Origin of the sequence: Synechococcus sp. R50.1, from assembly GCF_047462115.1 — a bacterium.
In the GTDB taxonomy this organism is placed as follows: Bacteria; Cyanobacteriota; Cyanobacteriia; order Thermostichales; family Thermostichaceae; genus Thermostichus.
Genome location: NZ_JANSIN010000001.1, coordinates 1 through 57,671, shown reverse-complemented (window position 1 = coordinate 57,671; position 57,671 = coordinate 1). Strand labels below are relative to the sequence as shown.

The window sequence follows — 57,671 nt, the reverse complement described above, 5'->3', positions numbered from 1 at the left end:
GGTAGAAACCGTTACGCTCTTTTGAACCCCAAGCATGTAGTACTTGTACATTGTGCCAGTTTGGCTCTACATCTCCTTCATCCTGCCGAACCATTTCACGATAGTAAAGACTGATTAAACCTATGATTTGGTCGTAAAGTGCCTGTGTAAAAAACACAAAAGCAATTTTCCAGTCAGGGTGCGCGGCATGGATTTTTGCGGCTCTCTTGGCAAATAGAACGGTTTTCCCTGTTCCTGCTAATCCTCTAACACGCTGAGGGCCATCTGGAACCTCAAAAGCTACCTTTTGCTGTTGATCGTCCAGAAAACGAAGGCGAGATTCCAGATAATGGATGACTCTTACAGGATTTTCGGGTGGTGTTCCTGTGGGTATGGCTCTAGGTTCTTGTCTTGGTAGCGAACCGCCCAGTAAAGCAACGATGTTTTGCCACTGTTCATCAGATAGAGGACGCTGTGGTTTTTCGCAAGTGCCCAACTGTAGTTTTTCTCGGAGAGTCGATGGCTTGAGATCCTCCTCCAGCAAAACAACGCCTTGGGTACAGGGCAAGTCAGAAAATCCCTTATCTTGCCATTCTTGCCCTTTAACAAAGGGTAACACCACTCTGTAGTGTGAGGTGACCAGTCCTCGTGTTTCTCTTCGTTCTGCGAGTTTCGCACTTATTGCAAGCATGCCATCCTCAGCTTGAAGCATAGGCAATTCCTCTTCCCTATGCCAATTAGTCATTTTCCACTGATGCCCTTCGATACTTTCAATGTTAGCGATACTGCACCCTTTACACTCAAATACCCACAATCCTAAATCTCTGTGCATAAAGATAACGTCAGGTTCTCTGGTGAGATTGCCTGTGCGTTTAAAAATTGGATACCTAAAGTAAGCTACGCATGGCTCATTCTGAAATGTCTTTTTGAGGCATTCCCAAAACTTTTTCTCTGCTGTGTTTGGGTTAAGTGGAGCATAGTTCTGGAACTTACCTTCTGACATGCTGTCTCCAAATGACTAAACTAAATCTATTTGACTAATAAGACAAGCAATATAACGGCTGAACTCACCCGCCGCCAGCAGTTTTGGGTATTTCTCGAATTTTAACATCAGGTCGGGTGCAGTGACTTGTTATGTTGTGTAAATTTTTCCACCGATCGGTTCAACTACCCACAGACGCCAGCGCCCCTTCACCAACAGCCTTGACAAGGCACAGCTCTGGCGCTGGCAACATAACGGCCGAACTCACCCGCCACCCCAAACCAAGGATCCCAATCAGTAATCTACCTCAAGGTCGGGTGCAGTGACTTGTTATGTTGGGTAACCCATCAGCCCCAAAAGCATCAGGATCCCCAGCCTCGTTTTGTCCAAGTGGTGCGGAATGGACCCCAACGGAAGATTTTTCTGAATCGCCAGCTCATAGAGTGTGTTGTCCTTTCATAATCGCTTGCCAATTTGGTAACCGAGCACGGCGCCTGCCACGAAACCCCAGAAACCCAAAACTAATGCACCGACGATTCCGAGTATTAATCCGCCAAGGATGCCGTGGGAAGAATCAAATTTCTTTGACGGAGATGTGGTCGATGACGGAGTACCACTAGGAGTAGCACGTCTGCCCGAATAGATAGTATTAAAATGGGAAGAATCAAATTTCTTTGACGGAGATGTGGTCGATGACGGAGTACCAACAGGTGTAGCACGTTTGCCCGAATAGATAGTATTAAAAACTGATTCGTCAGGTTGTGAAATTGGGCGTCGAATCTGTGGAGATGGCGATACAGACGGCTTGACTCCAAGCCATTGGCGAGCTTCTTCCTCGCCTGACAATATTTGAACTTGAGACGGAAGTTCAATTGTCATCTGCAGTCTGTCCCGATGCAGTCTGTCCCGATACCTACCAATTACGCCAGTAACTTTGACCCACTTGTGAACGAGAATAAGAGGATCAACTTTATCACGGCCGAACGCAGCCAGGGAAGTAGACCACAAAACAAGTGTAAAGGTTTGGTGTGGGTAAGAACCGAAGTTGAGGAATATGTAAGGTTGTCCGTGCTTAGTTTGTGCAGAATGGTAATCGGTAATCAGTCCGATTACTTCCACCCGGTCGCCGATATGTTCTGAGAGTGAGCCAGAAAGAGAAGCGTCAATGACTGGATACTGGCTGCGCCTTTGGGGAACAGTAACGGCTGGAGCGGGAGGGCGGACTGTGATCTTTGGAAAGGTGAAGTTGCCAGAAATGAACTGATCAAGAGACGGAACTTTATCGAATTCGAGCCTGCAAACGACCCTGAATCTCTCCACAAGAGGGGCAAGTTGGGAGATTCTAGAAATGTCAATGAGAAGTGGAGATGACTCGACATCTGCAAAGTCATTTGAGCGAAATAGGATATTCTCGCTGTTGTTGTACTTGCGCCAGAGAGGGGGCGAAGCGGCGACCGCTGAAAGACCGAGATATATCACGATGGCCGAAAACCGGTCAATCGTTGAATTGTAATGAGCAGCGGTTCTTGAAGGATGCTGATAGTTAAGATGTCCGATCTCATTTGTCTTAAGGCTGGAGAGTTCGGGGAGGTAGAATCCATCGTAATCGATAAGGTAGAGCTTCCCTTGCTTGACGAGAATATTACCGTGCTGGAGATCCCCGTGAGCTACTTTGAGGCTTTCGAGACGTTTCACCAAAGCTTCAAACTCTGGAATGAGCTTAGAAATCTCTCCAGGCTTAGAGATATTGCGGTCGATGAAGGTGTTCAGAGTTTCGCCATCGAGCCACTGCATCTTTATGATGGGATGCCACTGGCTGCCAACTTTAATTCCTTGATTAAGACAAATGGCCTTTACAAAAAAACCGTCTGCACAGGATTGCAGGAACCGTCCAATAGCTTCATAGCGTCTCTGCAAATCTGGAATGGCTCTGGTGAAACAGCGGACTGCCCAATGTTGCGAATGATTTTGGAGATGAAATGTGGTTGTGAACCCTCCGGAGTAAGGCTTAGGAATTCCGAACTGATCAGGTTCTGGGATGGAAACCTTTAATTCCGGATCGCTGAAAGCTGTGCTGGGGTTTTGAACTGCAGCTAAGTATTCATCGCCTCTTGGTAATGGCATAACAAATTCAGAGCCTCACTAAGAGTAAGGTGATGTCATCATTTTTCAGGCGGGTAGAACGACGCGCATCATTCGCCCACGCTTTGAATGATTCCTGAGGCGACGAATTCTCGGTAAAACCGTAGAGAATGTTCCAGGGCTTTTCATTGTTCTCATGCTCGGTGAGGAACCAACACGCGAGGGCATCTGTGGCAAGTAGCAAGAGATCGCCTGATTGCCATTCTGCAGTTTGGCGCTTGACTTTCTCCCAGAGTTGCGAATTGCAGGCCAAATTGGTGGAAAGCAAAGTCGGAGAACTTCCAAATTCGCTTGCGCTGGAAATGGGAAAAGAGAGGACAAGATCATCATTGCGGACTTGAAAGAGACAACTGTCACCGACTGCTATTGCTGACCAAGATCCCGATTCGTTTGAATCGCTTGAGTTTGAGGTGAGTTCGACGCCGAGCAGCGTTGCGAAGGCTCCAAGGCGAACCTTTTCTTCTGCAAACCAAGGCAATGGTCTACGGTTTACAAAAGTGTGCCATCGCTTCGATAATATTTCCGTGCGGGCCTGCAGAGCCTGGATGTTCGTGAAGCGTTCTTTGACAAAAGCACGAGTGAGCATCTTAGCCCAATCGGATGCAAAAGAACTCTCAGTTGCACCGTCGGCAATAGCTATTGCAAAAGTCTCCTGATCGATTATGCCATCTATTTTGGGGGCGAAAGCGTCCTCGTAATCGGCTTCTTCATTGCCAAGCTTTTGCAGCCAGAAATGGTGTAGTGAGAGTCTCATAGGTTCCAAAACTAGCGCAGATTGCTTGGACGCGTTCCAATATCCAAGAAACGAATTACCGAAACGATATCAGCGTTGAAAACAAACCCACGGCTTGCCTCCGAGATATGATATCCTTCCTGTTTTGCTGCATTCTGGATGTGTGTTGGCAGTATGCTCGACATACTGAAGAGTAAGCGGGCAAACTCATCGGGCAGTCCGCTATCGGAGTCTGGAAATTCAATAGGATTAGCCTTCTGAGAAGACAAGTGAACATTGAATAGCAAAACGTTACCATCAGAGCTCGCTAATGATTTGATTTCGTTTGCAGCATCAGAAGGGTTTCCATCTGTCGCCTCACCGTCTGTTATGTTTATCACAATGGGAGGAAAGCAGGAAGGGTGCTGGGCAATCCAGTCTTGAACGATTGTCTTGGCCTGCGTTAATGCTTGGCACATTGGAGTTCCTCCGTTAGCGACGGGATCAAACCAAATTGGGAACTTGATAGTCTGTTCCACGAGCCCGCCGGCTCCATCATCCACTTTCTTGCTACGCTCCTCGATTCGAGCCGGTGAATTTGCGATTTGGCTAATGGGTGATAAATCCTTGCCAGCGAGAGAGCCCATAAAGGCTGAACCGACTGAAGCACCATAACCAATTACGCCAACATAGTAATAGTCTCGAACTCCATCGCTCTTGGCACACTTGATGACTAAGTTTTGAAGCAGCTTGTTGATTGCATCGGAGACACCATCCGCTTTTCTTTTGTTTGGCCCACTACCACCGAACGGGTCTGACATCGATCCCGACTGGTCAATGAGGAACAAGAAACAACTCGGATTGGCTCGACTAATTTCGGCTTGATATGGCATTGCGATTTCCTTTCAGATTATTACATTATTAATTGTTGACTTGTAGAATGCAGAGCCGCACTTTCACATAACGTCTCGGCAAACAACGCCGCCGTTTTGCGAACTAGCTTCCGGTACTCGAATCGGGACGGCGCCATGGCGAAGGTGAATCCAAGAAGAAGGGCAAGCAGTCCCAGGGTTGCCGCTTGAATGCTCCCGATCTGAATTCGCGTCAGCTCGTTTTGTGCTTGGCGTCCTCTGCGACCGAGTTTGTACCCCGAGCCCGCAGCGATCACCGTGCATGCAAGCAGCGCGATGGCGATCAGTGCCACTGGTTGGTGACAGAGCAACTCGGTCGTCATTAAAAGCTCCCTGTCGCCTAACATGTGTTTCTGCAGCTAGATGACTGATAATCACCTAAGAAGCAGACTTTTCCATCGCCTAGTGTAATGCTGCCCTAATTTGTCTGTATAGTCAACATTTTGAGCGATAATTACCTCCAAAGGGTTTTTATCTGGCTGAATGAGCATTAACACACCTATACCTAGACCCAGAAAGCTCCTGGAGCAAGTCAGCTAGAAATCGCAGGAGCCTCGCACTGTACTCATAAAGTCAGTGTCGGGAGGAATGTGCGACTTCACTTGCCTTGTGCTATAATAACATTGCGGGCACCAGAAACGGTTATTTAAGGCACTGGTAACGGTCGATTGGGGCTGCTGTAAACCAGCCTAGAGGTTCGGGCCTGTTTTGTTCTCTGGTAGAGCAGAGCAGGCCCAGGGCTACTAAAAGCCTACTCTGTATCGCTAAAGCGGTACGGAGTCGGGTAGTTTACTTGCCACACCTTCCGCCATAGTTTTGCCACTCATCTCCTGCAAAACGGCTACGACATCCGCACCGTCCAAGAATTGTTGGGCCACAAAGATGTCAAAACCACCATGATTTACACCCATGTGCTGAGTAAAGGCGGGCGCGGGGTGAGAAGTCCATTGGATCCTTAGAAGGGGACGCTCTCTGGGGAAGGGATCCTCTTCCCCTTTACAGTACCTCAGCGATCATTGCGAATTATTACGACCTTGCCGCCATGCCCCCAGCAGGGATCCGTTTCTCTGGTAGAACGGGAAACAGACAATAGGGGATCCTGCCTATCGCGTCAGCGGGACGGAGTCCTTTCGCGTCAGCGGGACGGAGTCCTTTCGCGTCAGCGGGACGGAGTCCTTTCGCGTTAGCAGGACAGAATCCTTTCCCCGGTTTACCCAATTTTTGCATTGCACGACGGAGAGCGACCGCATGTTTACTCTGGTTAAGCCCATCACCCGCCACGTTACCCCTGCCGAGGTAGGGGATCGCCGCTTGATGAAGGTGGTGTATGTGGTGTTGGAGCCGCAATATCAGAGTGCCCTGACCGCAGCAGTGCAGCACATCAACGCCCACAACTCCAAGCTGGCGGTGGAGCTGGCCGGCTATCTGGTGGAGGAGCTGCGGGATCCGGCGGGCTACGATGCCTTCAAGCGGGATTTGGAAACGGCCAATGTCTTTATCGGATCCCTGATTTTTATCGAAGACATTGCCCAGAAGGTGGTGCAGGCGGTGCAGCCCCTGCGGGAGCGGCTGGATGCGGTGGTGGTCTTCCCTTCCATGCCGGAAGTGATGCGCCTGAACAAGATGGGATCCTTTTCTATGGCGCAGCTGGGCCAGTCCAAGAGCGCCATTGCCCAGTTCATGCGCAAGCGCCAGCAGGGATCCAACTTCCAGGAGGGGATGCTAAAGCTGCTGCAGACTCTGCCCAAGGTGCTGAAGTATCTGCCCTTCGACAAGGCGCAGGATGCCCGCAACTTCATGCTCAGCTTTCAGTACTGGCTGGGCGGATCCCGCGAGAACCTGGAGAACTTTTTGCTGATGCTGGCGGATCGCTACCTGCCGGGGATGCGGGGGCAGCTCTCCTTTGCCGAGCCGGTCACCTACTTGGAGATGGGCATCTGGCACCCCTTGGCGCCGCAGATGTTTGCCAGTCTGGCGGAGTATTTGGATTGGTACAACGCCCGCGAGGATCTGCCGCAGGACGTGAAGGATCCCTTGGCTCCCTGCGTGGGGTTGGTGTTGCAGCGCACCCACCTGGTGACGGGGGATGATGCCCACTACGTGGCCATGGTGCAAGAGCTGGAGTCGCGCGGGGCGCGGGTGGTGCCGGTGTTTGCCGGGGGTCTAGATTTCTCCAAGCCAGTGAACGAGTTTTTCTGGAACGCGCAGAAGACAGCGCCCATTGTGGATGTGGTCGTGTCGCTAACCGGGTTTGCCCTGGTGGGAGGGCCGGCGCGGCAGGATCACCCCAAAGCAGTGGAAGCGCTGCAACGGCTGAATCGCCCCTACATGGTGGCGCTGCCCTTGGTGTTTCAATCGACGGAGGAATGGGCTGCCAGCGACCTGGGGCTGCACCCGGTGCAGGTGGCTCTGCAGATTGCCATTCCCGAGCTGGACGGGGCCATTGATCCCATCATCCTCTCAGGGCGGGACGCGGCCACCGGCAAAGCTCACGCAATGCAGGATCGGATCGAGCTGATCGCGGCGCGGGCCATTAAATGGGCCAATTTGCGGCGCAAGCCCAAGCTGGAGAAGAAGATCGCCATCACCGTCTTCAGCTTCCCACCGGACAAAGGCAATGTGGGGACGGCGGCCTACTTGGATGTGTTTGCCTCTATTCACCGGGTGATGCAGGCCCTGGCCAACAACGGCTATGACCTTGGCTCTGTTCGCGACAGCGGGACGGAGTCCTTGCTGCCCAAAACCCCGCAGGAGCTGATGGAGTCCATCCTGCACGATCCCCAGGCCCAGTACGCCAGCCCGGAGCTGAATGTGGCCGCCAAACTGTCGGTGCGGGAGTACGAGGCGCTGACACCCTACGTGAAAGCCATCGAGCAATACTGGGGGCCAGCGCCGGGGCACCTGAACACCGACGGGCAAAACCTGCTCATCTACGGCAAGCACTTTGGCAATGTGTTCATCGGGGTGCAGCCCACCTTCGGCTATGAAGGGGATCCCATGCGGCTGCTTTTTTCCAGGTCAGCCAGCCCTCACCACGGCTTTGCCGCCTACTACACCTACCTGGAGAAAGTGTGGGGGGCGGATGCGGTGTTGCACTTTGGCACCCATGGATCCCTGGAGTTTATGCCGGGCAAGCAGATCGGCATGTCGGGCGAGTGCTATCCGGATAATCTAATTGGATCCCTGCCCAACCTGTACTACTACGCCGCCAACAACCCCAGTGAGGCCACTATTGCCAAGCGGCGGGGCTACGCCTGTACCATCAGCTACCTGACGCCGCCGGCAGAAAACGCCGGCCTCTACAAGGGGCTGCAAGAGCTGCGGGAGATGATCGGCTCCTACCAAACCCTGCGGGAGGGGGCGCGGGGCATCGCCATCGTCAACGCCATCTGCGACAAGGCGCGGCTGGTGAACCTGGACAAGGATGTGGAGCTGCCCCAGGGGGACGCCGCCCAGTTGAGCTTGGAAGAGCGGGACAGGGTGGTGGGCAAGCTCTACGCCCAGCTGATGGAGATCGAGTCGCGGCTGTTGCCCTGTGGTCTGCACGTCATTGGAGCGCCCCCCACGGCAGAGGAGGCGATTGCCACCCTGGTGAGCATTGCCAGCATCGACCGCCCCGAAGAAGGGATCCTGGGTCTGCCGCGCATTCTTGCCCAAAGCCTGGGCCGGGACATCGACGAGATCTACCGCAACCGGGATCGGGGACACCTGGCGGATACGGAGCTGCTGGATCGCATCAACAAGGCCTGCCAGAAGGCGGTGGCGGCGCTGGTGCAGGAGCAGACCGACGCCCAGGGCCGGGTCGCGCGGGTGGCCAAGCTCAACTTTTTCAACATGGGCCGGCAAGCCCCCTGGTTGGCAGTCCTAAAAGAAGCGGGCTACCCCCAGGTGGATCCGGATCTTTTGAAGCCCTTGTTTGAATTTCTGGAGGAGTGCCTCAAGCAAATTACGGCAGATTATGAGCTGGGATCCCTGCTGCGAGCCTTGGAAGGGGAGTACATTTCGCCGGGGCCGGGAGGGGATCCCATCCGCAACCCCAATGTGTTGCCCACGGGACGGAACATCCATGCTTTGGATCCCCAGTCCATCCCCACGGCAGCCGCCATCCAGTCGGCGGAGATGGTGGTGGAACGGCTGCTGGCTCGCGAGATGAGCAGTAACGGTGGCCGGTACCCGGAAACCATCTCGGTGGTGCTCTGGGGCACCGACAACATCAAGACCTACGGGGAGTCGCTGGCGCAGGTGCTGTGTTTGCTGGGGGTGCGACCCAAACCCGATGCCCTGGGGCGGGTGAACAAGGTGGAGCTGATCCCCTTGGAGGAACTGGGCCGGCCCCGCATTGATGTGGTGGTGAACTGCTCGGGGGTGTTCCGGGATCTGTTTGTCAACCAGATGGACCTGATCGACCGGGCGGTGAAGCTGGCGGCCGCAGCGGTGGAGCCACCGGAGCTGAACTTTGTGCGCAAGCACGCCTTGCAGCAGGCAGAAGAACTGGGGCTGACCCTGGAACAGGCGGCGACGCGGGTCTTTTCCAACGCTTCCGGATCCTACTCCGCCAACATCAACCTGGCGGTGGAAAACAGCTCCTGGGAGGACGAGAGGGAGCTGCGGGAGATGTACCTATCCCGCAAGTCCTTTGCCTTTGGCTCGAATCTGCCTAACCAGCAGATGCGGCAGCTTTTTGAAGCCAGCTTGAAGACGGTGGATGTGACCTTCCAGAACCTGGACTCCTCGGAGATCAGCCTGACCGATGTCAGCCACTACTTCGACGCGGATCCCACCAAGCTGGTGCAAAGCCTGCGCCCCGACGGCAAGGCCCCCTCGGCCTACATGGCAGATACCACCACGCCCAACGCCCAGATCCGCACCCTGAGCGAAACCATCCGTCTGGACGCCCGCACCAAGCTCCTCAACCCCAAGTGGTATGAGGGGATGCTCAAGCACGGCTACGAAGGGGTACGGGAGATCGCCAAGCGGCTGGTCAACACCTCCGGCTGGTCAGCTACGGCAGGCGCGGTGGACAACTGGATCTACGAGGAAACCAACGAGACTTTCATCAAGGACGAGGCGATGCGGCAGCGCTTGATGAACCTCAATCCCCACTCCTTCCGGCGCATTGTCGGATCCCTGCTAGAGGTGCATGGGCGCGGCTATTGGCAGACTTCCCAGGCCAATATCGAGCGTCTGCAGGAGCTGTATCAGGAGATCGAGGACAGAATCGAAGGGGTGGAGTAATTAATATGGTTGTTTCAGGTTAGCGTGAGACGTCTGGGCTACTGTTCGCGCCAGCGGGACGGAGTCCTTAGACCTTACGTGAAGTCGGCAAAAGCTGCAACCATGGCCGGATCCTTGCCCAGGGCTTCTGAAGCAGCAGTGGATCCTGCCAAGTTCGTTGATTACTCTATGAATCCAGCTAATCCTGGAAATCAAGGCAAGTGGATTGCCTTTGCAGAGCTTGGCTATGATGTCAGTACACCAGAGGGAAGAAGGGTGGGATTTGCTCACATTCTGCAACAGGTTACTGCTGCTCTGCCTTGCGCCTTAGCCGGGGATCCGTTTCCAACACCCTATGGAAGCCGCTATCGAGTCAAGATTGAAATTTTGGGCCTCAATCAGAAAAAAGGCACTTTAGTGACCGTGTGGCAGGTTGATAAGGAAAGTTTAATCCCTCGTTTGGTCACCAATTGGCTAGAGGTACACAATGATGAGTAAAACCACTTCTAGAATCAAGCCATACAGTAGAGTCAAAACTGTGGCAGATGTCAAGGAGTATTTCAGCGAGACCACTATTCCTGCTGGAACTCAGGGATCCATTGTGGAATGTTACTCAGATCCCACTGAAGGCTATGCGGTTGATTTAGCGGTTCCGGATTTGAGCTTGGTAGGAGGTTTTCGATATTTTAATCTCATTCTTTTTCCCGATCAGTTTGAAGTCATAGATCCCGAAACATGAAGTATCCAATGTTGAATGGACGTTCCCTCTACCCCACCAATCCGGCCCAGCGTAGGTAGCCCTCCACCAGTTGGGATCCGGCCAGAGCCGCTACCCCTCCACCCAAGGCCAGGTAGGGGCCAAAGGGGATGGGTTTTCCCAGGCGGGCCCGCCCCTTGGTCATGGCCAGCAAGCTAGCCAGCAGGCCAAACCCGGAACCCAAAAGAAGGGCCACCACCACCCCCTGCCACCCCAACCACATGCCGATCAGGGCCAACAGCTTGCCATCTCCCCCACCCATGGCCTCCCGTCGCAAGGCCCACTGGGCCAAGAGGCCAATGCCCTCCAGCAGCCAGAGGCCCAGCACAGCTCCTGCAATCCCTTCCACCAGTGACAGGCCTGTAGCGGCCAGGGATCCGGATCCCTGGAGCCACGGCAGAGCCAGGCGGGCCAAAAGCCCCACCACCAGGCCTGAACGGGTCAGCTCCTCCGGCAGCAAAAAGGTATCCAGATCGATGAGCGCCAGGGCCAACAGCCAGCTCAACAAGATGCAGGTGAGGATCCCTTGGGCAGAAAACCCCAAAGCGCCGATGCTGAGGGCAAACAGGCCCATTGTCAACGCCTCAACGGCAGGGTAGCGCCAGCTAATCTGCGCTCCACAATGGCGGCAGCGACCGCGCAGCAACAACCAGCCTAGGATGGGAATGTTCTCCGTGGGGCCCAGCGGCGTCTTGCAGCTTGGACAATGGGATCCGGGATGGAGCAGAGAAAGACCCTGCGGCAGGCGATAGACCACCACGTTCAAGAAGCTGCCCACACAGGCCCCCAGCACCAGTACCAGCACCCAGGCCAACAGGCGCAGCTCCCAGATTCTGTTGGCGTCGGCGCTGCTCAGCCACATCATGCTCAGCCACATCATGTGAGCGTTGTGCAGTAGGGGAGAATCTCGAGCATGGCAGCCATTCCCATCGCGTCGGCAGGACGGAGTCCCTAAAGGCAGAAAAAGGAAGGATCTGCTCTGTCAGCGTAGCTCCTTGTGCCTCACCGCAGCGGCTCCAATTGCTGCAGCGGAATAAAAGTTTCCTGGGGCAGCAGGATGGGGAACTCGGAAAAGATCAGATCCCCTCGCAGGGTACGGCGGTGAATAACTACCCCCCGCGGAGGTTGCTCCAGCACTTCCGGTCGATGCTGCAGATGAAATTGATAAATCTGGCGAGCCGCTTGAAGCAGAGCGCTGTCCATGAGCTGTTTTCCTTGCCAAATTCACAACTACCCTAACGACATTCCCATCGCGTCGGCGGGACGGAGTCTTTAGACCTTTTGGGATCCCCAAAGTTCTGTCTGCCATCCCTCAGACTTTTTTAGAACGGTTAAGGCTTCTGAAAAGCCGAGGATCCCCTGAGCCGAACACCTGCTGCTTCCCAAAAGACAAGTCACCCGCCCCCGCCAGCCTAAACTTAGGATATCGCCGCCGAGGACTTATGGGTCATCTCCACCCACTCAATTCTCGATGTCTGTCCAGGAATGGAGGCCATAGAGCACTCTGGAGTTGTCGGCAGCCAGCCTAAGACAGTTTGACGTCAGGGCTGGGGGAGATCAAATCTGGGCCGATGCTGTAGGAGGAGCCACGGTAACTGGGTTTGGGATTGAGCTTGTCTTGAAAGCGGGTGATGATCTGGATGGTGCGCTGTACATCCGCCGGAAAGATCACCACCAGGTCTCCGGGTTCGGCCTTTTCCAAAGCGGTTTCGATAGCAGTTGCCTCATCCAAGATTTCCTGCAGGCGATCCCCTGCCTTTTCCTGTTCCCAACCCTGCCGGATTAGGGCGGCCACCTCGCCTGGTTCCCGTCCTCGCCGGTCATCATCTTCTTTGACAATGGCTCGGTCGAACATGCGCGCTGCCAAGACTCCCAGCTCTCGTAGGTCGCTGTTGCGCCGATCCCCAGGCCCGCCGATAACCCCAATTTTTCGTTGGCAATCCCAGCGCTCCAGGGTACTTTGAATGGCTTCGTAACCTGCTGGGTTGTGGGCATAGTCCACCAACACCTGGTAGCCCCCTACATCAAACAAGTTGAGGCGACCGGGGGTCTGGGCTACAGAACTGGTGAAGGTGCCCAGCGCCATGCGGATGTCGTCGATGGAAACCCCGTGCAGGAAGGCTGCCAAAGTAGCGGCCAGCACATTTTGGATCATGAAGCTGGCCTTGCCAGAGAGGGTGAGGGGAATTTTGGTTACATCTTCTATGCGCAGTTTCCAGCCCCGTTTCAAAATGGAGATGTGGCCCTCTTCATAAACAGCCGCCGTGCCCCCGGAAGCAATGTGCTTTTGAATGAGGGGATTTTCCGGGTTCATACTGAAGTAGGCCACCGTCGCCTTAACATTGGCGGCCATGGCTGCCACCAGGCCATCGTCGGCATTCAGGACGGCGTAGCCCCGCTCGTGTACCGCTTCCACCAAGACGGATTTGACGCGGGCCATGTCTTCTAGGGTTTCGATATCCCCCAACCCCAGGTGATCTGAGGTTACGTTGAGCACCACGCCAATATCGCATTCCGGAAACCCCAGCCCCTCTCGCAAAATGCCGCCTCGCGCCGTTTCCAGCACCGCCACTTCTACGGTGGGATCCCTGAGCACCAGGCGGGCGCTGTGGGGGCCGGTCATGTCTCCCTTGGCAATTTGATGGTTTTGGATGTAGACGCCGTCGGTGGTGGTGAAGCCGACCCGCTTGCCGATGCCTTTGAGGATGTGGGCGATCAGGCGGGTGGTGGTGGTTTTGCCGTTGGTGCCGGTGACGGCCAGGATGGGGATGCGGGTGTGGCTGCCGGGGGGAAAGAGCATGTCGATGATGGGCTCAGCCACATTGCGCGGGATCCCTTCGCTGGGGGCCAGGTGCATGCGCAAACCCGGAGAAGCGTTCACCTCGACAATGCCGCCACCGGTTTCGTTGACGGGCTGGGCAATGTCCGGGCAGATGAGGTCGATGCCCGCCACATCCAGGCCGATGATCTGAGCTGCCCGTTCGGCAATGAAGGCGTTGTAGGGATGGATGATATCGGTGCAATCGACGGCGATGCCTCCGGTGCTCAGGTTGGCGGTGGATTTGAGGGTGCAATGTTCTCCTTTGGGCAGCACCGTATCCAGGGTGTAGCCTTTGCTTTCGAGGATACGCAGGGTCATGTCATCAACGCTAATTTGGGTCAGCACGTTTTCGTGGCCAAACCCCCGCCGCGGATCCCTGTTGACTTCGTCGATCAGCTCTTGAATGGTGGAGCGGCCATCTCCCACCACATAGGCTGGGATCCGCTTGGCCACAGCCACCAGCTTGTTGTTGATCACCAGCAGTCGGTAGTCATCCCCCACCAGGTGCTTTTCCACCAACACCACATCGGAGTATTGGCTGGCGGCATCGTAGGCGATCTCGGCGGCTTCCAGGCTGGTGATGTTGACGGTGATGCCCTTGCCGTGGTTGGCGTTAAGGGGCTTGATCACCACCGGAAAGCCCCCGACATCCTCGATGGTGGCTGCCAACTCGCTGCGGCGACGCACCGTATAGCCCTTGGGCACCGGGATCCCCATGTCCTGCAGCAGTTCTTTGGTGGCCCGCTTGTCAGCGGCCAGGTCGGCGGCAATGATGCTGGTTTTTTCAGTGGTGGTGGCTTCGATGCGCTTTTGGTAGACGCCGTACCCCAGTTGCACCAGGGATCCCTTGTTGAGGCGCAGATAGGGGATCCCGCGCAGGGCGGCCTCGTCCAGCAAAGCTTGGGTGCTGGGGCCGAAGCGGACGTTCTCTCGGATCTCTCGCAACTCTTGAATGTCCAGTTCTAGGTCGCGGCGGTAGTCTTCTCCATCCACCAAAGCCTGACAGAGGTAGACTGCAGCTTTGGCCGCAAAGCGCCCGGCCTCTGCCTCTTGATACTCGAACACGACGTTGTAGGTGCCGGGGGTGGAGGTTTCGCGGGTGCGGCCAAAATCCACTTTCATGCCGGCCAGAGTCTGCAGTTCCAAGGCCACATGCTCCACCACATGGCCCATGAGGGTGCCCTCTTCCACCCGTTGCAAGAATCCCCCATAGCAGCCGCGGGAGCACTGGTGTTCCCACAGTCCCGGCAACAGGGCCTCCAACCTTTCTTTGAAACCCGGGATGGTGTTGGTGGGTCGCTCCTGCAAGTCTTCCAGATCAAGCCGCATTTGAATCAGCTTATGACGACGGATGCTCCAGTAGTTGGGGCCACTGAGAACGCGGATGGATCGGATGCGCATAGGGTCTAGGGGAAACAGCGGGGAAGGGGACAGATAACTTAGGGTCGTTTTAGGGTCGTTTTCAGGATGCCGGCGCAGGAAACTGCCAAGGACTACATCCCGCTGGCGCGACCAGCCCTAATCTACACTCCCTTTGCCAAGGTCGAGAAAGAGTATCCTTTAATACAATTCTTTCGGCAGGCGAGCAAGGTTAAGACAACGCAATGGATCCCGCTTGACCACATCGGTACAGTGGGGGGCAGACGGGTCTGCGGCACATGGAAAGAACCTATCTGCTGGGGTTGGGCTGGATCTTGGGCCTGCTGGTGCGGGCTTGGCCTCAGGCTGCCGGATGGGGATGGGGGATCCCTCTGGGGTTGGGGCTGGCGGGATCCCTGCTGTGTCGGCGGCGACTGCGTTTGGCCCGCACTTGGCTGGCGATGGGGCTGGTGGGGTGTCTGGCTTGGGGTTACCTGGGTTGGCGGCAGCCTTTTCCCGGCCCGACGGATATCAGTCTGTTGGCCCCCCAGCAGCAGATGAACTTGGTGGGCACCGTCCTCTCGGAACCCCGTCCCACCCGCAGCGGACGGCTGCAATTTTGGCTGAGAGCAGAGCAGGTGTTGGAAGCCAACTCCACGGCTCGTCCGGTCTCCGGCAAGCTCTATGTCACCACCAGCCCCGTTCGCGCTGCTCGGACAGAGTCCTTTGCCCCACCAGGAGGGGAACTGCACCCCAACCAACGGGTGCGCCTGACGGGATCCCTGTACCTGCCCAGTCCGGCCTTGAACCCAGGCAGCTTCGATTTTCAAGCCTACCTGCAGCGCCAGGGGGCTTTTGCCGGCTTCAGCGCTCGCGAGGTGATCCCGCAGCCCGGGGAAAAGAGCTGGGGGGGCTGGGTGTTGCGGCGGCGGGTGCGGGAAGCGTTCATCGCCGGGCTAGGAGAGCGGCAGGGAAATCTGTTGGCTTCCTTGGTGCTGGGATCCCGGGCCGCCCAATTGGATTTCGACTTGCAGGATGCCTTCCGGGAAATCGGCATGGCCCATGCGCTGGCCGCTTCTGGGTTTCATGTGTCGCTGTTGGTGGGGGTGGTGTTTGTCCTGACGCGCCGGCTGGCGGTGCGCCTGCAGCAGGGGATCATTCTGGCAGTGCTGGGGCTTTACATTGCCCTGACGGGGTTCAGCCCTTCGGTGTTGCGGGCAGCACTGATGGGGGCAGCAGCCATGGTGGTGCTGACGGAGCCGCGCCTGCAGGGAAAAGTTAGGCTCAATCCGCTGGGCACGTTGCTGGTGGTGGCGGTGGTGTTGCTAATCTATCAGCCCATGTGGATTACGGATTTGGGGTTCCAGCTCAGCTTCGCCGCCACCCTGGGCCTGCTGGTGGGGACAGCTCCCATCGTTTCCCGCTTGGACTTTTTGCCCCCGGCAGTGGCCACCGCCTTGGCCGTTCCTCTGGCCGCCCAAATCTGGACCTTGCCGCTGCAAGTGGCCATCTTTGGCCGCATCCCCACCTATTCACTGCTGGCCAATCCCCTGCTGATGATCCTGTTGCTGCCGCTGCTGGTGGCGGGGTTCGGGGTGGCCTTTGTGGCTTTACTCTCTCCAGGGCTGGGATTCCTGCTGGCAAGGCCCCTAGGGCTGCTTCTCACGCCTTTGATCAACTGGGTGAGCTGGATAGCCGGTTGGCCCTTCAGCTCCTACTACACCGGCGGAGTTTCTCTGCTCCAGTGCTTGCTCCTCTACGGCGCGCTGGTGGCCGTGACCTTTTGGCCACGGTGGCAACGGGCTTTCCGCTGGCAGGGCACTGCCTTGATCCTGGTCGGGATCCTGTTGGGGCCGGGGTTGTGGCCGGGGCCAGCCGTTCAGATCACCGCCTTGGCCAGTGGGCGAATCCCCATCCTGGCCATTCAAGCGGAAGGGCGCCACCTCTTGCTCAACAGCGGGGATCCCCGCCTGGCAGAACGCACGGTGTTGCCCTTTTTGCGGCAGCGGGGCCTGCGCCGTCTGGATGGAGCGGTGGCCATGACCTCCGCCGGCTCTGCCAATGGCGGCTGGGAGATCCTGCTGTCGGCTTTCTCCAAAGGAGTACGTCCCGCCAGCGCGATTGGGCAATTTTGGGATGGGGGAGGGGCCAATGCGGCTTCCGAAAGTTACCTGCGCTCCCTCAGTGCTGTGCAAGCTGCCCAGATCCCCTATCAGGTGCTGCAGCCAGGCGATCGGATGCCTTTCTCGGAGCGGCTGCGGCTGCAAGCTGTCTACACCAATCCCCTGGTGTTGACACTGGAGGCTGAGGGATCCCATTGGCTGCTGCTGGGCTCTGCCGGCACCCATGTGCAAGCCGAGCTAACCAGATCCCCACTGATGCCGGCCCAGATCGACTGGCTGTGGTGGGACGGAGGATCCCTGATCCTGGATCTGTTGGAGCGCTTTCAAGTGCAGGCGGGCATCAGCTCTGGCCCTGTCAGCGAAGCAGTGACTGCCTGGTTTCGGCAAAAACAACGGCCCCTCTACGTAGCCGATCGAGCTGGAGCGGTGAGCTGGTCGCGACGGGGGGTGCAAACCCTGAAGGCGCAATTGGACTGAGCCGTGCTGTAGCCTGAAATACAGACTCGATGGGTTGCAGAAAGCAACAATCAATTGTTCTTTTCTCAATCCATCCAGAAGCCCAGAATGATGAAACGTCGCGATCTCTTGAAATACGGAGCAGCTTGTTCTGCCGCGCTTGCTCTGCCGGTGCAGCAGGTTCGTCGCGTAGAGGCGGCAACCTCCATGTCCTTTCAGTTTGATTGGAAGTTTAACGCCCAGTTCGCGGGCGTGTTTGTGGGGATCGATGCCGGTTTGTACGCAGAGAAGGGTATCGCACTTGAGCCTCGGCCCTGGTCGGATGGGGTTAATGTGGTTGCCGAGGTAGCTATGGGCAAGGCTGACTTTGCCTGTGCCGAACAGAATCTCATTCTTGCGGCTCAGGCTGATGGTGCCTCTGTCAAGGCGATTGCGACAATGTTTAAGGCCTCACCCTATGGCCTGATGACCACCCCGAACCAGTCACTTTCTAGCCTGGCCGATCTGCGAGGCAAGCGAGTTGGTGTACATCTGGATGGGCTGAAGATCATGGCGCTGGTCAAGGGGGTGAACGGCATCGAAGATATCGAGGTGGTGGAGATCCCCTACAGCAACAAGTACGAACGTGTTCTATCGGGTGAGTTTGCCGCTGTACAGTGCTACGTGATCGACGAGCCCATTGGGGTTGCGAAGCAGTTCGGCGTTGAACCAAAGGTTCTCAAACTTTCGGATCACGGCCTCCTCTCGACAGCACAGACCATCGTAGCCTCGGAGGCGACGCTGGCCGATAAACCTGAGCTTGTTCGTGCCGCTATGGCAGCAACTTTCGAGGGTTGGAAACGGGCTCTAGCCGATAAACCCAAGACGGCAGCCATGATCGTAGAAAGGTTTGTCCCTGAGGGATCCCCCTACAAGGATGTTGCCTATCAAACCCGTACTCTTGAGCTTCTCGATCCCTATGTCACTGCAGGGGGCCGGTTGGGCGAAATCGATCCCACTGTTTGGAAGAAAGCAGCGGAACTCATGATGGAATACGGAATCCTGGAGAGCTTGCCTGATCTGACCTCAACTCTGGCTCCTGGCTTCGTCAGCTAAACTCTTCCTTGGCAGATGTAGCCCAAAGTTCGGGTTCATAGTTAGTATAGGATTATACCAAATTGTGTGGCCAAGGTGTGGGTTTGGAGGGCCCCATTCGTAGGATCGTCGCCAGACCATTAGCCCTCAATCCGCTGCCTCAGCCGCAACACTTCTTTCCGCCAAGGCTTCCACCTCGTCACGGCGATACAGATAGGCTCCGCTGCGGCTAGCGCGTGCCATTAGCCCCGCAGTTTCCATCTGTGCACGGGCTTCGCGAGTAGAACAGCCCAAGATTTGTGCTGCTTCGCTAACTGGGATCCACTGCCGCCCAAAACGGGCCAATATTTGTTCTTCCGGTTCACAATACACCTGCTGCAATAGCCGCTCTGCCAGCAGCCAACAGGCCAAGGCATCGGCTGCGGCTCGGTGGGAGTATTTTCCCCCCGCCACCAGCGGCCCACCCAACTGCAACTGAAAATGTTCCACCAAAGCGGGCAAACTGCGGGAGGGCAAATCCGGCAATAACAGCCGTGCCAACTGTAGGGTGCAGAACTGATCTGGTTTCGGTCGGACAAATGGGATCCCTAGCCGCCCGTATTCCATTTGCAAAAAGCCGTAGTCGAAGGCGAGATTGTGGGCCGTCAGCGTTCCTGACTCCAGATCGGCTTGAATTTCTGGCCAAATTACCGCCGGGTCAGATCCCTGGGCCACCATCTCGGGCGTAATGCCTGTCAATCGCACAATTGAGGGGGGGATGGGAATGCCGGGATCCAACAACCAAGCCCTGTGGTCGAGAATACCTTGCTCTAGACTGGCCTTGAGCAGTGAAATTTCGATGACCCGTTGCCCAGGCACACAGGATCCCGTGGTTTCCACGTCCACAACCGTCAGGGTCTGGTGACGCAAGCGACGATAATACTGCAAAAGTTCCCGAGAGCGCACAACCGGATGGAGACAAAGACCAACCCCATCTTCGCCCGCAACAGGGATTCTTATACCCCTACACCTGCAGCGGTTCCCTGAAACAAGCGGGCAGTTGCCAGCACATCTCCAGCCAGTTTTTTAGCTCTTCCGGTTGGCCCATGAGGCTCATTTCCACCAGCAAAATGGCGGCCCGGTCGGCGGCGCCTTTGGATCCGAGACGAATTAGGGCAGACAGGCTCTCTTCCCGCCAGCAGATGGATACCCCCTGCCGGATCAAGGCCTGGGCGGCAGCGGGAATGCACGAGGGTGGCACCTGGATGTCTCGCCGCTCGTAGTCGACAGTAGGTAGCATGAACGGCAACCCAAATCTTTATTATGTTTTAATCTTCTTCCCTTTTCGCTTGTCCGTCACGGGTCTTTGCAAAGTATGAAGTAATCTTTTGTAAACTTTGTAGAGTTCTCGACATCGTTGAGAACAGTGGGCGAGCAAGCGCGGGATCTCTCGCGGGATCCCTGGAGAAAACTTAAAAGATAGCGGCGATTTCTCAGCCTCATTTCCCCACAGCCGCGAGAATGGCTGCATGCGCAGGAGATGGGGAGATGCGAGCAGAAGGTTGGGAAAGGCGAGTTGGTCGCTGGTTGCCCAAGGCCACCCTTGCCGGAGCCGTATTGATCCTAGTGGCGATGGGCAGGCCGCTGCGACTGGTGGGCAACGGAGAAAATATGGTGGTGTTCACCTGGGGAGGGGGGGTGAGCCCGATGGCTTTGCAGCCTGGTCTCCATTGGGTGCCGCCTTTTGTCTCTCGCACGGTGATTTTTGATGTAAAAACCCAAGCTCTGACCTGGAAGGACAACGACCCGACTGCCTACGCGCCGCGGCTGGTGGCCCTTTCTCAGGATGGGCAGCAGATTGCGGCTGAGGCGACCCTGCAGTTTCGCATTGTGGACGCCCCCAAGGTCTATACGCAACTGGGGGAAAATTACCTGGATCGCATCGCCCCCATCGTCCGGTCGGTCATTCTGAATGAGACCAGCGGCTTTTCTGCCCAGGCTCTGTATTCTACCGAGCGTCCGCTGCTCCAGGGCCAAATCCGCGAACGGGTGGCTCTTCTGCTGAAGGAATACGGCATCGAGGTTTTGGATTTTCTGCTGCGGGATGTGGATTTCGATCCTGATTTTGTAGCGGCCATTGAGGCAAAGACCATTGCCGAAAATCAACTGGCGCAAAAGCAATTTGAGATCGAGCAGGCCCGCCAAGATGCCCGCGCCATCATTTCTCAAGCGGAGGCAGAAGCCGGTCAATTGAGAGCCAAAGCACAGGCCCTCACCCAAAATCCGCAGTACCTAGAGGTGGTGAAAGCCACAGTACTGGGATCCCGCCTGGAAACTTTGATCACCAAATAGATAACTCAATTAGGAAATCAATCCTTTTGGCTCAGCCCCAGCTTCTTCAGCTCTTCTCACCGACCCTCGAACGGGAGCAGCCGCCATGTATCCAACAGGAGAAGCACCCCAAAGCAGAGTGGGTTGGTTAACCGTAGGAGGGATCGCCGTCTTGGCGGCCCTGGGAGTGCTCCGCGCTTGCCTGTACGTCACTTTGCCCGGACATGCCACTGTAGTTTTCAATACCTTTTCCGGGTTGCAGAAGGGGCGGGTGGAACTGCCAGGGGCCATCTTCCGGATCCCAGGGATCGAAACGCCGATCACCTACACCGTGCTCACCCGCGTTTGGGAGTTTACCAACGACCCCGCCTCGGCCAATGCCATCAGCAACGCCATCACCGTGAACACCGCCGATGGACAAGCCTTTGCCATCGATGTGGCCATTGCCCTCAAGCCCAACCTCGCCACTTTGGACGAGCTGCACGCCAGCATCGGCGAGAACTATCTTTCCACGGTGGTGGTGCCGGTGGTGCGCTCCAAAATTCGGGATATCTCCGCCTCTTTCGATTCGGAAAACTTCTACCGGAAAAGCCAGCGGGCCGCCATTGAACAACGGGCTCTGGACTTGATCCGCCAAGAGATGCCCACCGTCAACCGCGACGGCCAAACCTTGCCTTTGGTGCAGGTGGAGGGCCTGTTTCTGGGCAACCCTGACTTTCCACAAGCCCTGCGAGATTCCATTGAACGCAAACAGGTAGCCTCGATTACAGCACAGACGGCGGCAGTACGGGCGCAGATCCAGGAAAAAGAGACGGAGCGACTGTTAATCCTGGCGGCGGCCAACCAGCGGGCCATCGAGCTGAAAGGACAAGCGGCAGCGCAGAACGCGCAACTGGCGGATCTGCTGTTCTACGAGAAGCTGCAAGAGCGCATCCAAAACCCGACGGGCTCGCTGCCCCCTTTGCGCATCATCCGCGTCGAGGGAGATGCCACCGTGTTTCTCAATGTGGATCCCCATCAGGCAGCCTTACAAAGAGCGCAGTAGGTTCAGCAAAGTTGCGGAGTACAGACTTAAAAGTCTGAGTATAAAGTGTGTCCAGATGTGAAGGCGAAGGGATGTCATTCGAGTTCGTTGACATCCTACCGCCAGGGGTCTGGACTGGGATCCCCTGTGGGGTTGCGCCGAATCCGGCTGAGGGGGAAAGCTCGTACTCGATGCAAGACTAGATTTTGGCCGCCATGAACTCCCGCCTGACTCACACCCCCTTTCCCCGTCTAAACCCGAAGCTGGCGGAGGCGGATCATGTTTTGGTGGTGGACGATCAGGCCAGCAGCCGCCTCTACATCGGTGAGCTGTTGCGGTCGGCCCACTTCCGCGTGAGCGAGGCCACCAACGGCGAAGAGGCTTTGGAGGCTGTGGAGCGGCTTCGGCCAGACTTGGTGCTGTTGGATGTGCTGATGCCGAACATGAGCGGGTTCGATGTCTGCCGGCAACTGAAGGCCAATGAGCTGACCCGCCTGATCCCCGTTGTGCTGATCACTGCCCTGACCGACCGCTCCAATCGCCTGATGGGGATGCAGGTGGGGGCCGACGACATTTTGACCAAGCCCTTCGATCACGTGGAGCTGCTGGCGCGGGTACGCTCATCCATCCACCAAAAGCGCTTGAACGAAGACCTGGATCACGCTGCCAGGGTGTTGTTTGCCATTGCCCGCGCTGTGGAGAGCCGGGATCCCACCACGGGTGACCATTGCGAACGCTTGGTGGCCATGGGGGAACAGTTTGGCCGTTACTTGGGGCTGTCTCGTCAACAGATCAAGGCCCTGCGCTGGGGCGGCTACCTGCACGACATCGGCAAAGTCGGGATCCCGGATGCGATTTTGTGCAAGCAGGGCAAGCATACCCCGGAAGAATGGGAGATCATGAAGTCCCACGTCTTGATTGGCGAAGACATTTGTCGGGGCTTGCGCACCATGCAGGATGTGCTGCCGATCATCCGCCACCACCACGAGCGTTGGGATGGCAGCGGCTACCCGGATGGGCTGGCAGGCGAAGAGATTCCCCTGTTGGCCCGCGTCTTTCAGGTGATCGACATTTTCGACGCTCTGACCTCTCCTCGCCCCTACAAACCCGCCTTGACTGCCGAACAGGCCATAGGAGTGCTGCGGGAGGAAACCCGCAAGGGCTGGCGGGATCCGAACTTGGTGCGCGAGTTTTGTGACTTTATGTTTGTTACGGCCTTTAATTTGGTGGAGGCGGGATAGGGTCTGGAGGGCCGGGCCAGTCTGGAGAGGCGGCTTTTGGGGTTTGAGCGGCAACGATTACCCCGGCTACACGGATCCCGGCAGCGGCCAATACCTGCTGGGCGGCTTGCACAGTAGAGCCGGTGGTGTAGATGTCGTCCACCAGAAGAACCGGTGTGGCCGGAACTTGTTTCAGGGCAAAGGCCCCGGCCAAGTTGTGCTGTCGTTGCAGCGGGTTGAGCTCATGTTGAGCCGCTGTGGCCCGCACCCGCACCAGAGCCTCAGGCCAATGTCTCAGACCTGTCCGCTGGCAAAAGGCTTGGCTGATCAAGGCGGCTTGGTTGTAGCCCCGTTGCCGCAGGCGCTCCGCATGAAGCGGGATGGGCACCACCGTATAGTCCAAGCCATAGGCCCTACGGGAGCCTGAAGACGGCTGTCGGCTTTCCACCCAGCGGGATCCCAGCCATTCTCCCAAAACCGAGCCAATGCGCCGTTGTCCTTCGTACTTCAGGCAGTAGATGGCCCTGCGCAGCGCCCCCCGGTGGATCCCCCAGGCGTAAAGTGGCCAAGGCGAGGTGGTGACTGGCCAAGTGGCAAGGCGCTCCGCCTGCAACCGCCTTTGACAGTCTTGACAGAACACGGCCTTGGCAGGGCGCCGGCAAAGCGGACATGGAGGCACAATCCACCAATCTAACCAGCCCATCGTCTGCTAGGGATCCTTTCTGGTGTGCAGAGTCTCCTAAAAAGCTGAGGCAAGGGGGGAACGAGGCCGAAATTCAGACTCGGCCAGGCTAACAGCCCAGCAGTCCATCCCCAAGTTGACGCTGGGATCCCGCCTTGCTAGGATTCAATATCGCCGGATAATTCAACCGGATAATTTAAAATTTAAGCCGTGACCTTCTCTGCCAGCCCATGCCCACCATTCAGCAACTGATCCGTGAGGAGCGCAGCGTTGCCGCTCGCAAGACCAAGTCTCCTGCCCTGAAGGCTTGTCCACAGCGGCGGGGGGTTTGCACCCGAGTGTACACGACAACGCCCAAAAAGCCCAACTCAGCGCTGCGAAAAGTGGCTCGCGTTCGCCTCACTTCCGGCTTTGAGGTCACTGCCTACATTCCTGGCATCGGCCACAACCTGCAGGAGCACTCTGTGGTCATGATTCGCGGTGGGCGGGTTAAGGATTTGCCCGGCGTGCGTTACCACATTATCCGGGGCACCCTCGACGCTGCTGGGGTCAAAGACCGCAAGCAAGGCCGCTCCAAATACGGGGCGAAACGGCCCAAGCCGGGCCAAGCTCCAGCCGCCGCTGGCAAGAAAAAATAGCTTTGCCCTCACCCTCAACCCTCCATATCCCACTCGTCATCTTTCTTTCTGCCATCCCCATCTGAACAAGCAACCCAGCTCCTATGTCTCGCCGCAACCGTGCCCCTCGTCGTGATGTGCCCCCGGATCCCAAGTATGGGAGCCGTCTGGTTACCATGCTGATCCGCAAGTTGATGATGAGGGGTAAGGCATCCCTGGCTGCCAGGATCCTCTATGAAGCTCTGGACATTGTGCGGGAGCGCACTGGCCAAGACCCACTGCCCTTGCTGGAAAATGCTGTTCGCAACGCCACCCCACTGGTGGAGGTGAAAGCCCGCCGGGTGGGCGGAGCCACTTATCAGGTGCCTGTGGAGGTGAGAGGAGAACGGGGCACTTCCCTAGCGCTGCGCTGGTTGGTGACCTTTTCGCGCACTCGTCCAGGTCGCACCATGGCCGCCAAGTTGGCCAATGAGCTGATCGATGCAGCCAACGAAACCGGCAGCGCCATTCGGCGGCGAGAAGAGGTGCATCGCATGGCCGAGGCCAACAAAGCCTTTGCCCACTACCGCTACTGAATTAGCCTGGCGGAGCAGTGGAGACTTTTGGGATCCCTGTTCTGCCCACCCAGAGTTCCAGCGAGGTGGAGAAAAATCGGCAAAAAAGATTAGAATTGTAAAGGATTTTTTAGTTTGCCCAAGTCGCAGGGCGACGAGGATTGGGAGGTTGACGTGGCACGCACAGTTCCCCTAGAACGAGTCCGAAACATCGGCATCGCGGCTCACATCGATGCTGGCAAGACCACGACCACAGAGCGGATTCTCTTCTACTCCGGTCTGGTGCACAAAATTGGCGAAGTTCACGACGGAACTGCGGTCACCGATTGGATGGCCCAGGAGCGGGAGCGGGGCATCACCATCACCGCTGCGGCCATCACCACCCGTTGGACCAAGCGGGATCCCGCAAATCCTTCCCAGCCCCTCTCCGGCGCACCGGAGTACACCATCAACATCATCGATACTCCTGGGCACGTCGATTTCACCATTGAAGTTGAGCGCTCCATGCGGGTGCTGGATGGGGTGATCGCCGTCTTTGACTCGGTGGGCGGCGTGCAGCCTCAGTCTGAGACCGTCTGGCGGCAAGCCAATCGTTACAATGTGCCCCGCATTGCCTTCGTCAACAAAATGGATCGCATGGGGGCCAATTTCCTCAAGGTTTACAACCAGATCCGGGAGCGCCTCAAGGCCAATGCTGTGCCCATCCAACTGCCCATCGGTGCCGAAGACGGGTTTTGCGGCATTGTTGACTTGGTGCGGATGCAAGCCCGCATTTATATGGATGAGATCGGCAAAGACATTCGTCCGGCCCCCATCCCTGAGGAGATGAAAGATCTCGTGGCAGAGTATCGGGCCAAGCTGGTGGAAGCAGTGGCCGAGACGGACGAAGCTCTGATGGAGAAGTACTTTGCCGAAGAAGATCTGAGCGAAGCCGACTTGATGGCGGGTCTGCGCAAAGGCACGATCAGCGGCCAAATTGTGCCCATGCTGTGTGGCTCTGCCTTCAAGAACAAGGGAGTCCAGATGCTGCTGGATGCGGTGGTGGATTACCTGCCCTCGCCTGTGGATATTCCGGCCATCAAGGGGGTGCTGCCAGATGGCTCAGAAGTGTCCCGCCGTGCCAGCGACGATGAGCCCTTCTCCGCCCTGGCCTTCAAGTTGATGAGTGATAAGTACGGGGATCTCACCTTCATTCGCGTCTACTCGGGGGTGTTGACCAAAGGTACTTATGTGCTCAACTCCACCAAGAACAAGAAGGAGCGAATTTCGCGGTTGGTGGTGCTGAAGGCCGATGAACGCTTGGACGTGGATGAGCTGCGGGCAGGAGATCTGGGAGCTGTGGTGGGCCTCAAGGACACCACCACCGGAGACACCCTCTGCGACGAAAATGCGCCGGTGATCCTGGAGTCTCTGTTTATCCCAGAGCCGGTGATCTCAGTAGCGGTAGAACCCAAAACCAAAGCCGATATCGATAAGCTCTCCAAGGCCCTGCAGGCCCTGGCCAAGGAGGATCCCACCTTCCGCGTGTCTGTGGATCCCGAGACCAATCAAACCATCATTTCTGGGATGGGCGAGCTGCACCTGGAGATCTTGGTGGATCGGATGCTGCGGGAGTTCAACGTAGAAGCCAATGTTGGTAACCCACAGGTGGCCTACCGCGAAACCATTCGCAAGCCGGTTAGCCGCGTGGAAGGCAAGTTTGTTCGCCAGAGTGGTGGCCGCGGCCAGTACGGCCATGTGGTGATCGACCTAGAGCCGGCGGAGCCGGGTACAGGATTTGAGTTCGTTTCCAAGATTGTGGGTGGCGTTGTGCCCAAAGAATACATTGGGCCAGCCGAGCAAGGGATCCGAGAAGCCTGCGAATCCGGTGTGCTGGCGGGCTATCCCCTGATTGACATCCGCGCCACCCTGGTGGATGGCTCCTACCACGAGGTGGACTCCAGCGAAATGGCCTTCAAGATCGCCGGTTCGATGGCTCTGAAGGAGGCTGCTCGCAGGGCAAGCCCTACCCTGCTGGAGCCGATGATGAAGGTCGAGGTGGAAGTCCCTGAAGCCTTTGTGGGGGATGTCATCGGGGACATCAACGCCCGCCGCGGCCAGATGGAGGGGATGAATACAGAAGGCGGCATTACCAAAGTCAATGCCAAAGTTCCCTTGGCGGAGATGTTTGGCTATGCCACCGACATTCGCTCCAAGACCCAGGGTCGAGGCACCTTCACGATGGAGTTCAGCCACTACGAGGAAGTTCCTCGCAGTATCGCCGAAGCCATCATTGCCAAAAACAAAGGAAATGAGTAGCTGACTGAAACCAAAAAGGAAGTGATGATTCATGGCACGCGCTAAGTTTGAACGCACCAAACCCCATGTCAACGTTGGCACCATCGGCCATGTTGACCACGGCAAGACCACCCTGACGGCTGCCATCACCACCACCTTGGCTGCTTTGGGTCAGGCCACAGCCAAAAGGTACGATGAGATCGACGCAGCGCCAGAGGAAAAAGCTCGCGGCATTACCATCAACACCGCCCACGTCGAGTATCAGACTGCCAACCGTCACTACGCCCACGTGGATTGTCCCGGCCACGCCGACTACGTGAAGAACATGATCACAGGCGCGGCTCAGATGGATGGGGCCATCTTGGTGGTGTCTGCAGCTGATGGTCCCATGCCCCAAACACGGGAGCACATCCTGTTGGCCCGTCAGGTAGGGGTGCCCAGCTTGGTGGTCTTTCTGAACAAGGCAGACATGGTGGACGATCCAGAGCTGCTGGAGTTGGTGGAGCTGGAAGTGCGGGAGCTTCTCTCCAAATACGACTTCCCCGGCGACGACGTTCCCATCATCAGAGGATCGGCGCTGAAAGCCCTAGAAAGAATGACCGCCAACCCCAAAACCCAGCGGGGCGAAGATCCTTGGGTGGACAAAATTTATGAGCTGATGGATGCGGTGGACTCCTACATTCCCACGCCGGAGCGGGATGTGGACAAGCCCTTCCTGATGGCTGTGGAGGATGTCTTCTCGATTACCGGTCGGGGCACGGTGGCCACGGGCCGGATCGAGCGGGGCCGCATCAAAGTGGGCGAAACGGTGGAATTGGTGGGCCTGCGGGAAACTCGCTCTACCACCGTTACTGGCCTGGAAATGTTCCAAAAAACCCTCGATGAGGGGATCGCCGGCGACAACGTTGGTGTGCTGTTGCGGGGCATTCAGAAGAACGAAGTGGAGCGCGGCATGGTGCTGGCCAAGCCCAAGACCATTACTCCCCACACCAACTTCGAGTCTGAGGTGTATGTCCTCAAGAAAGAGGAGGGAGGTCGCCACACGCCCTTCTTTGCCGGCTATCGTCCTCAGTTCTATGTGCGCACCACCGATGTAACCGGCACCATCTCTTCCTTCACGGCTGATGACGGATCCCAGCCAGAGATGGTGATGCCTGGTGACCGCGTTAAGATGACGGTGGAGCTGATCCAGCCCATCGCCATTGAGCAGGGGATGCGCTTTGCTATCCGCGAGGGTGGCCGTACCGTCGGAGCGGGTGTTGTCTCCAAGATCCTGAAGTAAGCTGCTTTTTCCTGGCAGGGATTGAGTGCCGACGGCCCCAGACCAACTCAGTTGCGATAGTGGCGCGGAGCACTTTCCCTGCCAGCTTTTTTGAGTCCCCCTTTTTCTGGATTGCTCTCCGGCCATGCCTACCTTGACTCAACAGAAAATTCGTATCCGCCTGAAGGCTTACGATCATCGGCTGCTGGATACTTCCTGCGACAAAATCGTGGATACGGCTCGTCGTACCGACGCCGTGCCGGTTGGCCCGATTCCTTTGCCTACTCGGCGCCGCATCTACTGTGTGCTGCGCTCCCCCCACATCGACAAGGACTCGCGGGAACATTTTGAAACCCGCACCCACCGGCGCATTATCGACATCTATTCCCCCTCTTCCAAAACCATCGATGCTCTCATGAAGCTGGATCTGCCGGCAGGGGTAGATATCGAGGTGAAGCTGTGATGGATCTGCAGGGATCCCCCGCTTTCGCAGTCATTTCGTAGAGCTTGGATGAGGGCAGCAGCGGGTGACAACATCGGTTGATCCAGTCGATCGCGATAGTGGTGCAGACCCCTCTCAGGGGTTGGCAACTCCAGGAGCGGCCCAATCCCCCATTCCGGTTTTGGTGGTGGGGGCCTTGGGCAAAATGGGGCGAGAGGTGGTGCGGGCCGTTGCCCAGACGCCCGACATGAGGTTGGTGGGGGCGGTGGCCCGCTCTCAACTGGGCTCGGATATTGGCGAGGTGCTGGGCCTGGGATCCCTGGGGGTGGAGATTACCGACGACCTGCCGGGGCAGTTGCTGAGGTTGTCGCAGCGGAGCAACCGCGGCGTGATGGTGGATTTTACCCATCCTCGGTCGGCATTTGAACATGTTCGCTCGGCCATTGCCTTTGGCGTACGCCCGGTGGTGGGGACGACGGGCCTGACGCCGGAGCAGGTGGAGCGGCTGCGGGATCTGGCGGATAAGTCCGGTGTGGGCTGTTTGATCGCGCCCAATTTCGCCATCGGCATGATTTTGCTGCAGCAGATGGCCCTGCAGGCGGCGCAGTATTTTGACCACGTTGAGATCATCGAGCTGCACCACAACCGCAAAGCGGATGCCCCCAGCGGCACGGCTCTACAGACGGCACAACGGCTGGGACAATTGGGCAAAACCTTTAACCCGCCCGTTCGCGACAGCGGGACGGAGTCCTCAGTGGAAGAAAAAGAGCTGATCCCCGGTGCGCGGGGAGGGCTCTCTGGCCCCAACATTCCCATTCACAGCGTTCGTCTGCCGGGGTTGATCGCCCATCAGGAGGTCATTTTTGGTGGGATGGGGCAAACCCTCACCTTGAGACACGACACCACCGATCGGATAGCTTTTATGCCGGGGGTGATCCTGGGGATCCGCAAGGTGCTGCAGCTTCAAGGTTTGGTCTACGGGCTGGAGCAGGTCTTGAGCTAGTGGGTCAGGGGAGGGATCCCGGCCTCATCCAGAATGCGGGGGATGAGGTGCTCGGCTTTGACGGCCATCAGATGCACCCCATGGCAGATCTGGCGGGCCTGACGCACCTGTTCGGCGGCAATGCGGATCCCTTCTTCGAGGGGGTGGGCGGCGTTGGCCAGCCGCTGGATAATCCCGTCTGGGATCTGCACTCCTGGCAGGTTGCGGTTGATAAACTCGGCATTTTTGGCCGACTTGAGCAAAAAGATGCCAGCCAGGATGGGCTTGCCGGCGGGACGGCCCAACTTATCCATGAAGCGCTCCAGCTGCTCGAAGTCGGTGACCATCTGGCTTTGGAAAAATTGGGCTCCGTTTTCCAGCTTGCGGTGGAAGCGCCGCTCCAGGCCGGAAAAGCTGCCCGATTGGGGTTCTACTGCTGCCCCTGCCAACAGATGCGTGCCCCCATCCGGGAGAGGTTTGCCGTTGCAATCGAGGCCATTGTTCAGCCGTTGGATAAGCTGCAGCAAGCGCACCGACTCCAGATCGAATACGGGGCGGGCATCGGGGCAATCGCCGATGTGGATGGGATCCCCGGTGAGGGCCAACACATTGCGCAGGCCGAGAGCTGAGGCCCCCAACAGATCCCCCTGGAGGGCCAGGCGGTTGCGATCCCGACAGGCCAACTGCAGGATCGGTTCAACGCCTGCCTGATGCAACAGCAGCGAAGCTGCCAACGGGCTCATGCGGGCCATGGCTCGGTTGGAGTCCGTGATGTTGATGGCATGCACCCGCCCCTTGAGCTGCTGGGCCAAAGACAGCAGGGTGCTGGTGTCGGATCCCTTGGGGGGGGTGATCTCGGCGGTGAGCAGAAATTCCCCCCGCTGGATGGCCTGGGCGAAGCGGGACAGGGGAGGTGATGAGGGGATCAGGGCCACAATTCCTGAAGGAAAGGTAAAACGGCTGGCTTATTATCGACTTTTCCGGGAGGTTTTTCCAGACAGGTCGTCCTTTCTCAAGGCTTGGGCGAGGGAAGGGGGCTGGGCGGGGGCTGCACCCGCATTTCCCCCAGCCATATCTGGGGATCCCCCTGTTGCAGATGCTGCCGCCAATCTTGTGCGGCTGCAGGAGGGATCCCGTCCGGGCTTAAAGTCCAGCTCCAGCCGATCACCTGAGGCCAGCGCTGCGCCTCCAGACCTTCCAGCAGCGGTTGAGAGGCTTCCGAGCCCAGGGCTGGCCCGCGGATCACCACAGGCACTTCCGGGTTGAGGGCCTCAAGGCGGCGGTACAGCGGTTCAAAAGCGGCGGGATCCCCCGTTACCTGTAGGCTCAGCCAGTCCATCTCAGGGAACCGAGCCCAGGTGGACACGGCCTTGGCATCTTCTCCGTCCAGCTCCACCACCCAGAGCAAATTGGCCGGGGACTCCGTCCCGCTAACGCGAACAGAGCGCAGGGTTTGCATCAGGTGTTGGTAAGCCCGTTGTTGCAGCGAGGACTCCGTCCCACCAAAGGGCTCCCCACCGCTACCGCGAGCGCGTTCGGGATCCCCGTCGCCAACAACGACGGCCAGGATGATGGGGGTGGCAAAGCGCTGGATCCCGCGGGCCCAAGAGCGCAAGGTCTCATCGTGATCCCCATTGGCCAAGGCGGAAAGTTGGGCCGGATCCAGCCGCAGGCGCAGGTAGGGGACTGAGCCGCTTTCCCGCAGGCGACTGGCCAACTGCTGTGGAAAGTCCTGGCGGGGATCCCAGAGGTGATCCACGGCTGCCCAGGCGGGGGGTTGACCGATGGCCTGGCGATAGGCGAGGAGTTGATCCCAAGTGGGAATGCCCGGCCAAGCGACCCCGTGATACAGCCGACCCGGAGGTGGCGGCAGCGGCCTACCCCGCAGAAAGGGGGCGGAATCGGGTGGGATTGGCGAGGTGAGAACAACCTCCAGCCGCAGCGGCGGCAAGACCTCACCGGCAGGGGGATGCGGCAGGGAGAAAGGGAGGATCCAACTGCGCTCCTGGAACTGGCCTCGGATGATCTGCTGAGGGTGAAAGTCCTGGGGAGGTGGCAGCGGTTCCAGCGGGTCTTCCCCCCAGAAAGCCCGTTGGATTACCAAGCGCACCCCTGCGCCGGGGTGGATCAGAGGCGTGGTGGTATCCAGGTGAAAGCTACCCCTGAGGCGGGTGGACGTCTCGTTGGGCTCAACCCGAAAGGAGAAGGTGAGCTGGTCAGATCGGTAGGTGCCTGGAGCGGGGGAAGCAGTGGGGGGCGGGGATCCCGGCAGGCTTTCGCAGTCGGTGCAGGGGAGAATGGCCTGCGGATGGAGCGAAACGGGAGCCTCGCGGGCAGATTGCAATTGCTGGGGGCTGATGACAAAACTGGCCCAAAGGTGTTTCAGACGGGGCTCCCGACCGGGCGAGATATCGGAGAAGGTTCGGCCCTCAGGAGTGGCCGTGCGGGTGCCGGCAGCCGTGCCGTCCAGAGGCACCGTGGAAACTGGGTCGCCAGCACAGCCTCCCAAAAAAACGACCGACAAGATCAGGGGCAGCGCCCAGCAGATTAAGGGTTTGAGTTTGCAGTTGGATGGCTGCCTCTGGGAGCCCTGGATCATGGCTTCACCTCAATACACCACTCCTGCCCGGCTACCGAAGGGAGTCGATGCCGCTCTCGTCTTGTGGACGGTGCGGTTCCCGACGGGGCACCAACGCAAACGGCCAGCAAGATCCCTTTCCCTCCGGTTGCTAGAGGGATCCTCGCCCAGAGGCACACCCTTTGAGATTGATCCCGATCACACCCGTTGCTGAACGGGAAAGGTCTCCGTCCTGCCCAGGCGAACTATCCCTGCGGCACGGTTGCGACTTCTGGGTAAATGGTCAGGATCCCTTCGTAGAGGATTTGGCCGGGCTGCACCTCCAGGCGGTCAATGCGCACGCCGGGATCCAACTGAATGGGGAAATCGGCCAGGCCGGGGATGGGGATCTCTTGGCCTTCGCTCACCCAGAGGGGATTGACCAGCCGCAACCGGTTGGGGCCTTGGGCTTCTAGGCCGGTCAGCACCGTCACCGGCGCTTCCACCCCTTCGGGAGTGGTCAGGTTAGCCTGGATGCGCAGCCGACCCTGTTCCAGCGTGACCTGAGGCTGGCGGATGAGAAAGGGCACCACTTGGCCCCCAACGGGCAACTGCACCTGGGCCTGGGCCAGTTGGGCTTGGATGAGGGGAGCCTGAAGGGTGCGGTTCAGGTCTTCCTCGGTGAGGCGTAAACTCACCTGCACCGGCACAGGGGCCAATAGCCGCAGCGGGCTCCGTCCCTGGATGGCTTCGCCCACATTGAGGCGAATATCCTGGCCCCGCAGCCGCAGATGGCTGACCTGAAAGCCTTGATAGCTGAGGTTGTCTCCCGACACCTGGGCCTGAGGGATCTGCCCATTCAAAATCTGGGCGTCAGAGCCGGCAATCTGTACCTGCAGGTTATCGACCCTCCGCACCTCAGAACGGATCCAAGCCGCCACCAAAGGGCTGAGAAGGGATCCGGCAATTTGGGCAAATCCGGGCCAAGGCCAAAACATGGTGGGTAGGCTGAGCAGCAATGCAAACCCTAGCCGCTGCCCCGCTTGCGAGAGCCGTTGGCGGCGACAGGCTGCCGATTGGGCTTCGAGAGGAGACGGATCTGGAGCAGGCCGATGGCAAGACGTGAGCAGCACTGGATACCTCAGGAGCAACGACAAGCGATGGTTTCCACCCGAACTACAACCAGACTAGGGCAGGACTTCTCTGCCGAACAGAGGGATCCCCCGCACACTTGGAGAGGCTATCCATCCGTCAACTGCCACCAGAGATACCCCAGCCGCAGGTAGTGAAGCCGTAGCCAGGGCAAAGGGAAAGAGCGGGGCGGCTGGCGAAACAGAGCGCTCATCTGAGAAGGGATCCCGGCGATCTCCTGGGCCAGCATTTTGCCCGCCCACACTGCTGTGGCCACACCGCTGCCGTGATAGGCCAAGCCGTACCACAGGCTGGGATCCGCCGGCGAAGGGCCAATATGGGGGTGAAACTGCCGAGAAAGGCAGACCAGTCCATTCCAGGCGTACTCGATCTCCACCCCTTCCCAAGCAGGGAAAAGACGATAGAGCTGTCGGGTCATCCAAGTGCGCAACTGCTGTCGCTCCGTCGGGGTATCGCGGGTGCCACCCCGTCCCCCAAACAGCAGACGCCCATCCGGCAGCAGACGGTAATAGAACAGCAGCCGCCGCATGTCGTAGAGCGGCGTCGGATCCCACCACCCCTGCGCTTTCTGCTCCTGAGGCGTTAGAGGTCGGGTGACCAGGATGTTGGACAGTGCCGGCAACAGGGATCCCGCCAGTTGGGGATACAGGGCCTCTGGGGTGTAGCCATTGGTGGCAATGACCAAGTGCCGAGCGCGCACCGTTCCTCCCGGCGTGTGACAGATGTGTTGGGATCCCACCTTTTCCCAGGCCATGACCGGACTGCCGCTGTACAGTTTTGCCCCCCACCGGTGGGCTGCTTGGGCCAGCCCTTGGGTGAGCTTGAGGGGGTTGAGGCCAAACCCCACCCCGATGTGCAAAGCACCGTGGTTCTCTTGGCTGTCGAAGCCGCGTTCCCGCAGCTCTTTGGAGTTGAGAAGCTGGGCCGGGTAGCCCGCCACCTGAGTACAGATCTGGTACTCGGCCTCCAATTCCGACCACGCCTGGGGACGATGGGCCACTGCGTAGCAGCCCTGTCCCTGGGCCTCTAGGGAGAAGCCCTCGCTGGCCGCCAGCTCCTGAACGGTTTCCACTGCCTGCCATTGATCCCGGTAGTAGCGCTCTGTCTCTGCCAGGCCCACCCGCCGCACCATCTGGGTGTGGGTAAGGTGGCTCGACCCCACCCCGCAAAAGCCACCGTTGCGTCCCGAGGCCCCCCAACCCAGGGATCCCGCCTCCAGCAGACAAGCATGGATGCCGTGGTCGCGGGCCAGGTGCAAGGCCGTCGATAGCCCCGTCAATCCTCCCCCCACAATGACCACCTCCGCGCCCACCTGCGCTTGCAAAGGTGCCGGATGCCGCCAACCGGGATCTGCTATCGTGCTGTCCCAGTAGCTGCCGACCGGGCAGGCAGGATCGTAGGTGCTGGCAGGATAAAGGCCCTTTCTCATACGAGCAATGGGAAGAACATCTTGCTGGGCAACGCCGAAGTGCTCGGTACCGCTGAGGCGACCGGTCGCAGGACAAATGCTGAAGGGGATCCCCTCACTCCTGGGCAACGCTGTCGCAACCGGCAGCAGCGGCCTCCACATCGGCAGGGGTATTGCAGTCCAGGAAGATCTCAGGAGTGTAGAGCTCCACCTCCTGTACCCGCCTGCCCAGATCCTGCAACAACCGGCGCAGGCCCAGGGTTTCTTCTCGGAGATCCAACAGCTTTTCCCGCAAGCGCCTGTCGATCAGGGTAGGGTGCCCCCGTCGCCCTCGATGCACCGGCACAGTAGCCCAAGCGCGGTGGCGCAGATGGTACTCCAGCAAGCTGTGGTAGATCCACGCCGGGCGGGGCTGATCCACCGCCGAAATGGCCAGCACCTGAAAATCGGCAGGGATCCCTTCCACCCCTACCCGAATGGAGTGGGTCTTGCCCAGCTCAGGAGCCGGATTGACCAGCACCTCTGCCCCTGCCAAGTGGGGTTGGGCTGCCGCCAAATGCTGGGATCCCAGCACCACCCAGGGTTGAAACCCCGCCTGTCGCCACTGAAAAATCTGGTAAGAGAGCAGGGTTTGCCCGTCTTTCCAGGGCAGAAAGGCTTTCGGCTCTCCCATCCGCGTGGAAAACCCAGCCGCCAAGATCAGCGCATGCAGCTTCGGCTCATTTGCCAAGGAGCTTCACCAGCAGAATGCCAAACAAATATAGAAACGTCACAGCCCCGGCCAAAAGGCTCTGGGTGAGGGGATCCGTCGAGGGGGTGAGAATGGCCCCCGCCACCACCGCGCCCAGAACCACATAGCGCCAGCCCTTGAACATCTGCTCGGCAGTCACCAGCCCCAGCGCCCCCAGCAGCGCCTGCAAAATCGGCACCTGAAAGGCCAGGCCGGTGCTGAACAGCAGCAGCAGCACAAACTCAAAGTAGCGGTCGATGGACCAAGCCTGATCCACCACCCCTTCGCCGTAGCGGATGAAAAAGTTAAGCGCCGCCGGAATGAGGAGATAGTAGGCAAAGACCAAGCCGGCCACAAAGAGAAGGCTGGATCCCAGCACCACCGGCCCCAGCAGCTTGCGCTCCTTCACGCTCAGCCCCGGCAAGACGAAGCGGGCAATTTGGTAGAGCAAAAAGGGTGTGGCCAGCAATAGCCCCGAGTAGGCCGCCACCTTCACAGAAACGAAAAAATACTCCCCCGGCGCCAGTTGCAAAAAGGTAACCCCCCGAGCGGGCACCTCCAGCAGGGCGACAATGCGGTTCACCACGGCAAAGCAAGCGATGATGCAGATCACCACCGCGATCACGCTGGCCAACAGGCGGCTGCGCAGCTCTTCCAAGTGCTCCATCAAGGTCATCTCGACCTCGTAGGGAAACTCCGGATCCCGCACCCGACCAGACTCAGGGGCCGCCGCGGCTTGCTCCGGGGATTCGGTCTCAGAGGCAAGGGTCATGGGCCAAGGTGTAACGAGACGTTCCCCGCTATCTTAGCGCTGCCCCCTCTCCAGGGAAAAGCACTTGTCGAGCCGCTATAGGGGGATGTAGCCCTGGCCTGTTAAGGGGATCCCGGGGCCTGAGCAGATGAAACTGGGAAGGGGAGCGGTTGCAGTTTTTAGCGCTTGCCCAAGCCCAGCGCCTTTTCCACCTGCTGGGCGGCGTAAGCCATGGCAAAGCAGCAGATAAAGTAGATCAGGCCGATAAAAAACAGCACTTCCCGCTGGGTGCCCAGCCAGTTGGGGTTAGTGAACACCACCCGCCCCGCCTGCAGCAGGTCGATGAGGCCGACAATGAACACCAGTGACGTGTCTTTGAAGAGGGTGAGGAACTCGTTCACCAGCGCCGGAACAGCTGCCCGCAACGCCTGGGGCAAAATCACCAAAGCGGTCACTTGAAAGGGGTTCAAGCCCAGCGCCCGTGCCGCCTCCAGCTGGCCCAGCGGGATTGACTGCAGGCCGCCCCGCACGTCCTCGGCCACGTACACGGCTGTAAACAAGATGAAGGCCACCTCCGCCCTGATGATCAGGTTGACGCTGATCCCCCCCAGAAAGAAGGGCACCAACAGCCAGGCGGCAAACAGAATGGTGGTCAGGGGCACCCCCCGCACCAGCTCGATCACCAGCGTGCAGAAGATCCGGATTACCGGCAACGCCCGATTGGCCCGGCCCAACGCCAGCAACACCCCAATGGGGAAGCCGATGATCATGGCGGCTGCCGCCAAGATCAAGGTCAGCAGCAGTCCAGACAGTTGCTCGGTTCGCACTGCCGGCCAATTGGGGCCCAGGTCGCCCAGCAGCAGCTGCAGACAGAGGGGCAAGATCAGGGCCCAAACCCAGATGGAAGCCAGCCGCCAGGATTCCCGTCCCCGACTGAGGGCAATAGCGGCAAAAGTGACGCCAGAGCAAACCGCCAGCCACCCCTGCAACTGGGTTCCCAAAGGCAGGAACGCGGCCAAGCCCATAGCAGCTCCCAAGAGAATGAGGTAGTGCAGCAGCACACCGCCCCAAGCCCCCCCCGCTACCCCCAAGGTGGCCAGCACAATTCCCAACACCGCCCACACCCGCCACAGTTGGCTGCTGGGGTAGGTGCCGCTGGCAAAGATTTTCAGGTTGGCCGGGATCACTTCCCAGCGGGCTTGGGTGAACGCCCAGTTCCAGAACAGGGAAATTGCCCAGGCCAACACCAAGGCAGAGACCAAGGTGAGCAAGGTGCTCAGCCAGGAGTCGAACAGGTTGCGGCGCACCCAGGCCAGAGGACTTTGTTTCTCCCTGGGGGGGAGTACCTTTTCTTCTACAAGGGGGGAGGAGAGACTGCTGGGCATGGGTTAGCGCTCCACCAATTTGACGCGGGCATTGAGCCAGTTCATGCCGTAGGAAACCACCAGGTTGAAGGTCAGATAGGTGGCCATGAGGATGGCGAACATCTCCACCGAGCGTCCCGACTGATTGATGATGGTGCTGCTGATGTTGAACAGATCGGAAAAGCCAACGGCAATGGCCAAGCTGGAGTTTTTGATCAGGGTGAGATACTGAGTGTTCAACGAGGGGATCATGATCCGCAGGGCCTGGGGCACAATCACCAAGCGAAAGGTTTGCAGCTCCGACAGGCCGACGGCCCGGGCTGCCTCCCACTGCCCCCGCGGCACCGCCAAAAAGGATCCCCGCACCACTTCGGCAATGTAGCAGCCGGTGTAGGTCACCAAGCCCAGCATCATGGCGGTAAACTCCGCCGAAAGCTGGATCCCACCCCGGAAGTTAAAGCGCTCCAGTACCGGGACATCCAGCCGCACCGGCGGCTCTGGGAAGAGCACCCAGCAGGCCACCGCCAGCAGCGCCACCCCCGCAGCCACCCACAGGTTCCGCTGCAGGGATCCCAGCTCGGGGCGACGGGCCAGGAGCAGCTTGCGGATCCCCCACCCAGCCGCGATTACAATGGCCAGCGCGGGAACCAGCCAGCCGCTGGGATCCAACCCGGGCAGCTTCACTCCCCGCTGGTTGATAAAGACAAGCCCGCCGATGGAGAGACTGTTGCGCACCCCCGGCAGGGTGAGGATCACCCCCTGGTACCAGAAGATCACGATCAGCAGCACCGGGACATTGCGAAAGATCTCGGTAACAACGGTGGCCAGCTGGCGGGCCAGCCAGTTGCTGGAGAGGCGAGCCATCCCCAGGACAAAGCCCATCGCCGTCGCCAACACAATGCTGACTGCCGACAGCCAGAGGGTGTTCACCGCTCCCACCGCCAGAGCCTTCAGGTAGCTCTCGGAAGGGTCGTAGGGGATAAGCCCTTCGGTGATGCCGAAGTTGGCGGAGTTGCCCAGAAAGCGAAAGCCCAAACTGATGCCCAGGCGGCGCAGGCTGGCGAGGAGGTTCTGAGCAAGGATCCCGCACACCAGCAGCACGGCCACGACAAAGGCCACCTGCAGCAAGAGCTTCAGGATACGCTCATCCCGCCACCAGGGGGGGCGAAGGTGGGGCTGGTCGGACAGAGAAGTCATGCGGGGCAAGCAAAAATTCAGAGCACAGCAGAGAATAGGGGATCCCTGGCCGGTACTGACCAACCGGGATCCCTAGGCCCGGATTCCGAATCAGCCGATCAGCGGAAAGGCGGCGCGTACTGGATCCCACCTTTGGTGTAGGGCTGGTTCAAGCCCCGCGGCACGCCCAAGGGGGTCAGGTGGCGGTCGAAGATCTCGCCGTAGTTGCCCACCGCCTTGATGACATTGACCACCCAATCCGGCTTCAGGCCCAGCAGCTCTCCCAGGTTGCCTTCCTGGCCCAAGAAGCGGCGAATGTCCGGATCCTCGGACTTGAGGAACTCGTCCACATTGGCGCTGGTGATCCCCTTTTCTTCTGCATAGAAGAGGGCGTAGACCGTCCAGTTCATAATGTCGGAGAAACTCTCATCTCCGTGGGGAACCAGCGGCCCCAAGGGCTCTTTGGAGATCACCTCCGGCAAGATCACGTGGTCGTCGGGAGAAGCCAAGCTGGCCCGGCGGGAGATGAGGGCGCTTTGGTCGCTGGTGATGGCATCGCAACGGCCCTCTTCGTAGGCGTTGAAAGAGGAATCATCGCCGTCGAAGGTTACTGGCGTAAAGGCAATGCCACGGGCGCGGAAGGTATCCGCCAAGTTCAGCTCGGTGGTGGTGCCGGCAATCACACAGATGGTGGCCCCGTTCAGGTCTTCCAGCTTTTCCACCCCCAGCGACTTCCGCACCATAAATCCTTGGCCGTCGTAGTAGGTGGTGGGGCCGAAGGTCACCGCCCACTCGCGATCCCGGGTGAGGGTCCAGGTGGTGTTGCGGCTAATCATATCGACCTCGCCCGACTGAATCGCAGACTGGCGATTGGCCGCCGTCAGGTAGACGTATCGAACCTTGTCCGGATCTCCAAAGAGAGCGGCAGCTACCGCCCGGCAGATGTCGATATCAAAACCCACATACTTGCCTTGGTCATCCAGGTTGCCGAATCCGGGCAGTTGGTTGTTTACCCCACAGATCAACTCGCCCCGAGCCTTGATGCGGTCGGTGAGCGGCCCCAGCTGCGCCCAAGCGGGAAGGGACTGCAGGCCCATAGACAACGCCAGTGCCCCGGCCAAGGGAGCCAATCCGTTCAAATGCTTTATCCAGTTCATAAAATTACCCCATGTCAATCCTCAAGATCTTCGTCGTCAACAGTCGTTCATACACGGCACTTCAACCGAGATACCGTGCCATTGGGTTACACTCCTGCCACACCCCACACCCCATAGAATGGTTTGCCATAGGCGCCTACGATTTTCTCAAAGCCTTACATGTCAGGGCGTATGGAAATGTTGCAGAGGCTACGGTTGTGGCTCGGCCAGTTCTGCCATGGTACCCATGCCTGCTTTGGTGAAACTTAGGGAGTCACCCACCCATGCAAGGATCCCCGCACATAAGGTCTTCACTCTCTCCGCAAAGTGCAGCCAGCGCTGACATTATCCAATGCGAAGATGTTCACAAATGGTACGGCGATTTCCACGTCCTCAAGGGCATTACCACCCGCATCCGCCGCGGAGAGGTGGTGGTGGTCTGTGGGCCTTCAGGTTCGGGCAAGTCAACGTTTATTCGCACGTTGAACCGCTTAGAAGAACACCAGAGAGGGCGCATTGTGGTAGATGGCATTGAGCTAACCAGCGACCTGCGCAACATCGATGCCATTCGCCGCGAGGTGGGCATGGTTTTTCAACAGTTCAACCTGTTTCCCCATCTCACGGTTTTGCAAAATGTAACCCTTGGCCCAATCCACGTGAAAAAGATGAAAAAAAGTGAGGCGATAGAGCGGGCTATGGAACTGCTAAGCCGCGTGGGGATCGCCGAGCAAGCAGAAAAATACCCGGGGCAACTTTCGGGGGGGCAGCAGCAGCGGGTGGCGATTGCCCGCGCCTTGGCCATGAATCCGGCGGTGATGCTCTTCGATGAGCCCACCTCGGCCTTGGATCCAGAGATGATCAAGGAGGTGCTGGACGTGATGCGGGAGTTGGCCCGCTCGGGGATGACCATGGTGTGTGTAACCCACGAGATGGGCTTTGCCCGCGAGGTGGCGGATCGGATTATCTTCTTCGACCGCGGCAAGATCGTGGAGGAAAACACCCCCCAAGAGTTTTTCAGCAATCCGAAAGAAGAGCGCTCCCGCCTGTTTTTATCCCAGATCCTTTCCCACTAGCGAGTCCTTCAGAAGGGGGTGAGGCGTGCCAGAAAAGCCCCCTCCGGCTCTTGATAGACAATCTGCCCCTGCCAGCCGTTGGCGTGGGCACACTGCAGCAGGGTTTCCGGATCTACAAATAGCCAGGGAAAGGGATCCCCCCGCTGGCCGTTGTACTCGGCTACAAAGTTCACTACCTTGGCTTTTGCCTCGCTCCCTTCCTGCCAATCTTCTGAGCCACCTGCTTCGAGGTGGGCAGGCTCGGTCAGCTTGCCAGAGGGGCTTTCCCAGTTTTCTGATTCTCTTTCTGCCGGCAGATCCTCCAGATCCGCAGGGTTGCCGGCATCGCTCAGATCGGTGGAATCTAAGAGCAACTGCCCCGTGGGCTGGATCCAGTGCCGGGCCAAGCGCAAAAAATGCTCTAACCCCGACGGGGATCCCACCAAGCCGACGCCATTCATCAGCAACAGCAGCGTATCGAAGGGATCCTCCGGCCCCGGCCAGTGGAAAAGATCGGCGGCAATGCGGCAACGCACCCCCCGCTCTGCCATAATCTGCAAAGCCACAGGGGAGCGATCCAAAGCGGCCACGGCAAATCCTTCTTCCTGCAGCAGCAGGCTGTGGCGGCCCGTACCGGCGCCGATGTCTAGCACCCGACCGCGGCAGAGTTCCAAGGCCAAGGCTTCCACCTCCGGCAACTCTTGGGTGAAGAACACCTCTGGGGAGACCACCTGGGGCTCTTCCGCCAGCGGGATCCCCTCCAGGCTGTAGGCATGTAAGAGAAGGGATCCCTTGGCCTGTCCCCGATGCCAGTCCCACAGCGCTTGCTCCAAGGGATCCCGAAGTGGGTGATTCTCGACAGCCTTTATCATGGAAGGGGAAAGCTAAACCATTGACCCGATGGCCATCGTCGCCTTTCTTTACGGTGCCGCTATCGTCCTTTTGCTGATTGCAGCAGTGGTTTGGGCAACATCTCGGCAGTTCAACGCGGAGACCAGACCGCAGGCCGGCACCCCACCAGAAGAGCCCCCAGAAACCCCATCTGTTCCTGTTTCCATTGTGGAGCAGCTAGAGCGTCAATACCGCAACAGCCCTTCCTACCGTCCCCACCCTTAAGTTATTCTTCGAGAAGCCTCTGAAAATCCTTGAAAAGACGGGTTTTTGAGGATCCCTGAGGGCACGAGCAGTGTCTTTGCTGGCCGAAGGTCGGCGTTTTCTTCCCTGAATCATGGTTGTCAAGTCTCCGCCACCCATTGTCTACATCGTCCTGGGTCTATTGCTCCTCTGGGGCGGTCATCGTGCTTGGCGGGCGGGCTATGTTCGCTGGCCGGAAGGCATTTCTCTACCGCTAGTATCGCTGCCAGGGTTGGGGGGTGGAGCACAAGATCTGCTCCTGACCAGCGGCGAGCGCACCTTGTTTGCCGATAGCAGTCCCGCTGCCGTTGCCGCTGCAGAGCTGTTGCGCCAAGGTAACCTCAGCGCGGCCATCCCGGTGTTGGAGATGGGGCTGCAAAGCAACCGCAACGACCCGGAAGCTCGCATTTTCTTGAACAATGCCCGTGCCCAGCAGCAGGGCAGTCCCTTGAGCCTGGCGGTGGTGGTGCCCATCTCCAGCAACCCCAACCGCGCCAAAGAGACCCTGCGCGGGGTGGCGCAAGCTCAGGAGGAGCTTTTCCAACAGGGGGGAATCGGAGGACGGCTGCTGCGGGTAGTGATTGCCGACGATGGCGATAACCCTGAGCGAGCAGCAGCGGTGGCCAAAGCCCTGGTGGCGCAGCCTGAGATCTTGGGGGTGATTGGCCATAACACCAGCGATGCCACCCTGGCTGCAGCCGAGGTTTATCAGCCTGCCGGCTTGGCGATGATCTCCTCCACCTCCACCAGCACTCGCATCAGCATGCTGGGGGATGCCATTTTTCGCACCGTGCCCTCCGATCAAGTGGCCGGCACACAACTGGCCCGTTATGCTCTCAGCACGTTGCGGCTGCAAAGGGTGGCCATCTTCTACAACCCCAACAGCGCTTACAGTACCAGCCTGCGGGACGCCTTTGCCTCCACCCTGACCAGCGAAGGGGGCATCGTGCTGGCGGAGTTCGACTTATCGGCGTCGGACTTCAACCCCCAGGCCAGCCTGCAAAGGGCCGTCGGCCAAGGAGCCCAGGTAGCTTTTTTAGCTCCCACGGCTTCCGTAGCCGAAAAAGCGCTGGCCGTAGCCCGCGAGAACGCTGTAGCTGGTAAGCCCCTTGCTCTTCTGGGCGGCGATGTGCTCTTCAGCCTCACCACATTGCAAGAAGGGGGAGCAGCGGTAGAGGGCTTGGTGGTGGCGGTACCCTGGCATCCCCAGGTGCCGCGCAACCGCGAGTTTGCCCAGAAGGCAGCCCAGCTCTGGGGAGGGCAGGTGAGCTGGCGCACCGCTCTGGCCTACGACGCCACCCGGGCTTTTTTGCGAGCCATCCAGCAGGGATCCCCCAGCCGCAGCGCTGTTCTCGCCGCCCTGGGCGACCCGAACTTCCGCTTGCCGGACGGCGCTTCCGGAGAAGTGCGCTTCTTGCCCTCCGGCGACCGCAACGCTCCCAACGTGCTGGTGCGGGTTGAGCCCGGCAACCGCTCCGGTACCGGCTACGATTTTGTGCCTCTCCCCTAGGGATCCCGGCAGACGCTACAGTGGGGGATGCTCTCAACTCTCTCGATCTCCCCAGATCGGATGGATCCCATGCCCACTCGGATCACAGCCTGCTTTCAGGCGCTGCGCAGCCGTGGTGAAAAAGCCCTCATCCCCTACCTCACCGCTGGGGATCCCAACTTGGAAACCACCTTTGAGGCTTTGCAGGTTCTGGATCAGAGTGGCGCCGATCTCATCGAGCTGGGGGTACCCTACTCGGATCCCTTGGCGGATGGGCCGGTGATCCAAGCAGCAGCCACCCGCGCCCTCAGCCGGGGAGTCACTTTGGGCGCCATTCTACAAGGCTTGCGCCGCCTCTCTCTGCAGGCCCCCCTGATCCTGTTCACCTACTACAACCCCATCCACCAGCTCGGCATCCCCAACTTTCTGCATCAACTGCGGCAGGCCGGCTGTGCCGGTTTGGTCGTCCCCGATTTGCCTCTGGAAGAGGCGGGATCCCTGCGACAAGCAGCCCAGGCCGAAGAGATCGACCTCATCCTGCTGGTGGCCCCCACCAGCCCCCCGGAGCGCATGCGCCGCATTGCCCAGCAGTCCAGTGGCTTTGTCTACTTGGTCAGCACCACCGGCGTTACCGGCGAACGGGCCACCCTGGAAAAGCGGATCCCGGCTTTGCTGCAGCAACTGCGCCAACAAACCCCCCTGCCGATTGGGGTGGGCTTCGGCATCTCCACTCCCGACCAGGCCCGCCAGATCGCTCTCTGGGGAGCAGATGCGGCGATTGTGGGCAGCGCATTTGTGCAACGGCTGGCCAAAGCCCCCACGCCTGAAGAAGGACTGCAACAAATAGCTCACTTTTGTCGAGCCCTCAAAGCGGCCCTGCAAGAGGTGACCCCTCCAGAGCGCTGACCGAAGCGCGAGGAGCGTGGAGCGGCGGAAAAATCCCCCGGCTTTAGCCGTGGGGAGAACGTCAGTTCTGTTCAGGAGGGCGCCAACTCAGGTTGCTTCCATCTCAAAACAAATGTTTACATTCCGTAAGCCAGCCTGTAGACCCATTTCCCCCCTGCTGCGCCCCACAGTCGGGGGATCCCAGGCTAAGCAGACATTTTGGTATCGATGGGTTTGTAAATCTTCACAAAACACTCATCCCTCCCGCGATATAAAATTAGGCTGGATGCTCGGCTGTCTGAAAGTCGCAGAGGTTCTTGACCTATCTAAAAATTGGGGGGTTCGGTGGGGGTAGTTTTGAGCAGCCTGCTGCCACGGAATCCCCAGTTTTTGGAGGTCAAAGAGGATCCCGCAAAAAAGCTTGGGATTTGGCTTTTGGGAGGTTCAGCCAGTCGCTCATCGCTTTTTGGAAAGACCAGAAGGAGATCCATCATGCAAGACGCCTTTACCCGGGTGATCGCTCAGGCAGATGCACGCGGTGCCTTTTTAAGTGACCAAGACTTTGACCGTCTGGCGGCTTTGGTGGCAGAGGGCAACAAGCGCCTGGATGCCGTCAACCGCATGACCAGCAACGCCGCCCAAATCGTAACCAACGCAGCTCGGTCTTTGTTTGCTCAAGAGCCGGATCTGATCGCTCCCGGTGGCAATGCCTACACCAACCGTCGCATGGCCGCCTGCCTACGGGACATGGAGATCATCCTGCGCTACATCACCTATGCCACTTTGGCCGGGGATAGCTCTGTGCTGGAAGATCGCTGCCTGAACGGCCTGCGGGAAACCTACATTGCTCTGGGGGTGCCCACCACTTCTGTGGCCAATGCCATTGCTGCTATGAAGAAGGAAGCGCTGGCCAAGATCATGGATCCGAAGGGCATCACTCCTGGGGACTGCTCGGCGCTGCAAAGCGAAGTGGCCAGCTACTTCGATAAGGCTGCTGCCGCCATCGTTTGAGCTTTGGGTCGAAGCTGGCTTAGTCGTCCCTTTTTAGATCGGTTAGATCCCTTCATTTCTGATAGGCAGGTGGAGATCCAGTCCGCCTTTCCTACAGAATGTTCGTTAACAACACAATTGATGAATTTAGGAGTTGCAAGGTGAAAACCGTCATCACTGAAGCGATTGCTGCCGCTGACAATCAAGGGCGTTTTCTGAATGCCAGCGAGCTGCAGGCCGTGAATGGTCGTTACCAGCGTGCTGCTGCTTCTCTGGAAGCGGCCCGTGTCCTAACCAACAATCAGCAAACCCTGGTGCGGGAAGCGGTGCAGGAAGTGTTCAAGAGGTTCCCTTACTTGACCCAGCCGGGTGAAATGGGCCACGGCGATGTGTTTCAGGCCAAGTGTGCCCGCGACATCGGCTACTACCTCCGCTTCATCACCTATTCCCTGGTTGCGGGTGGCACCGGCCCCCTCGATGAATACTTGGTAGCCGGGCTGCGGGAAGTGAACCGCTCCTTTAACCTCTCTCCGAGCTGGTACATCGTGGCTCTGCAGTACATGAAGAGCCGCGCTCTGGGCATGCTGAGCGGCCAAGCGGCCAACGAAGCTGCCATCTACTTCGATTACGCCATCAACGCCCTCAGCTAAGGGATCCCAGGGCAAAGATCCCCGCTTGTTGGGAGGGGACGATCTCTTTCTTCGTCTTCCAAGTGTGTATCTCTCCAGAGCAGGCGGCGGCTCCAGAGAGGTCTATTCCACCTGTTTCTAGGTTGGCTTAGCGCCTCGGCTCCCTTTGAGCCAGTTGGGTTAGTCGCCTGCTCTCTAGTCTGGGGGAGTTAACCTCTGGGTTCTAGACATTGCCTGGTGGCAACGCGGCTGGCCCGCAAAAGTAGCCGGTACAGCTTGTCCGGCGCTTGGTTGCCCCTGACAGTCCTCTAAACGAAATCTGATAATAATTGGGGAAAGCGATGTTCGGTCAAAGCACCACCAGCCCTGAAGCTCTGACAGAAGCCGGCAGCCGGGTTTACCGAGTTGAGTACACCGGCCTGCTCAACCCTCCCGATGCTCTGGCCACCTCTGCCAAAGTTCGCCGCAGCACCCTGAGCGCCACCGTCCCCTACAGTCGGTTGTCTGCCGAGATGCAGCGCATTCTGCGGATGGGTGGCAAAATCGTGCAGGTCACTGCCTTGTCGGGAGCCAATGCCTCTCCTGCTCAGGACAACGGTGCTGCTGAGTAAGGGATGCTCGACGGCTAACTGAAGTTACCGGCAAGGTTGCCCAGGTGTCATGAACAGCTCTGCAACGGTTCGTATGGCATCCAACACGGCGGTGCTGCCACAGCAGCTTAGCTGGGAGCAGGCGATAGCCCGGCTGCAAGGGGATGACTTGCAAGATCGCTACTATGCCGCCTGGTACTTGGGCACAGTTCGGGATCCACGTGGGGTAGAGCCACTGCTTTTGGCGTTGCAGGATGAACGGGATCGCACCGCCTTGGGGGGCTATCCTCTGCGCCGCAATGCTGCCAAGGCCCTGGGGCAAATCGGGGACTTGCGGGCCGTGCCCGGTTTGATCGAGGCCCTCACCTGTACTGACTTCCACGTGCGGGAAGAGGCTGCCTATGCCTTGGCTCAATTGGGGGACAAGCGAGCAGTGGATCCCTTGCTGGCACTGTTGCAGTCTCGCGAACAGGATCAGCCCTGGGAAGCCCTTATCGAGGCACTGGGCCAGCTTCAGGCCACCGAGGCTGAGGCAGCAATCCGACCCTTTTTGAGCCATCCCTCCGAACGGGTGCGTTCGGCAGCGGCTTGGGTGCTCTACCGCTTTACGCAAGCCGAGGAGCTGACCCAAATCCTAGTGGCGCTCCTGGCCCACTCCAACTCCAGCTTGCGACAGGCCGCTTTGTTCGACCTGGCCGAATCGGGATGGGTGGCGGGGGCACCGCTGTTGGCAACAGCCGACGTAGCGCTCAACCTGCGCATCAATGCTCTGAAGCGGCTGTTCGATGTGGCGCTTCAGTTGGGGCGGGTACCGCCGGCTCAGGTGGCGGCAGCGATCCTTCCGCAACTGGAGAGGCTCTTTTAGGATTTTGGGGCGCTCAGTGCCTTTGATTTAGATCATTTCAGATGCTTCAACTGTACCTTTGACTACTCGTTGCTTATGTCCTCCACCTCGGCTGCTCAAGCGCTTCCCACTGCTGTGGCTCAACTGGCGGCAGAGTTGGAGCAGGCCACGTCGCCTGAGGACTTGCTGCGGGTGGTGAGGGCGCTGGGGGCTCTGGGCCAAGTGGAAGGGATCCCCATCTTAATTCGCGCCTTTGGGTTTAATCGCCCTGCAGTTGGGGAGGCTGCTCTGGAGGAGGTGCTGCGCTTTGGGGAAGCCGCGGTGCAGCCCTTGCTGAGCCATATTGACGGTTTTGACTATGGGGCGCGGGCCTATTCGGTGCGGGCTCTGGCCCGTATTGGCCATGGGGATGCCTACCCCTTTTTGGCGGAAGCCATTGTAGCGGACTTTGCCCCCAGTGTGCGACGGGCGGCGACCCGTGGGCTAGGACGAGTGGCGGCCAAGCGGCCCTTGCTCGATCAAGAGCGAGCCTTGCAACTGTTGCGGCAATGTCTTGCCGATGCCGATTGGGGAGTCCGCTACGCCGCCGTTGGATCCCTGACGGACTTGGCTCGCCAGGGTGAACAATCTCTGCGCCCCTCAGTCGAGGCTGCGCTCCAGATGGCCCTGGAAGATGCCGATCCTCTGATCCCTCTCCGCGCCCAGATGAGCTGGCAGGAATTGGCTGCTGAGCCTTAGCTTCCCTGCTCTAGTGTGTCTTTCTCGGTTTTTCTCGTTTTTTCAGGAGCACCACCTATGTCTCTTCCGTTGCTTGCCGATCGCCCCACCACCCAAAATGAACGGGTGCCTCGCTACTTTGTAGCCAGCGACGAAACCCCGCCGGTCTACCGTCCTGACGACCCGACAGGAATTGACAACATCATTCGCGCCGCCTATCGCCAGATCTTCAGCGAGCATCTGATGCTGGAGAGCTATCGGCAAAAAGCTCTGGAATCCCAGTTGCGCAACGGGGCAATCTCGGTCAAAGAGTTTGTGCGCGGCCTGGGCAAGTCGGAGGTGTACCGGGATCTGGTCATGGTTCCCAACGACAACTACCGCTTCATCGAGGTCACCTTCCAGCGCTTTTTGGGTCGGCCCACCTACAGCCAACAGGAGCGCATCAAGTACTCCATCATCGTTGCCACCAAGGGGCTAGATGGCTTCATCGACGCTGTGGTGGATAGCGAAGAGTACAATGCCGCCTTTGGGGACGATGTGGTGCCTTACCAACGCCGTCGCCTGTCGGAAAAGCCCGCCAACCTGGTAACCCCCCGCTATGGAGCTCGTTGGCGCGATGTCTCCGGCGTGAAGCGCTCGACGCGGGAAGTGGTGCGCACCTATCGTCTCACCCGTCCTCCCAAACCCGGGGATCCAGAAAACTTCCTCAACATGGCCCGCATGCTCAATCCCAAGCCGGCTGCACGGCAAAACATCAGCGTCTTCGATCTGAAGATCCCTGACATGACCACCAACCGCCGCTAGGACTGGACGAACTCCCCAATCCGCCGGGCCGATCGATCCGCTGCTGTTCGGGTGGGTCGGCTCGCCGCTGTGTTTGAGCAGGATTCGTTATAATCTGGGTGATGCTTCTTAACACTTGGGTCGCATGAAGAATCCGGTTGTGCAGGCTTTTTTTGTCGGCAAGGCTGTGGCAGACGTTCTGCGCGAGCGTTTGGAAAGCGCCCTCACCGATATTGCCGGGGAAGTGGGCAAGGTGTGGGCCGAGCTGCAGGAGGGCTGGCAAACCTTTGCCCAGGATGTCATGACCCGGGCTGAGGCAGAAGCATCCATGGCCGCCCAGGAAAGGGTGCCGCTGCCTTTCCAGACAGAAGATTTGCAGGCAACTCTGGACGACTTGCGGGCGGAAGTGGCGCAGCTGCGCTCCGAGTTGCAGAAGTACCGGAGTCGAAACGCTTGAACGCGAGCCTTTTGGGATCCCGGACTTCTTTGGGATCACAACCCGTCAAGCCCTATACCGCCTACCGCTGGGCCCGGGAGAACTATACTCGCCAGGGCCGCATGCTGGACATTTGGCGATTTGTGCTCACCTGGCTGTTTTACCTTTGGCTGGATCAGCAGGCTTGGAGCTATGGGGGACAACCCACGCCCGAGCGAAAGGCCCAGCGCCGCCGGGCCAGAGCCATTTGGATCCGCGAAACGCTGCTTAACTTAGGCCCTACTTTTATTAAAGTGGGGCAGTTTTTCTCCACCCGCGCCGATCTCTTCCCCTCGGAATATGTCGAGGAGCTCTCCAAGCTGCAGGATCGGGTGCCTGCTTTCAGCTACGAACAGGTGGCGGCAATTGTGCAGCAGGAGCTGGGCAGGCCGATCACCCAAATCTACAGCTACTTTGATCCCACCCCTTTGGCCGCTGCCAGCTTGGGGCAGGTGCATCGCGCCAAGCTGAAAACCGGGGAAGAGGTGGTGGTGAAGGTGCAGCGTCCGGGGCTGACCCGGCTGTTCACCATCGATTTGGAGATCTGCCGTGGGATTGCCGAGTTCTTTCAGTATCGCACCTCTTGGGGCGGGCCGGGCCGCGACTGGATCGGCATCTACGAAGAGTGTCGGCGCACCCTCTGGGAAGAGGTGGATTACCTCAATGAGGGCCGCAATGCCGATACCTTCCGTCGCAACTTTCGGGATATGCCGCAAATTGCTGTTCCCAAAGTGTATTGGCGTTACACCTCTCCTCGCCTGTTGACATTGGAATACCTGCCGGGGATCAAAATCAGCGATTACGAAGCCCTGAGCGCGGCGGGGCTGGATCGCAAGGTTTTGGCTCGTCTGGGGGCAGAGGCTTATCTGCGGCAACTGCTCAAGGATGGCTTTTTTCACGCCGATCCCCACCCCGGCAACATTGCCGTGAAGCCCGATGGCACGTTGATCTTCTACGACTTCGGCATGATGGGCCGCCTGCCCTCCGATGTGAAAGAAAAGCTGATGGGCACGCTGGCAGGTGTGGTCTCCAAAAATGCCGATCAGGTGGTGGCCTCGCTGGTGGAACTGGGGGTGCTGGTGCCCACCGCCGATCTGGCTCCGGTGCGCCGCTCGGTGCAGTACATGCTGGATCACTTTATGGACAAACCCTTTTCCGGCAACTCAGGAGAAATCTCGGTGGCGGCCATTAGCGAAGACCTTTACGAGCTGGCCTACGATCAGCCGTTTCGTTTTCCGGCTACCTTTACTTTTGTGATGCGGGCCCTGACCACGCTGGAGGGATTGGGGAAAGGGTTGGATCCGGAGTTCGACTTTATGGAGGTGGCCAAACCCTTTGCGGAAGAGCTGATGAGTTTAAACGGAAGCAAGACTGAGACCCTCTTGGCCCAGGTTGGCCGTCAAGCGGCTGAGTTCACCAGCAGCAGTCTCAGTTTGCCGCGCCGGATCGAATTGACCTTGAGCAAGTTGGAACAAGGGGAGCTGCGCCTGCGGGTGCGATCCAGCGAGACGGAGCGCTTGTTGCGCAAGCTGAACAACACCGGGCTGGGAGTTAGTTATGCAGTGTTGTTTGCGGCCTTTTTTTTGAGCGCAACTCAGCTCTTTTTGGCCGGACATGCTACCTTAACGGTTATCACTTTGGTTTTGGCTGCCCTCGCTGCTCTTGCTTTAATCAGAGTACTCTTAAGGTTGAATCGGTCAGAGCGATTGATGTGATGCGACGATATGCCTGCGCTACGGATCCCGGCAAGATCCGCAGCAGCAATCAGGATGCCTACTACTGCGATCCGGAGGGGCGCTATTTTATTGTTGCCGATGGTATGGGAGGACATGCTGCCGGGGCTACAGCCAGCCTGTTGGCTGTCGAGACCATCCGAGAATATCTGGATCGAGGCTGGAAAAACGTGCCGGCGCCCCGGTTGCTCAGCGAAGCCGTAGAAGCGGCCAACAGTGCCATCCTCAAGGATCAGCGGGAGAATCCAGAACGGGCAGACATGGGCACTACGGTGGTGGTGGCCATGGTGGATCCCAATGACAACTGCTGGAGCGCTCACATCGGTGATTCTCGCCTCTATCGCCTACGGGGATCCGAGATGCAGCAAATGACAGAGGATCACACCTTGGTGGCCCGCTCCATTCGACTGGGGGAGTTGACCTACGAGCAGGCCCGGATTCACCCCTGGCGACATATTCTCGAGCGCTGCCTGGGCCGGCCTGATGTGGGGCCGCCTTCTGTGCAGCCGATTACCGTGCGTCCGGGGGATCGCCTGCTGTTGTGTAGCGACGGCCTGACGGAGGAGTTAGACGACGAAGTGATCATCGAGTATTGCCTGCAGGTGGAAGATTTGGAGCAACTTCCCCTAAAGCTCATCGAGGCGGCCAAAGAGCGGGGCGGGCGAGACAACATCACAGTAGTGATTGCCGAATACGCCTAGTTTGCGCCCGGCTAAAGACGGTATTGGCGGTACACTTCGCTGGCAGCCCGGTGCAGCAGGGAGTGGCGATACACGAGGCGGTTGAGGTCTTTGCCGTAGCCGCCGCCGATGACGCAGGCGACAGGATAGCCCTGCTTTAGACAAGTGTTCAGCACTTGCATGTCCCGCCGAAACAGGCCCTGGTCGCTAAGGGCCAGCTTGCCCAGGAGATCTTCCTCGTGGGGATCCACACCGGCATCGTAGAGCACCAGGTCAGGGCGCACCTGAGCCAACAGATCGGGCAAGTGGTCGGCCAAAGTCTGGAGATAGGCTTCATCTTCCATGCCTACTGGCAGGGGCACGTCCAGGTCGCTCTGTTGTTTGGTGGCGGGGAAGTTGGCCTCGCAGTGCATGGAAAAGGTGAACACCCGCGGCTCGGAGCGAAAGATCCAAGCAGTGCCATCTCCTTGATGGACATCCAGATCCACGATCAAGAGCCTTTGCACCAGCCCTTGCTGCAGCAGGACTTGGGCGGCAATGGCCAGGTCGTTGAAGATACAAAAGCCGGAGCCGTAGGCGGGGAAGGCATGGTGGGTGCCGCCGGCGGTGTTGCAGGCCAAGCCATGGCGCAGGGCCAATTGGGCAGTCAGGATGGTGCCGCCCACCGCTCGACAGGTGCGCTGTACCAGCTCTGGGCTCCAGGGCAGGCCGATACGCCGCTGCAATTTGGCTTCCAGGGATCCCTCACAGTAGGCTCTGACGTACTCAGGGGTATGTACCGACTCAATCCAGGCGAGGGAGGGCAGCTCGGGGTGGTGCACTTGTTGGGGGCGGATCACCCCTTCCTGCAGCAGCAGCTCTTGCAAGAGGCGAAATTTTGGCATGGGAAAGCGGTGGTCCGGCGGCAGGGGGGCACTGTAGTCGGGGTGGTAAACAATTGGCAAAGACATCAAGGGCAACTGGATTGACGGCGGCGAGCATGGCCTATAACGGCTCCAGTGCTTATGGTAGAGGTAGCCCGCTCCTGCCGGATCCCTTCGAGACTCTTGCAAACCTGTTCTCTGTACCGCCGCGATTCCCTATGTTTACTGCGTCGGATCCCTTTTTGGGTCGCCTCTTGGCTCAGCGTTATCGACTCGTACATCTGCTGGGACAGGGAGGCATGGGGCGAGTCTATTTGGCTCAAGATTTGCTCTTTGGTGGGGTGGAAGTGGCCGTCAAGCTGCTCTCCCAGCCGGCAATGGATCGGCGCACCCGCCTGCGCTTTGAACGGGAAGCGAAAGCCTGCGCGGCTTTGGGCCAAAAAAGCCTGCACATTGTCAAAGTCAATGACTATGGTATTACCCCCGATGAGGTGCCCTTCTATGTGATGGAATACCTGAACGGCAAGACCCTCAAGGATATTCTGGCCGCGGGGGCTTTGCCTTTGGAGCGCTTTTTCCGGCTGGCCCGCCAAATTGGCCTGGGGTTAAAGGCGGCCCACGAGGGGATCCTCATGGAAGGGCAAAGGGTACAGGTGATCCACCGCGATTTGAAGCCGGCCAATGTGATCGTGGTGGCCGATGACAGTTTTGGGGAACTGGCGAAGCTGGTGGATTTCGGCATTGCCAAGCTGCTCAATAGCCATGAATCTTTGAGCTTTACCCATGCCTACCTGGGAACGCTGGCCTATTCTTCCCCAGAACAACTGGAGGGATCCCCTCTGGACGTCCGTTCCGACATCTACAGCTTCGGGATCATGCTGTACCAGATGGTGTCCGGGGAGATGCCCCTCAAGCCCACCACCGAATCTTTCCCGGGCTGGTACCAGGCCCACCACAAGCGCCGCCCCATTCCTCTGGAAGACCTGGGATTGAAGTTCGCGCTGCCCGCCGGTTTATCCGACTTGATCCTCAGTTGCCTGGCCAAAGATCCTGCCGCCCGCCCGCAATCGGTGGCTAACGTGTTGACGGAGCTGGAGCACATTCAAGCCAGAGCACAGGGATCTATTGCCCCTCAGGTCCCAGTCGCCTCGTCGGAAGAGGCTGCCTCTGGCCCACTTTCTGGAGGTCTCCCTGCCGCTGCGCCGTCCTTGGTTACAGCCGGTACTCTGCGGCTCAGGCCCCTGACGGCGGTCGCCGAGGTCGAGAACGGGGGATCCCTGCTTTGGGTGCGCCTGATTCCCTTTCTGATGGGCGGGCTGCTGGGCTTGACCTTGGTGAGTTGGGGATGGGGACGGTTTCTCCAGCGCCCCTCGGCCCCCCGTGTTTCCGGGCCAGGATCTCGTCCGGCAGTGGCAGATTCCACTGCCCCAGAGAATGTCCATCCTATGCCTGGGGAGCTTGTCCCTGAGCCCCTTGTTTTGGCTTCAGAGCAGAACGGACGGCGGGATCCCGCACCGGAGCTGGAACCCTACACCCGGAGCGAGCCGTTGTTTCGCGCCTTTCCCCTGGAGACTTCCCGCGAGACGGTACGAGCCAGCCTGGGATCCCCCAACCAGCAGGGGCATGGTGCTTGGCCCAACACCGTGTATGACCTGTATCGCCTTGGCGGGGTGAACCTGGGCCTGCTCTACGACGCATCCAGTCTGGCCCTGCGGCAAACCGAAGCCACCGTCACCGATGGCGTACCCACCCCTCAAGTGGAAGGACTCTTGGAGGATATGCTGCAAGCCCCCTTGCCTGCTCAACTGCAGCGAGAACTGCAGGCTGTGCGCGAGGGACGTTCCGAGCGGGTACAATTCCGCGTTGGCCCCTGGGCCGGCAGGATCGAACGCAACGCCCAAGGCCATCTTTACATGGCCCTCTGGGATCCCACGCTGCCCAGCGGTGCTCCACCACCTTCCCCCTCCTCTCCCACCCTACCCCCGGCTGCCCCCGTTGCCCGGCCTCCCAAGGCCCGTAACCTCAATTCAGCAGCAGGCGGCCCTCGTCCCGGCCAGACCATGCAGGAGCTGCTGCGCCGTGCGCGCGAATTGCGGGGGGACTGAGCCATGTCTGCTTCTGAAGACAAAAAGCCGCTGTTGGGCACCGTCGCTCGCCTCTTCAAAACTCTGGCGAGGCCTTTCCCTGTCGGGCCTACAGCTCTCCTCAAACCCCCCGAACCTCCTCCCCCCAAGCGCCCGGTGCGCCTGCGGATTACCTGCCCAGGAGAGCCCCCCCAGGTGGTTGCCCTGAAGGGATCCGACATTCTCGGTCGCAGCCAGACGGTGGCCACCATTCGCATCCCTGCCCCCGCGGTGAGCCATCTCCACGCCCACATCCGTCCCCGCCCGGATTGGCGCCTGCCCGGTCTGGGTTGGCGGATCCCGTTGCCCCCTATTCTCTACTGGCTGGGGTGGAATGCCGGTCGCTACCAGCTAGAAGATCAAGACTCGACCAACGGCGTTTTCCGCCTCAAACCCTTCGGTGGTGTCGAGCGGGTGCGCCGGGTGATCTTGCGGCATGGCCAGCAACTGAGCCTTGGCCCGCCTCGGGATCCGGAGAGCGTCTGGATTCAAGTGCTGGATCCACCCCCACCACAGGTGTATGGGGTGCGCGGCTGCCTCATCCTGATGGTGGTCTTGGGGCTGGGGGCGAGGATTTGGATCGGCCATGAGTGGAGCAAGTTCTCAGTGGAGCCACCCCTCTCCGCAGATCGCAACCCCCTGATCGTCCTGGCCGGGGATCAGCAGACGGAGCTGCGCCGCCATCAGGGGGACACCTACCGGGAGCTGCCCAACCTAGAAGCTTTTGGGCCGATTTTGCCCAAGGTGGTGGTCGCCGCCGAAGATCACCGCTTTTACTCCCACTTTGGGGTGGATCTGCTGGGCATTGCCCGCGCCTTTTGGGTGAACCTGCGCTCGGGGGAAGTGCAGCAGGGGGGCAGCTCCATCAGCCAACAACTGGCCCGAACCGTGCTGCGGGACTACACCGGCTCCGGCAACACCTTCGGGCGCAAGCTGCGGGAGGCCGTCGCTGCCCTGAAGCTGGAACAGCGCTACAGCAAAGACGAAATCCTCGCTCTCTACCTCAACAATGTTTACCTGGGCAACGGCATCTACGGCTTTGAGACTGCCGCCCAGTTCTATTTCGGGATCCCAAGCCGCCAGCTCAGCCTTTCCGAAGCTGCGACTCTGGCGGCCATTTTGCCCGCGCCCAATGCCTTTAACCCTGTCGCCAACTATGATGCCGCCGTTCGGGGCCGGGATCGGGTGTTGGATCGCCTGAGCGAGCTGAAAGTCTTCCCCGAAGAGGAGATTCGGCGGGCCCGGCGCAGTCGCCTCACCCTCAACCCCAATTTGCGCTCCCAAACCTCGACAGTTGCTCCCTACTTTTACAGTGCCGTCTTCCAGGAGCTGCGGCAGCTCTTGGGCCAAGACCTCTCGGCAGAGGGCAACTTCATCATCGAAACCACGGTGCATTTGCCCTACCAGCGTTTGGCAGAGCAAGTCCTGGCCCAAACGGTGCGCGAGTCCGGATCCCGCTTGGGCTTCAGCCAAGGCGCTTTGGTCAGTCTCGACAGCCGCAACGGTGAAGTGCTGGCTTTGGTGGGCGGGATCGACTACAACGCCAGCCCCTTCAACCGGGCTACCCAAGCTCAAAGGCAGCCGGGCTCCACCTTCAAAGTGTTCACGTATGCGGCTGCCCTCACCCAGGGGATCCCTCTCTCCCAAGTGTTGTCTTGCGAGCCCCTCACCTGGGGCAACCTCACCTTTCGGGGCTGTCGCTCGGGATCGGCCCCTATGGATTTGGCCCGCGGCCTGATCCTCTCCGAAAACGTGATTGCCCTGCGGTTGGCCCAACAAGTAGGTCTAGAGCAAGTGGTGGCGACGGCCCGGCAAATGGGCATCCAATCGCCGTTGCAACCCTATCCTTCTATGGTGATTGGCACAATGGAGGTGAACTTGCTGGAGTTGACAGCAGCCTTCACTCCTTTTGCCAATCGTGGCCTTTGGTCAAGGCCCCACACCATCCGCCGCATCTTGGATAGCAGCGATTGCGCCAACCCCAACGACTTTCGCACCTGCCGTGAGATTTACCCTGGTCGGGAGGATCCCCGTTCTCAGCGACTTGTCTTACCAGAAACCGTCGCCCAACAGATGACAACCGTACTGCAAGGGGTGATCAGCTCCGGCACCGGTACTACTGCCCGGCTCGGCATTGGAGAAGCCGGTAAAACCGGCACCACCACCGCCAACAAGGATCTGCTCTTTATCGGCTACACGCCCAACCCTCCCCTGGTGACCGGCATTTGGCTGGGCAATGATGACTCTAGCCCAACACGAGGAAGCAGCAGCATAGCCGCTCAAACTTGGGGAAATTACATGAGACAAGTCATTCAATAGTTCGAAAATGGCTAGGTCGTGTTGATCTTATGTTAGGATAGAGAGAATAATTTATAGAGGAAAGAGGATGAAGTTGGTTTTTTTAGATGAAAACAAATGGCAGAAGATATTGGCTTTTTTACAGACAGAAGAGAGAGTTAACATTGGGAAAGAAGCAAACTGCAAACAGTTTATTGAAGCAGTTCTTTGGAT

50 protein-coding genes and 2 pseudogenes (1 of these 52 running past the window's edge) are annotated in these 57,671 nt (G+C 58.8%); 30 read left to right on the top strand and 22 right to left on the bottom strand.

All coding sequences use genetic code 11. The features are described from left to right. From NW870_RS00260 to NW870_RS00240, 5 genes are all read right to left on the bottom strand, one after another. Positions 1–982, bottom strand: partial view of a DEAD/DEAH box helicase gene (locus NW870_RS00260; protein ID WP_414373206.1) — the beginning only. The gene continues 1,202 nt to the left of window position 1, outside the view; only the first 982 of its 2,184 coding nucleotides appear in the window; the start codon lies at positions 980–982; its stop codon lies off the left edge, out of view. Positions 983–1,417: 435 nt separating this feature from the next. Continuing rightward, on the bottom strand, positions 1,418–3,085 hold the full coding sequence (locus NW870_RS00255; protein WP_414373204.1) for a hypothetical protein: 1,668 nt from the start codon (positions 3,083–3,085) through the stop codon (positions 1,418–1,420). 7 nt (positions 3,086–3,092) lie between these two features. Beyond that, a complete protein-coding gene (locus NW870_RS00250) occupies positions 3,093–3,857 on the bottom strand; it encodes a protein phosphatase 2C domain-containing protein (RefSeq protein ID WP_414373203.1) in 765 nt (254 codons plus the stop codon). A gap of 11 nt (positions 3,858–3,868) precedes the next feature. Next, positions 3,869–4,636 carry a hypothetical protein gene (locus NW870_RS00245; protein ID WP_414373201.1) on the bottom strand — a complete coding sequence of 256 codons (768 nt, stop codon included), beginning with the start codon at positions 4,634–4,636 and terminating at the stop codon, positions 3,869–3,871. 92 nt (positions 4,637–4,728) lie between these two features. Beyond that, the gene (locus tag NW870_RS00240; protein WP_414373199.1) at positions 4,729–5,049 is read right to left on the bottom strand and encodes a hypothetical protein; all 321 of its coding nucleotides are present in this window, start codon (positions 5,047–5,049) and stop codon (positions 4,729–4,731) included. A 468-nt stretch (positions 5,050–5,517) separates the two neighbouring features. Here NW870_RS00240 and NW870_RS00235 point away from each other — a divergent pair. The 3 genes and pseudogenes from NW870_RS00235 to NW870_RS00225 form a co-directional block, all read left to right on the top strand. Further along, positions 5,518–5,685 (top strand): annotated as a pseudogene (locus tag NW870_RS00235) (tyrosine-type recombinase/integrase); the annotation flags it as partial. 289 nt (positions 5,686–5,974) lie between these two features. Further along, on the top strand, positions 5,975–9,961 hold the full coding sequence (locus NW870_RS00230; RefSeq protein WP_414373197.1) for a magnesium chelatase subunit H: 3,987 nt from the start codon (positions 5,975–5,977) through the stop codon (positions 9,959–9,961). A 102-nt stretch (positions 9,962–10,063) separates the two neighbouring features. Then, the gene (locus NW870_RS00225) at positions 10,064–10,438 is read left to right on the top strand and encodes a DUF6883 domain-containing protein (protein WP_414330567.1); all 375 of its coding nucleotides are present in this window, start codon (positions 10,064–10,066) and stop codon (positions 10,436–10,438) included. A 269-nt stretch (positions 10,439–10,707) separates the two neighbouring features. Here the strand turns inward: NW870_RS00225 and NW870_RS00220 are convergent, their stop codons facing one another. From NW870_RS00220 to cphA, 3 genes are all read right to left on the bottom strand, one after another. Further along, positions 10,708–11,577, bottom strand: coding sequence for a prepilin peptidase (locus NW870_RS00220; protein WP_414373194.1), 870 nt, complete (start codon positions 11,575–11,577; stop codon positions 10,708–10,710). Between the two features lie 122 nt (positions 11,578–11,699). Then, positions 11,700–11,900 (bottom strand): hypothetical protein, encoded by a 201-nt coding sequence (locus NW870_RS00215; RefSeq protein ID WP_414330572.1) that lies wholly within the window; start codon positions 11,898–11,900, stop codon positions 11,700–11,702. 322 nt (positions 11,901–12,222) lie between these two features. Continuing rightward, complete coding sequence (gene cphA / locus NW870_RS00210; protein ID WP_414373191.1) at positions 12,223–14,919, bottom strand: cyanophycin synthetase; 2,697 nt, start codon at positions 14,917–14,919, stop codon at positions 12,223–12,225. Between the two features lie 257 nt (positions 14,920–15,176). Between cphA and NW870_RS00205 the strand changes: the two genes are divergently transcribed. Next, positions 15,177–17,477, top strand: coding sequence for a ComEC/Rec2 family competence protein (locus NW870_RS00205; protein ID WP_414373189.1), 2,301 nt, complete (start codon positions 15,177–15,179; stop codon positions 17,475–17,477). Between the two features lie 87 nt (positions 17,478–17,564). Beyond that, positions 17,565–18,551: an ABC transporter substrate-binding protein gene (locus tag NW870_RS00200; protein WP_414357763.1), complete on the top strand. Its 987-nt coding sequence runs from the start codon at positions 17,565–17,567 to the stop codon at positions 18,549–18,551. Between the two features lie 126 nt (positions 18,552–18,677). Here NW870_RS00200 and NW870_RS00195 read toward each other — a convergent pair whose 3' ends face one another. Both NW870_RS00195 and NW870_RS00190 read right to left on the bottom strand, forming a co-directional pair. Beyond that, the gene (locus NW870_RS00195) at positions 18,678–19,457 is read right to left on the bottom strand and encodes an exonuclease domain-containing protein (protein WP_414357762.1); all 780 of its coding nucleotides are present in this window, start codon (positions 19,455–19,457) and stop codon (positions 18,678–18,680) included. A gap of 76 nt (positions 19,458–19,533) precedes the next feature. Then, complete coding sequence (locus tag NW870_RS00190; protein WP_414357761.1) at positions 19,534–19,809, bottom strand: hypothetical protein; 276 nt, start codon at positions 19,807–19,809, stop codon at positions 19,534–19,536. Positions 19,810–20,057: 248 nt separating this feature from the next. Between NW870_RS00190 and NW870_RS00185 the strand changes: the two genes are divergently transcribed. From NW870_RS00185 to NW870_RS00175, 3 genes are all read left to right on the top strand, one after another. Next, positions 20,058–20,861: a prohibitin family protein gene (locus NW870_RS00185; RefSeq protein ID WP_414356407.1), complete on the top strand. Its 804-nt coding sequence runs from the start codon at positions 20,058–20,060 to the stop codon at positions 20,859–20,861. A gap of 85 nt (positions 20,862–20,946) precedes the next feature. Further along, positions 20,947–21,885 carry a prohibitin family protein gene (locus NW870_RS00180; protein ID WP_414356405.1) on the top strand — a complete coding sequence of 313 codons (939 nt, stop codon included), beginning with the start codon at positions 20,947–20,949 and terminating at the stop codon, positions 21,883–21,885. A 194-nt stretch (positions 21,886–22,079) separates the two neighbouring features. Then, positions 22,080–23,105: an HD-GYP domain-containing protein gene (locus tag NW870_RS00175; protein WP_414356403.1), complete on the top strand. Its 1,026-nt coding sequence runs from the start codon at positions 22,080–22,082 to the stop codon at positions 23,103–23,105. Here the strand turns inward: NW870_RS00175 and NW870_RS00170 are convergent. Next, the gene (locus NW870_RS00170) at positions 23,083–23,787 is read right to left on the bottom strand and encodes a ComF family protein (RefSeq protein WP_414373186.1); all 705 of its coding nucleotides are present in this window, start codon (positions 23,785–23,787) and stop codon (positions 23,083–23,085) included. The two genes, NW870_RS00175 and NW870_RS00170, sit on opposite strands and share 23 nt — an antisense overlap. Before the next feature lie 209 nt (positions 23,788–23,996). On the opposite strand from NW870_RS00170, the gene rpsL reads away from it, so the two are divergent. The 6 genes from rpsL (at position 23,997) to dapB (ending at position 29,920) form a co-directional block, all read left to right on the top strand. Beyond that, positions 23,997–24,404 carry a 30S ribosomal protein S12 gene (gene rpsL, locus NW870_RS00165; RefSeq protein ID WP_011432553.1) on the top strand — a complete coding sequence of 136 codons (408 nt, stop codon included), beginning with the start codon at positions 23,997–23,999 and terminating at the stop codon, positions 24,402–24,404. 83 nt (positions 24,405–24,487) lie between these two features. Beyond that, positions 24,488–24,958: a 30S ribosomal protein S7 gene (gene rpsG / locus NW870_RS00160; protein WP_011432554.1), complete on the top strand. Its 471-nt coding sequence runs from the start codon at positions 24,488–24,490 to the stop codon at positions 24,956–24,958. 153 nt (positions 24,959–25,111) lie between these two features. Next, positions 25,112–27,235 (top strand): elongation factor G, encoded by a 2,124-nt coding sequence (gene fusA, locus NW870_RS00155; RefSeq protein ID WP_011432555.1) that lies wholly within the window; start codon positions 25,112–25,114, stop codon positions 27,233–27,235. Between the two features lie 31 nt (positions 27,236–27,266). Then, the gene (tuf, locus tag NW870_RS00150; protein WP_011432556.1) at positions 27,267–28,496 is read left to right on the top strand and encodes an elongation factor Tu; all 1,230 of its coding nucleotides are present in this window, start codon (positions 27,267–27,269) and stop codon (positions 28,494–28,496) included. Positions 28,497–28,620: 124 nt separating this feature from the next. Beyond that, positions 28,621–28,938, top strand: coding sequence for a 30S ribosomal protein S10 (gene rpsJ / locus NW870_RS00145; RefSeq protein ID WP_011432557.1), 318 nt, complete (start codon positions 28,621–28,623; stop codon positions 28,936–28,938). Between the two features lie 121 nt (positions 28,939–29,059). After that, positions 29,060–29,920 (top strand): 4-hydroxy-tetrahydrodipicolinate reductase, encoded by an 861-nt coding sequence (gene dapB / locus NW870_RS00140; RefSeq protein WP_414349924.1) that lies wholly within the window; start codon positions 29,060–29,062, stop codon positions 29,918–29,920. Here the strand turns inward: dapB and NW870_RS00135 are convergent. From NW870_RS00135 to NW870_RS00095, 9 genes are all read right to left on the bottom strand, one after another. Further along, a complete protein-coding gene (locus NW870_RS00135; protein ID WP_414373184.1) occupies positions 29,917–30,834 on the bottom strand; it encodes a methylenetetrahydrofolate reductase in 918 nt (305 codons plus the stop codon). The two genes, dapB and NW870_RS00135, sit on opposite strands and share 4 nt — an antisense overlap. Before the next feature lie 77 nt (positions 30,835–30,911). After that, entirely contained in the window at positions 30,912–32,423 is a 1,512-nt protein-coding gene (locus NW870_RS00130; RefSeq protein ID WP_414373183.1) for a hypothetical protein, read from the bottom strand. A gap of 299 nt (positions 32,424–32,722) precedes the next feature. Beyond that, positions 32,723–33,589, bottom strand: coding sequence for a DUF2993 domain-containing protein (locus NW870_RS00125; protein WP_414373181.1), 867 nt, complete (start codon positions 33,587–33,589; stop codon positions 32,723–32,725). 107 nt (positions 33,590–33,696) lie between these two features. Beyond that, positions 33,697–35,178, bottom strand: coding sequence for an NAD(P)/FAD-dependent oxidoreductase (locus tag NW870_RS00120; RefSeq protein WP_414373180.1), 1,482 nt, complete (start codon positions 35,176–35,178; stop codon positions 33,697–33,699). After that, the gene (locus NW870_RS00115) at positions 35,132–35,713 is read right to left on the bottom strand and encodes a nucleotidyltransferase family protein (protein WP_414373330.1); all 582 of its coding nucleotides are present in this window, start codon (positions 35,711–35,713) and stop codon (positions 35,132–35,134) included. The genes NW870_RS00120 and NW870_RS00115 overlap by 47 nt, the downstream gene beginning before the upstream one ends. Positions 35,714–35,735: 22 nt before the next feature. Continuing rightward, a complete protein-coding gene (tatC, locus tag NW870_RS00110) occupies positions 35,736–36,422 on the bottom strand; it encodes a twin-arginine translocase subunit TatC (RefSeq protein WP_414356410.1) in 687 nt (228 codons plus the stop codon). A gap of 254 nt (positions 36,423–36,676) precedes the next feature. After that, the gene (locus NW870_RS00105; RefSeq protein WP_414373177.1) at positions 36,677–37,882 is read right to left on the bottom strand and encodes an amino acid ABC transporter permease; all 1,206 of its coding nucleotides are present in this window, start codon (positions 37,880–37,882) and stop codon (positions 36,677–36,679) included. A 3-nt stretch (positions 37,883–37,885) separates the two neighbouring features. Next, a complete protein-coding gene (locus NW870_RS00100) occupies positions 37,886–39,121 on the bottom strand; it encodes an amino acid ABC transporter permease (protein WP_414373174.1) in 1,236 nt (411 codons plus the stop codon). A gap of 35 nt (positions 39,122–39,156) precedes the next feature. Beyond that, positions 39,157–40,194, bottom strand: coding sequence for an amino acid ABC transporter substrate-binding protein (locus NW870_RS00095; RefSeq protein WP_414373172.1), 1,038 nt, complete (start codon positions 40,192–40,194; stop codon positions 39,157–39,159). Positions 40,195–40,457: 263 nt separating this feature from the next. Here NW870_RS00095 and NW870_RS00090 point away from each other — a divergent pair, with 263 nt between their 5' ends. Continuing rightward, positions 40,458–41,246, top strand: a complete 789-nt coding sequence (locus tag NW870_RS00090; RefSeq protein WP_011432567.1) for an amino acid ABC transporter ATP-binding protein — start codon at positions 40,458–40,460, stop codon at positions 41,244–41,246. 8 nt (positions 41,247–41,254) lie between these two features. Here NW870_RS00090 and NW870_RS00085 read toward each other — a convergent pair whose 3' ends face one another. Then, positions 41,255–42,097: a class I SAM-dependent methyltransferase gene (locus NW870_RS00085; protein ID WP_414356380.1), complete on the bottom strand. Its 843-nt coding sequence runs from the start codon at positions 42,095–42,097 to the stop codon at positions 41,255–41,257. A gap of 28 nt (positions 42,098–42,125) precedes the next feature. On the opposite strand from NW870_RS00085, the gene NW870_RS00080 reads away from it, so the two are divergent. From NW870_RS00080 to NW870_RS00025, 12 genes are all read left to right on the top strand, one after another. After that, positions 42,126–42,341 (top strand): DUF6479 family protein, encoded by a 216-nt coding sequence (locus NW870_RS00080; protein ID WP_414356379.1) that lies wholly within the window; start codon positions 42,126–42,128, stop codon positions 42,339–42,341. A gap of 112 nt (positions 42,342–42,453) precedes the next feature. Then, on the top strand, positions 42,454–43,869 hold the full coding sequence (locus tag NW870_RS00075; protein WP_414373169.1) for an ABC transporter substrate-binding protein: 1,416 nt from the start codon (positions 42,454–42,456) through the stop codon (positions 43,867–43,869). A 69-nt stretch (positions 43,870–43,938) separates the two neighbouring features. Beyond that, positions 43,939–44,754 (top strand): tryptophan synthase subunit alpha, encoded by an 816-nt coding sequence (trpA, locus tag NW870_RS00070; RefSeq protein ID WP_414356377.1) that lies wholly within the window; start codon positions 43,939–43,941, stop codon positions 44,752–44,754. A gap of 468 nt (positions 44,755–45,222) precedes the next feature. Further along, positions 45,223–45,744: a phycocyanin subunit beta gene (locus NW870_RS00065; RefSeq protein ID WP_414343171.1), complete on the top strand. Its 522-nt coding sequence runs from the start codon at positions 45,223–45,225 to the stop codon at positions 45,742–45,744. A 140-nt stretch (positions 45,745–45,884) separates the two neighbouring features. Further along, the gene (locus NW870_RS00060; RefSeq protein ID WP_011432574.1) at positions 45,885–46,373 is read left to right on the top strand and encodes a phycocyanin subunit alpha; all 489 of its coding nucleotides are present in this window, start codon (positions 45,885–45,887) and stop codon (positions 46,371–46,373) included. Positions 46,374–46,693: 320 nt separating this feature from the next. After that, positions 46,694–46,963: a phycobilisome linker polypeptide gene (locus tag NW870_RS00055; RefSeq protein ID WP_414349914.1), complete on the top strand. Its 270-nt coding sequence runs from the start codon at positions 46,694–46,696 to the stop codon at positions 46,961–46,963. A gap of 73 nt (positions 46,964–47,036) precedes the next feature. Then, positions 47,037–47,807: a HEAT repeat domain-containing protein gene (locus tag NW870_RS00050; RefSeq protein WP_414356375.1), complete on the top strand. Its 771-nt coding sequence runs from the start codon at positions 47,037–47,039 to the stop codon at positions 47,805–47,807. A 75-nt stretch (positions 47,808–47,882) separates the two neighbouring features. Further along, complete coding sequence (locus NW870_RS00045; protein ID WP_414373168.1) at positions 47,883–48,524, top strand: HEAT repeat domain-containing protein; 642 nt, start codon at positions 47,883–47,885, stop codon at positions 48,522–48,524. A gap of 57 nt (positions 48,525–48,581) precedes the next feature. Then, on the top strand, positions 48,582–49,307 hold the full coding sequence (locus tag NW870_RS00040; RefSeq protein WP_414343146.1) for a phycobilisome rod-core linker polypeptide: 726 nt from the start codon (positions 48,582–48,584) through the stop codon (positions 49,305–49,307). 124 nt (positions 49,308–49,431) lie between these two features. After that, a complete protein-coding gene (locus tag NW870_RS00035) occupies positions 49,432–49,743 on the top strand; it encodes a DUF6825 family protein (RefSeq protein ID WP_414343148.1) in 312 nt (103 codons plus the stop codon). Further along, the gene (locus tag NW870_RS00030; RefSeq protein ID WP_414373167.1) at positions 49,740–51,476 is read left to right on the top strand and encodes an ABC1 kinase family protein; all 1,737 of its coding nucleotides are present in this window, start codon (positions 49,740–49,742) and stop codon (positions 51,474–51,476) included. Before NW870_RS00035 ends, NW870_RS00030 begins: the two co-directional genes overlap by 4 nt. Next, on the top strand, positions 51,476–52,195 hold the full coding sequence (locus NW870_RS00025) for a PP2C family protein-serine/threonine phosphatase (RefSeq protein ID WP_414373166.1): 720 nt from the start codon (positions 51,476–51,478) through the stop codon (positions 52,193–52,195). Before NW870_RS00030 ends, NW870_RS00025 begins: the two co-directional genes overlap by 1 nt. An 11-nt stretch (positions 52,196–52,206) precedes the next feature. On the opposite strand, the gene NW870_RS00020 is transcribed toward NW870_RS00025, so the two are convergent. Next, on the bottom strand, positions 52,207–53,124 hold the full coding sequence (locus NW870_RS00020; RefSeq protein ID WP_414373164.1) for a histone deacetylase: 918 nt from the start codon (positions 53,122–53,124) through the stop codon (positions 52,207–52,209). A gap of 131 nt (positions 53,125–53,255) precedes the next feature. Between NW870_RS00020 and NW870_RS00015 the strand changes: the two genes are divergently transcribed. The 3 genes and pseudogenes from NW870_RS00015 to NW870_RS00005 form a co-directional block, all read left to right on the top strand. After that, positions 53,256–55,142 carry a serine/threonine-protein kinase gene (locus tag NW870_RS00015; RefSeq protein ID WP_414373163.1) on the top strand — a complete coding sequence of 629 codons (1,887 nt, stop codon included), beginning with the start codon at positions 53,256–53,258 and terminating at the stop codon, positions 55,140–55,142. Between the two features lie 3 nt (positions 55,143–55,145). Continuing rightward, positions 55,146–57,479, top strand: coding sequence for a transglycosylase domain-containing protein (locus NW870_RS00010; RefSeq protein ID WP_414373162.1), 2,334 nt, complete (start codon positions 55,146–55,148; stop codon positions 57,477–57,479). Positions 57,480–57,546: 67 nt separating this feature from the next. Then, positions 57,547–57,671, top strand: a pseudogene (locus tag NW870_RS00005) (IS5/IS1182 family transposase); the annotation flags it as partial.

Excerpts from the sequence above, each read along its gene's own strand:
- NW870_RS00255 (WP_414373204.1), bottom strand. The coding sequence starts at position 3,085 with ATGCCATTACCAAGAGGCGATGAATACTTAGCTGCAGTTCAAAACCCC.
- NW870_RS00250 (WP_414373203.1), bottom strand. The coding sequence starts at position 3,857 with ATGAGACTCTCACTACACCATTTCTGGCTGCAAAAGCTTGGCAATGAA.
- NW870_RS00245 (WP_414373201.1), bottom strand. The coding sequence starts at position 4,636 with ATGTCAGACCCGTTCGGTGGTAGTGGGCCAAACAAAAGAAAAGCGGAT.
- NW870_RS00240 (WP_414373199.1), bottom strand. The coding sequence starts at position 5,049 with ATGACGACCGAGTTGCTCTGTCACCAACCAGTGGCACTGATCGCCATC.
- NW870_RS00230 (WP_414373197.1), top strand. The coding sequence starts at position 5,975 with ATGTTTACTCTGGTTAAGCCCATCACCCGCCACGTTACCCCTGCCGAG.
- NW870_RS00225 (WP_414330567.1), top strand. The coding sequence starts at position 10,064 with ATGGCCGGATCCTTGCCCAGGGCTTCTGAAGCAGCAGTGGATCCTGCC.
- NW870_RS00220 (WP_414373194.1), bottom strand. The coding sequence starts at position 11,577 with ATGATGTGGCTGAGCATGATGTGGCTGAGCAGCGCCGACGCCAACAGA.
- NW870_RS00215 (WP_414330572.1), bottom strand. The coding sequence starts at position 11,900 with ATGGACAGCGCTCTGCTTCAAGCGGCTCGCCAGATTTATCAATTTCAT.
- cphA (WP_414373191.1), bottom strand. The coding sequence starts at position 14,919 with ATGCGCATCCGATCCATCCGCGTTCTCAGTGGCCCCAACTACTGGAGC.
- NW870_RS00205 (WP_414373189.1), top strand. The coding sequence starts at position 15,177 with ATGGAAAGAACCTATCTGCTGGGGTTGGGCTGGATCTTGGGCCTGCTG.
- NW870_RS00200 (WP_414357763.1), top strand. The coding sequence starts at position 17,565 with ATGATGAAACGTCGCGATCTCTTGAAATACGGAGCAGCTTGTTCTGCC.
- NW870_RS00190 (WP_414357761.1), bottom strand. The coding sequence starts at position 19,809 with ATGCTACCTACTGTCGACTACGAGCGGCGAGACATCCAGGTGCCACCC.
- NW870_RS00185 (WP_414356407.1), top strand. The coding sequence starts at position 20,058 with ATGCGAGCAGAAGGTTGGGAAAGGCGAGTTGGTCGCTGGTTGCCCAAG.
- NW870_RS00180 (WP_414356405.1), top strand. The coding sequence starts at position 20,947 with ATGTATCCAACAGGAGAAGCACCCCAAAGCAGAGTGGGTTGGTTAACC.
- NW870_RS00175 (WP_414356403.1), top strand. The coding sequence starts at position 22,080 with ATGAACTCCCGCCTGACTCACACCCCCTTTCCCCGTCTAAACCCGAAG.
- NW870_RS00170 (WP_414373186.1), bottom strand. The coding sequence starts at position 23,787 with ATGGGCTGGTTAGATTGGTGGATTGTGCCTCCATGTCCGCTTTGCCGG.
- rpsL (WP_011432553.1), top strand. The coding sequence starts at position 23,997 with ATGCCCACCATTCAGCAACTGATCCGTGAGGAGCGCAGCGTTGCCGCT.
- rpsG (WP_011432554.1), top strand. The coding sequence starts at position 24,488 with ATGTCTCGCCGCAACCGTGCCCCTCGTCGTGATGTGCCCCCGGATCCC.
- tuf (WP_011432556.1), top strand. The coding sequence starts at position 27,267 with ATGGCACGCGCTAAGTTTGAACGCACCAAACCCCATGTCAACGTTGGC.
- rpsJ (WP_011432557.1), top strand. The coding sequence starts at position 28,621 with ATGCCTACCTTGACTCAACAGAAAATTCGTATCCGCCTGAAGGCTTAC.
- NW870_RS00120 (WP_414373180.1), bottom strand. The coding sequence starts at position 35,178 with ATGTGGAGGCCGCTGCTGCCGGTTGCGACAGCGTTGCCCAGGAGTGAG.
- tatC (WP_414356410.1), bottom strand. The coding sequence starts at position 36,422 with ATGACCTTGATGGAGCACTTGGAAGAGCTGCGCAGCCGCCTGTTGGCC.
- NW870_RS00105 (WP_414373177.1), bottom strand. The coding sequence starts at position 37,882 with ATGCCCAGCAGTCTCTCCTCCCCCCTTGTAGAAGAAAAGGTACTCCCC.
- NW870_RS00095 (WP_414373172.1), bottom strand. The coding sequence starts at position 40,194 with ATGAACTGGATAAAGCATTTGAACGGATTGGCTCCCTTGGCCGGGGCA.
- NW870_RS00090 (WP_011432567.1), top strand. The coding sequence starts at position 40,458 with ATGCAAGGATCCCCGCACATAAGGTCTTCACTCTCTCCGCAAAGTGCA.
- NW870_RS00085 (WP_414356380.1), bottom strand. The coding sequence starts at position 42,097 with ATGATAAAGGCTGTCGAGAATCACCCACTTCGGGATCCCTTGGAGCAA.
- NW870_RS00080 (WP_414356379.1), top strand. The coding sequence starts at position 42,126 with ATGGCCATCGTCGCCTTTCTTTACGGTGCCGCTATCGTCCTTTTGCTG.
- NW870_RS00075 (WP_414373169.1), top strand. The coding sequence starts at position 42,454 with ATGGTTGTCAAGTCTCCGCCACCCATTGTCTACATCGTCCTGGGTCTA.
- trpA (WP_414356377.1), top strand. The coding sequence starts at position 43,939 with ATGCCCACTCGGATCACAGCCTGCTTTCAGGCGCTGCGCAGCCGTGGT.
- NW870_RS00055 (WP_414349914.1), top strand. The coding sequence starts at position 46,694 with ATGTTCGGTCAAAGCACCACCAGCCCTGAAGCTCTGACAGAAGCCGGC.
- NW870_RS00050 (WP_414356375.1), top strand. The coding sequence starts at position 47,037 with ATGGCATCCAACACGGCGGTGCTGCCACAGCAGCTTAGCTGGGAGCAG.
- NW870_RS00045 (WP_414373168.1), top strand. The coding sequence starts at position 47,883 with ATGTCCTCCACCTCGGCTGCTCAAGCGCTTCCCACTGCTGTGGCTCAA.
- NW870_RS00040 (WP_414343146.1), top strand. The coding sequence starts at position 48,582 with ATGTCTCTTCCGTTGCTTGCCGATCGCCCCACCACCCAAAATGAACGG.
- NW870_RS00035 (WP_414343148.1), top strand. The coding sequence starts at position 49,432 with ATGAAGAATCCGGTTGTGCAGGCTTTTTTTGTCGGCAAGGCTGTGGCA.
- NW870_RS00025 (WP_414373166.1), top strand. The coding sequence starts at position 51,476 with ATGCGACGATATGCCTGCGCTACGGATCCCGGCAAGATCCGCAGCAGC.
- NW870_RS00020 (WP_414373164.1), bottom strand. The coding sequence starts at position 53,124 with ATGTCTTTGCCAATTGTTTACCACCCCGACTACAGTGCCCCCCTGCCG.
- NW870_RS00015 (WP_414373163.1), top strand. The coding sequence starts at position 53,256 with ATGTTTACTGCGTCGGATCCCTTTTTGGGTCGCCTCTTGGCTCAGCGT.
- NW870_RS00010 (WP_414373162.1), top strand. The coding sequence starts at position 55,146 with ATGTCTGCTTCTGAAGACAAAAAGCCGCTGTTGGGCACCGTCGCTCGC.